The sequence below is a fragment of the Gilliamella sp. M0364 genome, from assembly GCF_016100565.1.
Taxonomy (GTDB): Bacteria; Pseudomonadota; Gammaproteobacteria; order Enterobacterales; family Orbaceae; genus Gilliamella; species Gilliamella apis.
Window position 1 is genome coordinate 1 of the sequence record NZ_JACFSF010000012.1, and the last position, 50,185, is coordinate 50,185.

The following is a 50,185-nucleotide window of genomic DNA, read 5'->3' on the forward strand; positions in this document are numbered from 1 at the left end:
AAGAGGGTTGGCGCCAACCCTCTTTACAATCTCCCGCGGCGACCACGCAAGTGGTCACGATGTGACTACCTTCCGCCTTCGTTCGGTCTTAACGCACCGGCTGTGATTTGCTCCTGACAAAGCACCGCCTTGGCAAACATCCCTGTTTGCCATGCTAACCTCACTCAGTTGTCAGCACATTGCGAATGCCGCTAAATGAGAAGCATCAAACTGATTGATAAAAATAAACTTTTATTATTGGAACTAGCTGATGTTATAACTAGCGTTAGCGATTTATTGGATGGATTTTGGCTTTAAAAACCCCGTTCCTCAATTTTTTTATAGATCTTTTTTTACAGTAAATCACTTCAAAACACCATTAAACCTAACTTTAACGATTTAATTTTTTTATTGGCTATCGTTATTAATGATAATGTCTTCTTGTTTATAGACTTATTTCATGGCATGATTTAGCGCTTTATTGATCTAATAAAAAAATAGTTAGGCTTTTGCTGATACTAAAGTTAAATATTTAATCATAACTCTAGGGAAAATAAATTCATGAGTACAGGTACTATGAAGAAAAGTCATTCACAGTGGAGCTCTCGCATGGGATTTATGCTTGCGGCTGCCGGTTCTGCTGTGGGATTAGGTAATATATGGAAATTTCCATATATGGCTGGTGAAATGGGTGGTTCAGCATTTGTTCTGACCTATTTACTATTTATGTTTGTCATTGGCTTGCCAATTTTAGTTTTAGAATGGTTAATCGGCCGTCGCGGACAAAAAAACCCAATTCATACCATGGAAGATGTTGCGGTATCAGAAGGTCGCTCAAAATTATGGCGCTGGGTTGGTATTATTGGCGTACTTGGCTCGTTTTTAATTCTTTCTTTTTATAGTGTAATTGGTGGCTGGGCGACTGATTATATCTTTTTAGCTATCAATGGTAGTTTTGATGGTGTTGATGGCGCAGCTACAGGACAAATTTTTAGTGGTTTCCTTAGTAATGTCGGTAGCCTTTTAACTTGGCATACCGTATTTATGGCAGCGAATACCATCATTGTGGCGATGGGCGTTGGTGCTGGTTTAGAGCGCGCTTGTAAAGTTATGATGCCAGGCTTAGGTATTTTATTGTTAGTGTTAGTCGCTTACGCTGCAATTGTTAGTGGCCCGTCATTTGGCATAGCGTTTGACTTTTTATTCACCCCTAATTGGTCAGCATTAAATGGAACCGCAATTTTAGCCGCTTTAGGTCATGCGTTCTTCAGCTTATCATTAGGTATGGGGATCATGATGGCTTATGGTTCATATCTTGGTAAAGATGTGAATTTACTATCTACTGCTCGCACTGTGGTTATTTTAGACGTTATTGTGGCCATGTTATCTGGTATGGCGATCTTCCCGTTAGTTTTTGCTAATGGTTTAGAAGCCGGCTCTGGCCCTGGTCTTATTTTTGTTACTTTACCAATTGCCTTTGGTAATATGGCTGCTGGCTCAATTTTAGGTTGTTTATTCTTTATCTTCCTAACTTTTGCGGCTTTAACTTCATCAATTTCATTACTTGAACCAACTGTAGAGCTGTTAGAAGAGAAAACGCCTATGGGCCGTAAAACTGCGACTGTGGTTAGTAGTGTATTAATTTGGGCATTAGGTATTGCTTGTATTTTATCCTTTAATGAATGGTCAGATGTGACGTTATTTGGTAAAAATATTTTCGATTTACTCGACTATCTAACCAGTAAGATTATGTTACCTGTGACTGGATTAGGAACTGTAATCTTTGGTGCTTGGATGATGAACCAAAAAATCATTCGCAAAGAATTGGACTTAGGCAATTTCTGGTTTGGTGTATGGTCAATCTTGACTCGCGTCATCATTCCTTTAGCCGTAGTAGTTATTTTAGTTTGTGGATTTTTACCAGAAACTCGATAATTAACTTATTACTAAATCTAAAAGCCTTGATTAATATCAGGGCTTTTTTTATTGCCATAATAACTAAAAAATCAGCAATTAATTAGTTATCTTAATCCCCTCACTTGAAATTGTCTTTTTTATTCCCATATAGCAATACAACAATTAATCAAATTATTATGTCAATGTTAATCAGTTAATATTAACAAGATAACATTTTATTTATCGCATTAATAAGATGAACGTTTTGTGGTTAACATTAATTGAATTTGCAAATATAGCTGAGGTATTAGTCAATGAGTAAGCAAGGAACTGAAACACGTGGATTTCAATCCGAAGTTAAACAAATCCTTCATTTAATGATTCACTCTTTATATTCTAATAAAGAGATTTTTTTAAGAGAATTAATTTCAAATGCTTCAGATGCAGCTGATAAGCTGCGTTTTAAAGCACTTGAAAATCCAGATTTATACGCTGGTGATGCCGAGCTTGGGGTTCGTATTTCAACCAACAAAGAAGCCGGCACCTTAACCATTGCCGACAATGGTATTGGTATGACTCGTGATGAAGTCATTGAGAATTTAGGAACAATTGCTAAATCAGGCACCAAAGCATTTTTAGAATCAATTGGTAGTGATCAAGCTAAAGATAGTCAACTTATTGGTCAATTCGGGGTTGGTTTTTATTCAGCATTTATTGTTGCTGATAATGTTACTGTTACAACTCGTGCGGCAACAGCCAAAGCCGATGAAGCTGTTATGTGGCAATCTGCTGGTGAAGGTGAATATACCATTTCTGATACTAATAAAGAAACACGTGGTACTGAAATCGTCTTACATTTAAAAGATGATGAAAAAGAGTTTTTAGATGATTGGCGTTTACGTTCAATTATTAGCAAATATTCGGATCATATCTCTTTACCAGTTGAAGTACAAACTACTGATGAAGAAAGCAAAGAAGTTAAATGGGAAAAAGTTAATAAGGCGCAAGCACTTTGGACGCGTAGCAAATCAGAAGTAACTGATGAAGAATATAAAGAGTTCTATAAACATATTTCCCACGATTTTGCCGATCCGCTAAGTTGGAGTCACAATCGTGTTGAAGGTAAACAAGAATATACTAGTTTGCTCTATATTCCATCTAAAGCGCCATGGGATATGTGGAATCGTGACAATAAACACGGTTTAAAATTGTATGTGCAACGTGTTTTTATTATGGACGATGCAGAACAATTTATGCCAAATTACTTACGCTTTGTAAAAGGTTTAATTGATTCTAATGATTTACCATTAAATGTTTCGCGCGAAATCCTGCAAGATAACAAGGTAACCCAGAATTTACGCAATGCATGTACTAAACGTGTTTTACAAATGCTTGATAAACTTGCTAAAGATGATAAAGAACAATATCAACAATTCTGGAGTGAATTTGGTCTGGTTTTAAAAGAAGGGACTGGTGAAGATTTTAGCAATCGTGAGTCTATTGCTAAGTTATTACGCTTTACTACCACTAACAGCGATAGCGAGGTACAGAGCGTATCATTAGATGATTACATCAGCCGTATGCAAGAAGGTCAAGAGAAGATCTACTTCATTACTGCCGATAGTTATGGCGCAGCCAAAAATAGTCCTCACCTTGAATTATTCCGTAAAAAAGGTATTGAGGTATTATTACTTTCTGATCGTATTGACGAATGGATGATGAGCAATCTAACTGAATTTGCTGGTAAACAGTTCCAATCTATTAGTAAATCTGATGAATCAATTGAGAAGTTAGCCGATCAAAATAGTGATGAACAAAAACAAGTTGAAAAAGAACTTGAGCCATTTATTGAACGAGTGAAAAAAGTTTTAGCTGACAAAGTTAAAGAGGTTAAATTAACCCATCGTTTAACTGATACACCGGCAATTGTAACAACAGCTGCTGACGAGATGTCTACCCAAATGGCTAAGTTATTTGCTGCTGCAGGACAGAAAGCACCAGAGATCAAATACACATTTGAGATTAATCCTGATCATCAATTAGTTAAACGCATCGCTAATACTCAAGATGAAACAACATTTAGTGACTGGGTTGAGTTATTGTTAGATCAAGCGCTTCTTGCTGAAAAAGGATCATTAAGTGATCCAAGCAAATTTATTCAGACTATGAATAAATTACTGGCTCAATAGTTAATTTTCTATTTCTAATATTCAACCCGATATGGCTTGCCTGTCGGGTTGATTGCTATTTTTTACTGCAAAAGATCAATAAATTTTAAGCCAAATTTTGATACCTATCACACTTTTTCATTTTATTACTTTCTATTTTTGTTAAGCCAGACATAATAATTTAACCTTTAATTTAGACTGTAACAGATGAAAGTTCATAAAATATTAAATAATAATGTTGTGGTAACATTAGATGCAAAGGGAAATGAATTAATTGTTACTGGACGTGGGGTAGGATTTAAAAAAAGGGAAGGAGATAAAATTGACCCCCAACTTATTGAAAAGCAGTTTTCATTGAATAATCAAGAATTACTGCCAAAGTTTGCTGAGTTGCTTTCGGAAATACCTATCGAAATTCATACAACTTCAGATATCATTATCAATTATGCTAAGAAGCAGTTAGGTGGCAAATTACAAGATAGTATCTATATTTCTTTAACTGATCATATCTATTTTGCTATTGAAAGGCATAAGCAGGGATTTGATATTCCGAATAATTTTATTTGGGAAATAAAAAAATTCTATCCAAATGAATATCAAATTGGTTTACATGCTTTATCAGTGATTAAACAGCGTTTAGGCGTCGAACTGCCCGAAGACGAAGCAGGTTTTATTACCTTCCATATAGTCAATGCTCAACTAAATGATACCATGCCGAATATCGTTAATATGACGAAGATCATGCGTGAAATTTTGAATATTGTTAAATACCATTTTAGATTTGAGTACGATGAAAACAGCCTTTCTTATCAACGATTCGTCACGCATTTAAAGTTTTTTGCGCATCGTATTTTGAGTCAAGGCAAACCAGCGCAACAAGATACATCATTGTATGAAATTATTCGGCATAAATATGAACAAGCCTATTTGTGTACTAAACAGATCGACTTACATTTAATCCAACAATATCAGCATCCATTATCCGATGATGAAAGTTTGTATTTGACTATTCATATTGAAAGATTAAGAGCCGAGCTAAAAAAATAATAGTGTGATCGAAATCACAAAATAATTAACTAGTTGCAACAATATTATAAAATTTATGTTAATTTAATTAATACAGAAATTTTGGATTGTTATTGCATCAACTGCTTTTTTGATGCAAGCAAAACCTAAACTCTCAATGGAATGGGGGTTTAGGTTTTTTTTTGCGCTTAAATAAGGATAAGCTATGAAAAACAAACAACTTGCCGAAGTAATTATTGAGCATGTAGGTGGTAAGGATAACATTACCAGTCTAGTACATTGTGCAACTAGACTTAGATTTGCGTTGAAAGATGAATCAAAAGCAAACGCTGAATTTTTGAAAAAACAAGCGGGTATTATTACCATTGTACAAAGTGGTGGACAATTCCAAGTCGTGATCGGTAACAGTGTTGCAGATGTGTTTAATGCCATCATGCAATTAACTAATCTTAATGAAAAACCGACCAACGATGTTCCATCCGCTGCACCTAAAGGTATTGTATCAAAACTGATTGATTTAGTTTCAAGTATCTTTATCCCTGCGCTAGTTGTACTTGTTGCTGGTGGTATTTTTAAAGGAATAGTAGCAATACTACAGGTTATGGAACTTGTTCAAGCCGGCTCACCAACCCTTAACTTCTTAAATGCGATTGCAGACGCCCCATTCTATTATTTACCAATCATTCTAGGCTTTTCAGCGGTTAAAAAATTCGGTGGTAATCCTTATGTAGGTATGGCATTAGGTGGTGCATTGGTTCATCCTAGTGTGGTTGGTATGTTAGGTAATGCATTTGAATTACAGACAGAATTTTTTAGCATTCCTATTAAATTAATCCCTTATCCTTCATCGGTTTTCCCAATAATCTTAGCTGCATGGTTCTATTCATTATTAGAACGTAACTTGAACAAAATCATGCATGACTCGTTCAAAAAGTTTATTGCTCCATTATTTGGTTTGATAATTACCGTACCAATAACCTTTGCTGTCATTGGTCCAGTTGTGTCATTCTTAAGTGATACAGTTGCTAGTGGTATCATCTATGTTTATCAACTTAACTCTGTCATTGCTTCTATGATTTTAGCTGCTCTTTGGCAAGTGATGGTGGTATTTGGTATCCATTGGGGATTAGTACCATTTGCGATGAATAATATCTCGGTTTATCAAGAAGATTTTATGATTCCAATCTTATTCCCTGCGGTGTTCGCTCAAGTTGGTGCGGTATTAGCAGTTATGTTGCGCAGCAAAGATCCACAAGTTAAAACATTAGCAAGTTCATCGGTATTATCAGGAATTTTTGGGGTAACCGAACCGGCCATTTATGGTATTAACTTACCATTAAAACGTCCATTTATTATCGGCTGTATTTCAGCAATGATTGGTGGTGGTATTGTTGGTTATTATCATTCGGTTATCTATTCATTCAGCTTTATTAGTATCTTCTCATTTTTACAATTAATTCCACCTACAGGCATTAATGAAAAGTTTTATGCGGTAGTATTTGGTTCACTTATTTCATTTGCAGTAGCAACATTAGTCACTTATCTATTTGGTATCCCAAAAGATAAAAATCAAAATAATGAAAATGAAACAGAAAATTGTGATTCAAACAGCAATCAAACTGATATAGGTGAACAAGTAAATACAATCACGATTGCCAGCCCATTAACTGGTCAAATTATAGACTTAAAGGAAGTTAATGATGCTACTTTTGCGAGTGGTTTAATGGGTAAAGGTACTGCAATTATTCCAACTATTGGCGAAGCTGTCGCACCAGAAGATGGTGAAGTAGTGTCACTATTTAGAACGAAACATGCTATCGGTTTCCAAACTAAATCAGGTGCAGAAATACTTATCCACATTGGTGTTGATACAGTGAAGTTAGATGGCCAACATTTTGAAGCTCATGTAGAAAGTGGTCAAAAAGTGAAAAAAGGCGATCGCTTGGTAAGCTTTGATATTGAAGCAATTAAACAAGCCGGCTTTGAAGTAACCACACCAATCATAATCACTAACAGTGATGACTATATCGATGTGCAGTGCATATTTAATCAAGATAATATTCAACATGGTGATGCACTACTAGTGTTAAGTGCAAACAAGGAGTAAAAAATGGCTAATACTTTTCCTAATGATTTTTTATGGGGTGGCGCAATTGCTGCTAACCAAGTCGAAGGCGCATATAACGAAGATGGTAAAGGTCTTTCAACATCTGACTGTACTCCTAATGGTCTATTTGGCGATATAGTTGATCGTAATAATGTTGAAATTACTAGTATTAAAGATCGGGCTATCGACTTTTATCATCGCTATCCAGAAGATGTAGCCCTGTTTGCGGAAATGGGATTTAGTTGTTTAAGAACATCAATCGCATGGACACGTATTTTTCCTAATGGCGATGAAGAACAACCAAATGAAAAAGGTTTAGCATTTTACGATAAACTGTTTGACGAAATGTTAAAACATAACATTACGCCTTTAGTCACCTTATCACACTACGAAATGCCCTATTACCTAGTTACTCAATATGGTGGTTGGGGAAACCGTAAAGTGATTGAGTTTTTTACTCGCTATGCCAAAACTGTTTTCGAACGCTATAAAGATAAAGTGAAATATTGGTTAACTTTTAATGAAATTAATATGTCACTACATGAACCATTTACCGGTGTCGGTTTAGCTAGAAATAGCAGTAAAGCGGAAATCTATCAAGCTATTCACCACCAATTAGTAGCCAGTGGACAGGCAGTTAAACTTTGTCATCAAATTATACCCGATGCAAAAATTGGTAATATGTTACTTGGTGCTATCGCTTACCCTCTTAGCCCAAAACCAGAAGATGTTTGGGCAACGCATTTAGAAAATCATGGTTGGTTGTTCTTTGGTGATGTGCAAGCACGTGGCTATTACCCAACTTATATGAATCGTTATTTTAAAGAAAACAATATTGAATTAACGATTACCGATCAAGACCGTGAAGATTTGAAAGAAACTATCGATTTTATTTCATTTAGTTATTACATGAGTTGTTGTGGTACAGCTGATGACTCATTTCGTAAAAAGGGTAACATTCTTGATATGGTACCTAATCCACATCTTAAGGCGTCTGAATGGGGCTGGCAGATAGACCCAATCGGTATCCGTTACTTGTTAAACTTGCTTTATGAACGTTTTCAAAAACCACTATTTATTGTTGAAAATGGCTTAGGCGCTAAAGATAAGCTTGAAGCAGATGGCACCATTAATGATGACTATCGTATTAATTATATGAACGATCATTTAGTGCAAATTCGTGAAGCGATTAATGATGGTGTTGAAGTGATGGGATATACCAGTTGGGGACCAATTGACCTAATCAGTGCATCTAAAGCAGAAGTGACCAAACGATATGGTTTTATCTATGTGGATTTAAACCAAGACGGCTCTGGTACGTTAAAACGCTATAAAAAGAAAAGTTTTTATTGGTATCAATCAGTCATTTCATCGAAAGGTGCTAATTTAAAATAATGATGATTCCGGTAGGTCCTCTACCCTACCGGTAATTTTACTCATCATACTAATGACAATGCTATATGAGGCTAATGATGAAAAATAAAACAATTAAAGCAGTATTCCTTACTAGTGCACTATTATTAACAACGCTTGCTACTGGTTGTAGCAATAAAGCAAATAATGCCACAAGCAATAATAGTGATGATGCTATTAACATTTATTTTGCTCGACACGGTAAAACTTTATTTAATACCTATGATCTTGTACAAGGTTGGGCTGATTCACCATTGACTGACAAAGGTATTGAAGTTGCTCGTTATTTAGGTGAAGGTTTTAAACAGCAACACATTCAATTTGATGCTTATTACACCAGTGATGCTGGACGTCAGCGTGAAACAATGCAAGTTTTGTTACAACAAAAAGGTGTTAAAGATTACCAGATCCAAGAATTAAAAGGTTTACGAGAAGTTTTTTATGGTGGATTTGAAGGAGGAAGCAATGCCAAGATGGTATCTGCATCCATGAAGTCTCTTGGTTTTAAATCTGTTGATAGCTTTTATAAAAGTTATGTGCAAGGACAAATTCCCGTGGCAACTCTAACTAATGCCATCGCTAAGAGTGATCCTAAACAGCAAGCGGAAAATTTTGACCAGGTTAAAGAGCGTACCCAAAATGCTCTACATAGCATTGTAAAAACAGCTCAGGATAAACATCAAAAAAATATTTTGGCTATTTCATCTGGTATGTCAATGCAAGCTATGATTTCTGATTTAACCGATAACCCAAATAAAAACAAACCATTGTCAAATGCTACTGTGGTTAAAATTGTGTATCAAAATGGTAAATATAGTGTAGTTGAAATTGGCAGTATGGACTATGTTAATCAAGGTAAATTATCACTAAATAAATAAATAAACAACTGGAGGAAAACAAATAACCATAATCTGAATAAAATTAGATGATTAGCAATTAAATTAGTAAAATAGGATTGTTACTGCTTAGGCAGGCAAAACCTAAATATCAGCCCAACCGATAGGTTTGTGGGCGGTATTTAGGTTTTTTTTTGGGAAAATAAAGATAGGATATAACAATGAAAATAAAGTACCTTTCGCTAGCACTTCTTAATATTATGTGTTTTTCAGCTGTTGCGGCTGAAGCAAATTCGCTAAATACTGATAATAGTTTTTTCAAAGATAGCAAATTTGAATTTTCAACACGTAATCATTGGAAGTATTTAAAAGAAAATGCATCGCAACCCAAAGAAGTTCACAGTGCATGGGGACAAGCATTAACACTTAACTATAAATCAGGTTATTGGTTAGATATCTTGGGATTCGATGTTACTTATGACAATGTCATCAAACTTGGAGCCAGTGACTACTTTGCCACTCGTAACTTACTTTATAACACAGGTAAAAAACCAAATAAACATAATGCCCATGGATTTAACAAATTTACCCAACGTTATGCCAAAGTCAAACTCGGCAATTCTACAGACCTCAACTTTAATGGTAAAGTCGGTTGGCATAGTTTAAAAGACATGGGGGTAATTAGTTCATCGCAAAATTTAACCCGTAACAGTTATCTCGGTTATAGTGGAACATTTAAATACTCTAATTTGGCGTTATCGCTAGCTTATATTGATAGTGCTCTACCTCGTGAATCGGCCAAAAAAGTGCATTTTTATAGTTTAGATAGAAAATCTGAAATTGATAATATCAAAACAGCTGAAATCGCCTATAAAGATAAAGTAATTAAACTTGACTACTCTTATGGTGTAGCAAAAGATTATATTAAACGTCATGCGATTGAGTTTTCTTATAAACCGATAGAAAAACTAACCGTTGGCTCACAAATCTATGGCAGTACTGCTCTTAAAAATCATGACAAAATGAAAGCCAATGTGCGTGATTTTGATGATTCAGCATGGCATTATGCAGCCGATGTTGAATGGAAAGAAGCAGACTGGAGTGCCAAATTCGGTATCGCTTATACCGACGCCAATCGCAAAGGCGCTATCGGTTATTATGGTCGTCACATAGGTAAAAATAACCGTGGCCGTTATAATGGTATGGCTGCAGCAGGTGCAGACTATATGCGTGATGGCGAAGTGGTTTTATCAAGCGTGTTAGGCTATGACTTTTTTAAAGATAACACCACTGGTTTATATCTAAACTATGGTGAATTTAACTATAAACACGAAACCCTAAAAAATGGTGAAATCAACGTGTTTAATATCTGGAAACCAACCAGTGGAACATTTAAAAATCTATCTATTTTGTCAAAATTTGGTTATGGTTGGTCTTATAAAACCATGAGCAGCAAAGACATTACCCCTAAATTAAGAGACGGCCATGCGCAACGTTCACCGACTTTATCAGCAGAAACCGTTATTGATTATCGATTTAACTTGTTATAAAAGGACGAAATTATGAAAAAACTTATTAAACTTATTGGATTAACCGCAATTCTTACCGCATCACTAGCACAAACTGTTGCTGCCGATGTGAATATCTATTTTACTCGTCACGGTAAAACTATGTTCAATAATGTACATCGTGCTCAAGGATGGTCAGACACGCCTCTTACTAAACCTGGTATTGAAGTTGCAGAGCAACTTGGCCGAGGTTTAAAAGATGTTGATTTTATTTCGGTATATTCAAGTGACTCTGGTCGTGCTAGACAAACAGCAAGAATCGTACTTGAATCTAAAGGTGAAACTAAATTAAACATTAATGAAATGGAAGGTCTGCGTGAAACTTGCTTTGGTGATTTTGAAGGTGATCTTGATCCAAACATGTGGAACCCAGCTGCACAACATCTAGGTTATGAGTCTGACAAAGCCCTAATGGCTGATTTAGCTAAAGGTAAAGTTACCCTTAAAAAAATGATGGATGCGATAAAAGCTGTTGAGAAATCTGGTCAAGCTGAAGATTACAATGCTGTTAAAACTCGTATGCAAGCATCATTAAAAGCTATTGCTAAATCTGCTCAAGAACAAGGTGGTGGTAATGTATTGGTGGTCTCTCACGGTATGGCTATTATGGCAATGGTTGAAGAGATGTTAGACAGACCAATCACTAGTGGACTTGGTAACGCTAGCGTAACTAAAATCCGTTATACCGATGATGGTAAATTTATCGTTGAATCATTAGGCGATATGAGCTATGTAGAAAAAGGCAAAGCTAGCAAATAATCTTTATAAAAAGACTCACTAACGTGAGTCTTTTTTTATTATTGTTGAGTCATATTGTATTCACTCTACTTTGTTTAATCACTTTACTTTCGCTATTAATACATAAAAATAATAAGTTAGTTTACTCATACTCATCATTCATAATAGTCTTATAATATTTTTATTAATCAATTTGTTAACAAAAATAATTTTAATAACTACTGAATTGAACAATCTAAAATAAACAACTATTTTTACTACTTAAATTACATTAACTGGTTATAATAAAATATTGCTTAATCGGTAATATTAGGATTTTTCATGTTTTATATTAGCCACTATTCGTCACCAATGGGATTGATAACTTTAGCTAGCCAGAACAATAAATTAATTGGTGCTTGGATTGAAGGACAAAAATATTTTGGCCAAATTGTTAATTCGACCAAACAAGAAAAATCTAATTTAGCAATATTTAATCAGACTAAAAAATGGTTAGACGACTATTTTCTAGGCAAAAAACCATCTATAAAGCAATTATCACTGGCTCCTCAAGGTAGCGCATTTAGGCATATGGTATGGGACATATTAGCGCAAATTCCTTATGGTGAAGTCATTACCTATGGCTATATCGCAAAACAAGTGGCATTGCAATGTAATAAGCCACATATGTCCAGTCAAGCTGTTGGTGGAGCAGTTGGTCACAATCCGTTATCAATTATTATTCCTTGCCATCGGGTTATTGGGGCCAATGGTAACTTAACTGGTTATGCCGGTGGAATTGACAAAAAAATTTGGCTTTTGCAACATGAACAAGTTGATATGCAGAAATTTTTTCTGCCTAAGAAAGGCTCTAAAGCTTAATAATAATGGTATTCTTGCGAATTAGAGATTTCAAAAAAAACAGATTCTCAACTTATTTAGTCTTTATGTCGCAGCTTAAATCCCACCATAATTAAACAGAGTCATAAATATTGGCATGATTAAGGTTAATAAGAAACCTTGAACGATTGCGGGAGGCACGATGCTGACACCTGCACCTTTTTGTAGCATGGGTAAGGTAAAATCCATAGAAGTTGCGCCACATAAACCTAGTGCTGTAAGTTTATATCGTTTGATTAAGGTAGGAATTAAGATAATGGCACATAATTCTCGTAGAATGTCATTTAAGAAAGTAGCACTACCAATGATTGGACCATGAGCTTCGGTCATTAGTATTCCTGACAATGAATACCAACCAAATCCTGATGACATTGCCAGCCCCACTCGTACTGGTTGTGCCAATATCAAGGCGGCAATAATACCACCTAAAAAGGTACTTAGGATGACAATAATGGCCGTAGCAATACCCACTTTATTCAATAAAATCTGTTTTAACGAAATATTATTACTACGTAACTGAATACCAATAAGTAATAGTAAAAATACTAGAACCACTTTGGTAATATCTTCACTATATTGCCAAATAAAAAGTGGAAAAAGTCCTGCAACAAATCCTGCTATCAATGCAATACAGACCCGCAAAGATTCCAAGATCATTTTAAATCGTGATTGATAAGTTGCATCATTATGTGAAGTACGCCATGGTAAAAAAAGATCAACAATAGCTAAAAAAATAAAGTTACCGCCAAAAGTGCAGATAAAAATAATACCAGTATAAAATAAGATAATTTTTAAATTAGCAGCGAGATTATCTAAATGAGCTAGTTCGGTTCCCATTATAAATAGGATAAAATAGACCATCCAGCTTAGGACTTGGTTTATTTTAGCGATCCATTTTTGCTCTTTGAATCTAATCAAATACCCTAAACATAACGGTACTAAAGCAATAAGAATACCAAAATACATATTTCATTCCTTAATTATCATTTTTATATTAAAAGTATTAGATAGATTTGGATCTTGATTAATATAGCTTGCAATATAATGCAAGCGATAGATTAAAAGATTATTTTAATAATGCTAATTGTGTTTCAATATTGTTCTTGAGCTCATCTAGTAATGCATAACGATTGCGATACTCAGAACGCTTTTTACTGGCAACCTCTTCAAGTGATTTGCGGTTAATTTGTGTTGGTAAAATAAATAACGATCTTTCGTCTTGTTTGCCGTCAATGGTTAACCAAAAATCATTATAGTCAGATAAGATTCTCTCTTGTCGGCTGTTATAACGCCAGTTGTTGTAGACATGCGTTTTATTACCTACCGCTATAATCTGTTCAAGTTGAAAATAACTCGCAATAATTAACGCTGCCTCAACAGCCACGCGTTTAGGAAAAAGCCCATAGCACTGTTTTGTTGCCTGTTGTACTCGGGTTCGAGCTTCATGATGCCCTGTTCCTTGTAAGCCGGAAATAAAAAGAGTAGGCTTTTGTTGATATTTAGCGATGGTGAAAGTTAACGTTGCTAAATCAATGCCGTCATTATCATAAAAATAGAGACTGAGTTCCCCTTCCCGAGCATATTTATTACGTGCTTGAATCGCAATTTTTATATTGGCTTCATTTTTTGCTGTAATACTAGCCAATTCAAAGGGGGTATCTAAGTTATAAAAGGCTTTAGTCATGCTATCAGGACGATTAGCCAAAAAATCATAATGATAAGCTAATGCCTCGTACCGCTCTTGTTGACTCAAACAAGAAGCTAAATAAGGTCGTTGTAGTTTACAAGGTAAATTAGTTTGGCATGATAAATAGTAACCAAGTAACTTGTATTGTCTTAATTTGTCTAATAATTTAAGCGTAATAGGACTTAAAAATAGAGTTCGAAAAAAAAATTTATAACGATAAGTCGGTTTAAGCCATAATTCGTTAAGTGGTAATTTACCTGAACAAAGCCAGTTAAAAAGTTGCCATTTACTTTTAGGCTGGGACATATTCGTAATATTATTCATAAGCAGAAAAAAGTATTCGTATTGGTTAATATATAAAAGAGTTATATGTGGTTAAATTATAAATTATCAATTAGATATTTATGATTATTTTCAAATTTAAGGCACCATTTAACGTAAGTGCCTAAGAGTACAACACAACCCAAAGCAACGCAACCCTTATGGTGTTATGTCACCGCTTGAGCAATAAAAATAAGCAATAAAAAACGGTGATCTGAGTCACCGTTTTATTAAAAGGCATCGTTTATAAAAACGAATTATTGACCTTTAACTTCTTTTAAACCGTTAAATGGTGCTTTTGAACCTAAAGCTTCTTCAATACGGATTAATTGGTTGTATTTAGCAACACGATCAGAACGGCTCATTGAACCAGTTTTGATTTGACCAGCAGCTAAACCAACAGCTAAATCAGCGATAGTTGAATCTTCAGTTTCACCTGAACGGTGAGAGATAACCGCAGTATAACCCGCATCTTTCGCCATTTTAACAGCTGCGATAGATTCAGTTAATGTACCGATTTGGTTAACTTTAACTAGGATTGAGTTAGCGATACCTTTCTCAATACCTTGTTTGAAGATTTTAGTGTTAGTTACAAATAGATCGTCACCAACTAATTGGATTTTGTTACCTAATGCTTTAGTTTGGTATGCCCAACCTTCCCAATCGCTTTCGTCTAAACCATCTTCGATAGATACGATTGGATATTGTTCAGTTAAACCTTCTAGATAGTGAGTAAATTCTTGAGCTGTGAACTCTTTATTACCTTCACCTTTTAATACGTATTTACCAGTTTCTTTGTTATAGAATTCAGAAGCTGCACAGTCCATCGCTAAAGTAATGTCTTTACCTAATACATAACCAGCTTTTTCAACTGCTTCTTTGATGCAAGCTAATGCTTCAGCATTTGAACCTAAGTTAGGAGCAAAACCACCTTCATCACCAACAGCTGTGTTCATGCCTTTAGCGTGAAGTACTTTTGCTAAATTGTGGAATACTTCAGAACCCATACGGATTGCTTCACGTACTGTTTTAGCACCAACTGGTTGAATCATAAATTCTTGTAAGTCGATGTTATTATCAGCATGTTCACCACCATTGATGATGTTCATCATTGGTAATGGCATAGAGTATTGACCTGGAGTACCATTAAGATCAGCGATATGTTGATAAAGTGGTACACCTTTAGCTGCTGCTGCTGCTTTAGCTGTAGCTAAAGATACAGCAAGAATTGAGTTAGCACCTAAGTTTGATTTGAAATCAGTACCGTCTAAGTCAAGCATTACTTGGTCGATAGCTGCTTGATCTAACGCATCTTTACCAACAACTGCTTTAGCAATTGGGCCATTTACGTTTTCAACAGCTTTAAGTACGCCTTTACCTAAAAAGCGAGATTTGTCACCATCACGAAGTTCTAATGCTTCACGTGAACCTGTTGATGCTCCTGATGGAACGATAGCAAGACCAACGAAACCACCTTCTAAATGAACTTCAGCTTCAACAGTTGGGTTACCACGAGAGTCGATGACTTCACGACCATGTACTTTAACGATTTTTGCCATGTTATTTTCCTCTATATGACAGATATGTAACTATAATGTAAATATAAACTATTTTTACTGCTGATCTTGATGATCTTTGGCAGCTTTAATAAAACTACTAAATAATGGATGTCCATCACGTGGTGTTGAAGTGAATTCCGGATGGAATTGACACGCAACAAACCATGGATGATCAGGAATTTCAATAATTTCTACTAGTTTTTTATCAGTTGATAATCCTGTTACTTTTAATCCAGCTTTAACCACTTCTGGTAATAAATTGTTGTTTACTTCATAACGATGGCGATGACGTTCGGTAATCGATTCTTTTTTGTACATACCTGCAACTAATGAATCAGGCTCTAAATGACAAATTTGAGAACCTAAACGCATAGTACCACCAAGATCACTATCTTCACTGCGTTGAACCACTTTTCCTGATTCATCGCTCCATTCAGTAATTAATGCAATTACTGGATTTGCGCAATCTTTAACAAACTCTGTTGAATTAGCATCTTTTATGCCAGCAACATTACGAGCATATTCAATTAATGCCACCTGTAAACCAAGACAAATACCTAGGTAAGGGATCTTGTTTTCACGAGCATAACGTGCAGCCATAATTTTGCCTTCAACGCCACGATAGCCAAAGCCACCAGGAATTAATATTGCATCTAAACCTTGTAATAACTCAGTACCACGCGATTCAAGATCTTCTGAATCAATATAACGAATATGTACAGTTAGACGATTCTTTAAACCACCGTGTTTTAATGCTTCATTAACTGATTTATAAGCATCAGGTAACGCAATATATTTACCAACCATACCAATGGTCACTTCACCAACAGGGTTGGCTTCTTCATAAATCACTTGTTCCCATTCAGATAGATCCGCTTCTTTACATTCAAGATGGAAGCGATTGCACACAAAAGTATCTAAATTTTGTGATTTTAATAATGCAGGGATTTTGTAAATCGAATCAACATCTTTAAGTGAAATTACCGCACGTTCAGGCACATTACAAAATAGCGCAATTTTAGCTCTTTCGTTAGCTGGAATAGCCCGATCTGAACGACAAATTAATACGTCAGGTTGAATACCAATTGATAATAACTCTTTCACTGAGTGTTGAGTTGGTTTTGTTTTAACTTCACCAGATGATGCAAGATAAGGAACTAATGTTAAGTGCATAAATAATGTGTGTTCACGACCAACATCAACCGCTAGTTGACGAATTGCCTCTAAAAATGGTAATGATTCAATGTCACCAACAGTACCACCAACTTCAACGATAGCAACATCATAACCTTTTGCACCATCAATAACACGATCTTTTATCGCATTAGTAATATGAGGAATAACTTGGACTGTTGCGCCTAAATAATCACCACGACGTTCTTTACGTAAAACATCAGAATAAATTCGTCCAGTGGTAAAATTGTTTTTTCGACTCATTTTGGTGCGAATAAAGCGCTCATAATGCCCCAAATCAAGATCAGTTTCGGCACCGTCTTCAGTCACAAAAACTTCACCATGTTGAATTGGGCTCATTGTTCCCGGATCGACGTTGATATAGGGATCAAGTTTTAGCATGGTGACTTTTAAATTGCGGGCTTCTAAAATTGCAGCTAGAGATGCTGCGGCAATGCCTTTACCTAAAGAAGAAACGACACCGCCTGTAACAAAAATATAATTCGTGACCATTAATACCAGACCATTATTAATTTAGTTGAACAATATCACATCAGTTTAAATGATAAAACCCATGCAATATATGATGAATCAGACGGGAAAATAGTATAACAGAATATGGCTTAGCTCACAATTGAATAATTATGTTTAATCGATAAGTTACTCACTTTGCTTAATGAAATAAGATCTATTATTTAGATAATCCGTCTAATATTAATCCCAATATAGTTAATATTTTTTTGATATCTTTTTCAGTAGAACGTTTTATTGGCGATTAACGATATAATTTAAATTACTTGGCGAATTTCCCCTTAAATTCGATAAACTCTTTAAGGTTATCGATATTTTTAATTTCTAATTTACCTGCAACTTTATGTACGATATCTAAGTTAATTAACTCATTAACAGCACGACGATAAACACGGTCAGTAGTGCCAAAACGTTCTGCTTCTAAATAGTTTTTTTGAAAGTTATTAACCGGGTGAATATTAAGGTGATGTTGATACATATCAAAAGCAATGTTGTAACAAATTGAATATAATGTTCTTTTTAAGAAGATATCTAAGGTTTCTTGATAATCAAAGGCGATAGCACTAGCGAAAAACAGTGCTAATTTAGGATGTTCAAGTAATGATTGATATAATTTATCAATACTAACGACAGCGATAGTTAATGCTTCTTCGGCGATAATATCAAATTGACATAGATAGTTGGTGAAGAACTCCATTTCGCCAAATATATGCTCATCGCAATCTACCGTACCTATATGAAATCGACGTCCATTATTGGCCTGATAACGTATTGAAATCGTACCATTATAAACAACAATTAAATTATCGACTTTACATCCTTGACGAAAAAGCGTAGTTTTTTCATCTACGATTTTTTTTTCAACAATACATTGTTCAATAATTGAAGCAAACAACTTATTATTATCTTGCCAATAATGACTAAAACGACCTTTATTTAATGATTTTAATTGCATATCACTCACACATTAATATTGGATAACGTATAGATACTTAATGATCTACAGCGTTATCTTTTTCTAATTTGGTACAATTATAGTCAATAATAATAAAAGATATGCCATTTCAATCTAATCTATTATTTTTAATTATTGACCCTTTTCTTTAAAAGAATTGAAATCACCAACATAACAATAATAACAGCATAAAGTATAGGTATCGCATTCATGATAATTTGAATACCCAAATAGTTATATAATTTCGAGCTTATAGCTGGACTAAACATAGCCCCAGCACTACCACTAATTAAAATGAATGAAACATTTTTACTTGATGCTTTTTTTACAAAGGTCACGCCATAAGCCACAAAAGCGTTATATAAAGCAGAGCATACAAATCCATATCCATAAGTATAGTAACCAATATAATCAATATTTTCAGTATTGACGATCATCAGTGTCATTATGAAGGCTAATAAAATGATTGAAATAAAAAAGTGCTCAATTTTAACTCGCGTTACAATCGCCGTCGAAACTAATGCTCCGATTAAGGCTGCTGTCCAATATTGAGTAATAATGTTGCCTGCATCTTCAAACGAAATTAAAAATTTTTGGCTAACAAATAGAGGAGCCCAAGTTAAAAACGTATATAACGCTAACATCGCCAAAAATAAACCGAAACCAGAAGATAAAATACCAAAGTTCCATTCAGATCGCTGATGCTTCTCTTGTTTTGCTTTAGGCTGATTAATTAAATCGAAATTAGTAAATAAAATAATGATTAACATCAATACTGCAACTATTCCAACCGTTAAATAGCTACTAGCCCAAGATAGATTATGAGTTAAAGCATAGGTAGTGATTAGCGGGAAAATGATGCCAGCAATATTAAATGTAGCATCTTGTACCACTAACATTGTACTTTGTATCTTATCTTGCCAAGTCGATACCACAATAGTACCCGCGATACACAACCCTATTCCACCACACAATCCTATCAAAGTCATACAAACTTCAAGTATTATTAGCGAGTTGGTGATATATAAAATAAAGGAACTAATAACAATAATTGTATAACTAAGTAAGGTAATTCGTTTAATCCCAATAATATCGATTAAAAAGAAAGCCAAAATAGTTCCTATTAAAGCCCCACCATTTAATAAAGAAAAAATGAATGCGACACGGTTTACATCTGCATTAAAATTTTGCGCTATTGGTTCTATTAGCATACCAAACTGAGAGGCAAAACCAGCCATAATAAAGTTAGCTAAAAAACTAATAAGTGTGAGCGATAATTTATTTTTCATATTTCCATCCGAAAAAGGCAATAAATAACCAATTAAGATTTAATAGCCACGTTTAAAGCAAGTTTGATCATATTATTAAATGTCATTTGCCTTTCTTCCGCCGTTGTCTCTTCACCAGTTAAACAATGGTCTGAAACCGTTAAAATGGCTAACGATTCGACATTAAACTGTTGCGCAATTCCATATAAACCAGCAACTTCCATATCAATTCCTAGTACCCCTGATTTTTCTAATGTGCTAATCAACGTTTCATCAGGGTCATAATAAAGATCGCCACTAAACACATTACCTACTTTAACTGGTAAATCCATAGTATTAGCCATTTCATAGGCACGATGTAATAACGAGAATGTCGCAGATGTGGCAATATTATAACCATTCGCTCTTTTTTGATTAGTCATTGAATCCGTCCCTGCAGCCACGGCTAATATGACATCACGCATTTTAACGCTTTGCTGTGTGGCACCTAAAGAACCCACTCGGATAATACGTTTAACATTAAAGTCATTAATTAATTCATGCGCATAAAGGGTTATTGATGGAATCCCCATGCCATGCCCCATTACTGACACCGCAACGCCCTCATACAATCCAGTATATCCTAGCATATTACGTACATTACAAACCTCTTTAACATCGGTTAAGTAATTTTCTGCAATAAATTTTGCGCGTAAAGGATCGCCGGGCATGATAACGGTTTGAGCAAAGTCATTGGGATTAGCATTAATATGTGCAGTCATAATATTTCCTAAATAATAAATAAATTGCTCCAATTATAATAAAGATATTTTTGTTTCAACTAGGACATAAGTCCGAACCTGATGCGTTATACCTCATTTTTAGGAAATTATTTGATGATTACTTTTTCATTTATAAAAAAAGCGCCTAGCGCGCTTTTCATTTTATTTAGATGATAACTTATTTGACCGTTTTTTCACTGCGTGATAAACCAATAATACCAGAGCGAACAATTTCTACTATATTACAAGTTTCGCGAATAGAGGATAGAAATGATTCTAATTTTTCACTAGTACCTGATAATTGGACAATATAATGTGTTGCCGTCACATCAACAATCGAACCTCTAAAAATATCAGCACAACGTTTAACTTCATCACGTGCATCAGAGCTTTTAGCTGCAACTTTAACTAACATTATTTCACGTTCAACATGTGGCCCCTCTGTAAGGTCATTAACACGATAAACATTGACCAACTTATGTAATTGTTTTTGGATCTGTTCAAGCACATGTTCATCACCAGATGTTTGAATCGTCATTCGACTCATTGTTGGATCTTCAGTTTGTGCGGTAGTAATGGATTCAATATTAAACCCACGCTGTGAAAATAAACCGATAATTCTTGATAATGCACCAGGTTCATTTTCAGTTAAAATTGATAATATATAACGCATTAGGTTCTCTCCGTTTTACTAAGCCACATCTCATTCATTGCCCCACCGCGAATTTGCATTGGATAAACATGTTCTGTCGCATCAGTCATGACATCAATAAAAACTAAACGATCTTTTATAGCTAGCGCTTTTTTAAGCTTAGGTTCCAGATCTTCTCGTTTATTAATTACCATCCCAACATGACCATAAGCTTCGGCAATCTTGGCAAAATCAGGTAATGACTCCATATAAGATGATGAATGACGACCAGCATAAATCATATCTTGCCATTGCTTAACCATGCCTAAAAAACGGTTGTTAAGGTTTAATACAATTACAGGTAAACCATATTGCAAGGCTGTTGAAAGCTCTTGAATATTCATTTGAATACTACCATCACCTGTTACACAAACTACATGCTTCTTAGGGAATGCAAGTTTAACACCCAATGCAGCAGGTAAACCAAAGCCCATGGTACCCAGACCACCAGAAGTAATAAAATGACGAGGTTTGTCAAAGGGATAATAGAGCGCAGTAAACATTTGATGTTGACCAACATCAGTAGCAATATAAGCATCACCTTTGGTCAGCTTATATAAAACTTCAATCGCTTCTTGTGGCTTGATACTTTCACCTTCATGGCTATAAGCAAGACATTTGCGAGCTCGCCAATGCTCAATCTGCTTCCACCAATCAACTAAAGCATCTAGGTCACGTTCAGTACTAAGATCTTCAAGTTGTGTTAACATGGTTTCAACAACTTGTTTTGCATCACCTACTACAGGTATAGTTGCAGAAACAGTTTTGGATATAGACGTTGGATCAATATCAATATGAATAATTTTGGCTTTTGGACAATATTTTTCAACATTGTTAGTAGTTCTATCATCAAAACGAGCACCTATTGCAAAAATAACATCTGCATTATGCATTGCCATATTAGCTTCATAGACACCATGCATACCAATCATGCCTAAATATTTTTTATCTGTTCCGGGAAAAGCACTAATCCCCATTAACGTTGAAGTCACAGGCAGATTGAGTTTATCTGCTAGTGATTTAACCACATTGCTAGCGTCAGCACTAATTACCCCACCACCAATGTATAACACAGGTTTTTTAGCTGCTAATAAGGTAGTTAATGCTTTTTTAATTTGCCCTTTATGTCCTTGAGTCGTTGGATTATAAGATCGCATTGTTACTGACTTTGGATAATTATAATTATATTTGTTAGCTGGATTAACTATATCTTTCGGCAAATCAATAACAACTGGACCTGGGCGACCAGTAGAAGCAATATAAAACGCTTTTTTAATCGTTTCTGGAATATCTTTACTATCTTTGATTAAAAAACTATGTTTAACAATTGGGCGTGAAATCCCAACCATATCACACTCTTGGAAGGCATCATTACCAATTAAATTACTCGCAACTTGGCCAGATAAAATTACTAATGGCACTGAATCCATATAGGCTGTTGCAATACCAGTAATAGTATTAGTTGCCCCGGGGCCTGAAGTAACAAGTACCACACCAACATCACCTGTTGCTCTGGCATAACCATCAGCCATATGTACTGCAGCTTGCTCATGACGAACTAAAATATGCTCAATACCACCTAAGGTATGAATTGCATCATAGATATCCAGAACACTACCACCTGGATAACCAAATATCTGCTTAACTCCTTGATCAATCAGTGACTGAATGACCATTTCTGCGCCTGACAGTTTTGCCATGGTTGTTGCCTCCATTTATAACTTATTTGTCATTTTTGATTTATTTTGCATGAACTAATACAGAAAATCAATAAAGTCAATAATATGTGCGATATACTTATCTTTTTTGGATACTAGGCCTCATTTTTGAAAGAAATAACTTGTAAATATTCAATTAATCGATTTTAATTGGATTAATATCAATTTTTTAATTGATTATAAATAATATCCTAGTGATTTATTAACAATTATTTACTATTTTTTGTTTGTTTTTTATGCATAACTTATGCTACTTATTTTGTACTTGAGTCCTTTATATTAAAAAGGTGTTTTTAATGAACAATTCTTATTGTAAACCAACTTCCCTATCTGATTGGCAATTAGTCAAAGTATCAGGTATTGACAATCGTACATTTTTACAAGGACAAGTGACTGCTGATATTAATCATCTTAATGAATATACAGCACTATTTGCAGCCCACTGTGATGCAAAAGGCTGGATGTGGAGTAATTTAATATTATTTCAACGAGGTGCAGATATTTTTTATATTGTGCGAAAAACAGTTGCCGAAAAACAAATTGCCGCTCTTAAAAAATTTGCCGTTTTTTCAAAAGTGACAGTTGAACCAGTTACTGATCTTAACCTAATTGGCTTAGAAAATAATGCCATTGAACAATCGATTATTGCAGAATTAGGTGATAATAGTTGTATCACGAGGGGAGATGTAACTTATATCAAAATTCCATTACCTGAAATTCGAGTAATAAAAGTATCAAGTGAACCATTACCAGCCGACTTACAATCTGCTGATCATTGGTTAAAACTCGATTTAGAAGCAGGTTATGCCATTATTGATGAGCCAAATATTGAAAGTCTTTTACCACAGGCTTGTAACTTACAACATTATAATGCCATTAGTTTTGATAAAGGCTGTTATTGTGGACAAGAGATGGTAGCTAGAGCTCAATTTCGCGGCGCAAATAATCGTGGACTTTATCTGTTGGTTGGAAAAAGCAAGACTTTGCCAATAATTGGTGACAAGCTTGAATATGAACTTGATGGAAATTGGCGAGAAGGTGGTCAAGTATTAGCTGCATTAAAACTTGAACAAGATAATCAAATCTATGTGCAAGTCGTGTTAGCCAATGGCATTGATATTGAAACAAATTTCCGTGTTAAAGGACAAGTAGATAGTCTGTTGAATTTCTAAATTGAACGTATAAATGGTTTAGAACAAATAATATTAATTTAGCTGGAATAAACCTATTCCAGCTGATTAAAATTTACTGTCCTAATTCTTGATATACAATTTCGATAAAATAGCGCGCACCAGTTGTCAGAATTTCATCATTAAAATTATATGAAGGATTGTGAACATTTGTGCCTTCACCTGCACCAATTTTAATATAAGCGCCAGGTATTTTTTGCAACATAAAGGCAAAATCTTCTGATCCCATCGTTGGTGGTGAATCCACAATAATCTTATCGTCGCCAACAATTTTTTGTGCAGCTTTAATGGCAATATCAGCTTGTTTAGCGTGATTAATAGTTGCTGGATAACGTCGCTGATAATCGACCTCTGCTCTGGTATTGAAGGTTAAAGCAATACCTGTCGAAATATGTTTAATGCGCTCTTCTGCTAAATTTTGATCTTCAGTATTCAAGGCTCTAACAGTACCGCGAATCACAGCATGTTGAGGCAGTACATTCCAAGTATCGCCACTGTGAATTTGTGTCACACTAATAACCAATGAATCAATTGGATTTAGATTACGACTAACAATCGTCTGTAAACTATTGACAATTGTGGTGGCAGTTAAAATCGTTTCTTTCCCTAAATGTGGTGCAGCTGCATGGGCACCCACCCCGGTTATTTTGATTTCAAAAACATCATAAGATGCCATCACTGCACCATGATTAATTAAAAAATGGTTTAATGCTAGATTAGGTTGATTATGCATACCATAAACAGCTTCGATGGGAAATTTATCAAATAAACCATTTTCGACCATGACTCTGCCGCCACCTTCGTTTTCTTCAGCAGGTTGGAAAATAACCACAACTGTGCCAGAAAAATCTCGATGAACGCTTAAATATTTTGCTACACCTAATAAAGTTGCCGTATGTCCATCATGTCCACAGGCATGCATTTTGCCATGAATGGTTGAACAGTAATCAATATCATTTTCTTCAATAATATCTAATGCATCAATATCCGCTCGTAATGCAATAGTTCGACCATTATTTTTACCATGAATAATGCCTACCACCCCTGTTGGTGCAAATTCTGTGTATAGTTCAGTGATACCAAACGATTTTAATTTTTCGATAATAAACTCGGTAGTTTGTTTTTCTTCAAAAGCAGTTTCTGGATGAGCATGAATATAATGACGCCATTCGGTCATTTCATCTTTTAATGCGTTAATGCTGTTGGCAATAATATTCGTCATTGATCATTCCTTAATTAATTACTTAACTACAAATCTGAAAGAGTTAATTGCACTATAACGTTTATTGAAAATGAATATAAATAACGATTTTTACTAACCTTATCATTTTTAGTTATAAGCAAAATTTGACAATAGAATCAAAAAATAACTAATTAAAATCATTTAAGATAGAAACAAGAAAATTGTTCAGTTTAAGTAGAGAATAAAATACCCTGAGATTAATAAAAAGGGACCAAAAGCGATTAATTGATAGCTTTTTTTAAATAGATATTTTGAGAAAATGTAATAGATGATAGCCAACGTCGATGCAATGATTAACATTAACGGTAATAACTGGTAAGGTAACCACGCACCTAAAGCAGCAATTAACTTTATATCACCACCACCTAATCCCTGTTTACTTGTTATACAAAAAAAGATGATTGCTGGTAATTTAAGCATTAAATAGCCGAACAAAATACCTACTAAAGCATCGTTGATAGTAAGTGAAGATAGATTAAAGTAAGCCATTATCAACCCACCCCACATTAATGGTTGAGTTAAAAAATCTGGCAATAAGTAGTAGTTAATATCAATTAGTGCTAATAACAAGAAAATAACTGCAAGTAACATAAGTAAAGCACATCTAAAATTTAGCCCCTTATCCAAATAAATCAGCAAAAATAATATTGCTATAGTTAGTTCAAAAATAGCATAGCTATTGGTTATTTTATGGTAACAATAATAACAACGTCTTTTTAACATCAACCATGACAATATAGGAATTAACTGCCAAGCACTAAGTTTGTGATGACAATTTTGGCATGAAGAACGAGGAATAGTAATAGCGAACAGATATTCATATAAAGACTGCGTAGGTGAGTAACGATAATAAGCGACTCGCAAAAAACTACCAATAGCAAGTCCGACGCAAAAAAAGAGTATAGCCATTAGCTGATCACGTCCGCCATTTGGAATATCGGCAAATATATCGCAATAATCAAACTGCCGATTATTGTAGCTAAAATTAGCATTAATGAAGGTTCAAATGCTTTGACTAGATTATCAGTTAAGGTTTGGTTTTGTTGTTGATAGTAAAGAGTAATATTATCCAACATAATATCTAATGAACCAGACTCTTCACCGGCATGAACTAGTTGCACACAAAGCTTCGGTAAAGCTGGATAGCTAGCTAACATTTGACTAAAGCTATTCCCCTGTTCAATCCCCGTCATAATTTGCTTGATGATATTACGGTAATAAAAATTACTTATAGTTTTAGACGAGGCGGTTAATCCTGTCAAAAGTGGGATACCTGCTTGTTGAGTTATTGCTAATGTATGAAAAATTTGCATCAGACATTGAGATTGGATTATTTGACCAATTAAAGGGAGCTGTAATTTATGCTTATCCATAATAAGTTGATAACGTACTTTAACAACATAATGAAAAAACAAATAACATAACGTAATAGCTAATAATATAAATAACCCATCTTGTCTAACATTATTAGCTACATCAATCACTAATTGCGTAAAATAGGGTAACTCTGCATCAAAGCTCTGATAAATGTCGGCAAATTTTGGCAGGACAATAAATATCATAACCATAATCACTATCACCGATACAAATAATAAAAAAAGTGGATAACGCAGCGCCTTTTTAATCTGATTTTGTATTGATAATGATCTTTCTAGGTGATAAGTTAATTGTTCAAAACTCTGTTCTAATCTTCCCGTCAATTCACCAATGGCAATAATTTCACAATAAAGTTCTGAAAATACTGAATGGTGCTGTTTTAATGCAATCGATAGTGATTCACCTTTGGTTATTTTCTGACTAATATCGGTTAACAGATATTGCCATTGCGCTTTAGGTTGATCATCAATCAGTAATCGTAAACTCTCTACAATTGATAATCCGGCTTTTAACATTGTAGCTAACTGTTTAGTTATAATAAGCAGTTCACTAAGTTTAAAACTTTGTGAGGTAATTAAGTTACCGGAACTAATTTTAATCGCAAGTTGGCCTTCTAATAACAATTTTCTTCGCACATCTTGCTTAGATATGGCGATAATTTTATTTTGATGAAAGTTAATATCATACCAATAATAGAGTCGCTTCATGCATTATCTCCAAACTATCACTCAATTATTACCTAAAACACGATTCAATTCCGCTAGCGTAGTAATGCCTTGTTGAACGAGTTTATTGCCTACTTGCCTAAGTGATACCATATTTTGCGAGACAATCGGTTGATTGGTTAAAATCTGTTGTTGTACTTGTGGTGTGATAATTAACAGTTCATATAAGCCTATCCGCCCTAAATAACCACCCACACATTTTTCACAACCCATGGCGATAAAATGTGGTGACGGTTCGTTATTTATCAACGTAAGCTCACTGGCTACCATTTTACAATGTTGGCACAATTTACGAACTAATCGCTGCGCAATAACTAGTTTTAAACTGGATGATAACAAGTAATTTTTAATCCCCATTTGATTTAAACGAATGATAGCCTCAATACTAGAATTAGTATGTAGAGTTGATAACACTAAATGCCCCGTTTGCGCTGCTTGAATGGCAATCTCAGCCGTTTCAGGATCACGAATTTCACCAATCATCATCACATCCGGGTCTTGACGCAAAAAGGCTCGTAATATCACAGAAAAACTTAAACCAGCCTTAAGATTAACTGCTGTTTGATTAATACCATCTAATGGAATTTCGATCGGATCTTCAACACTACAAATATTACATTTGGGTTTATTTAATCGTTTTAAAGCACTATATAACGTCATAGTTTTACCACTGCCAGTCGGTCCTGTTACCAAAATCAAGCCTTGTGGATAATCTAATATTTGTTTAAAGGTTAATAGATCTTCCCCTGTTAATCCTAAATCATCGATGCTCAATTCTGAGTTATGATTATCCATAACCCGTAATACAATCTTTTCACCATTAATGACAGGTAAAGTAGCTATGCGCATTGCATAATTATTAATCACCAGTTGACCATCTTGCGGTAGCCGTTGTTGAGCAATATTTAAATTAGCCATAACCTTTAGTCTAGCTGCTATCTGTTTAGCTAACATTAACGGCGGTGTTAGCATATTTTGCAAAACGCCATCAATTCTCATGCGAATTCGATAATGATTTTGATAAGGCTCAAAATGAATATCTGATGCCCGCTTATCCAATGCTGAAAGCAATAATTTGTCTAGGCTTTCGACGAGATTCTCTTCTTGCATAGCGGTTATCCTATTTATACGATATTAATCACAATTAAAATTTAAAAATATCTTCACAAGCTGTAACTAAAGTTGGCTCTGGTGGATTTGTTAGACATGTACGTGACCAATCTAAATTACCTAAATTAGCATTCAAAGTAGGTGTTAAGGTTACAGTTAGACTTGATAAAGCGCTTTTACCGACTAAATTTATTATCCCATTCGTGACATTAATTGAAGTCACATAATTGGTCGTTCTAGTCGTTGGCACACCGTTATTACCACTACTACATTTGCTTAAAGCGCCTTGCTCTATAGCACAAATTTCAATGGCTGTTTTATATGCAGTCATTGATTGCAGCATATCGGTTAAGGCTGCTTTTTTTATATAACCTTGATAAGCAGGTAAACCGATAGCAGTTAAAATTGCTATCACGACAATAGCGATCATTAATTCAAATAGAGTAAATCCAGATTGGTATTGCATAACAGCCTCACAAATCAAATAATTGTTTGATAGTGTGACTTTATAGCTAATTTAAAAAATGAAATAATATATAGAGAAAATTTTAGAACTTGAAATACAAAATGATCACCACAATCATCACAGTGGTAATTAAAATTGTGAAACAGATCGAAATTTATAGCAAATCTAAATGTATCGGAGCTATTATGCCTTTAAAAATTGTTGATGGTTGGATTAAAAATATTAAGCAAATAAAATCGCCTTATTATAATGACCGTCCAGAAGATCAACCCATCTCATTACTGGTTATTCATAATATTAGCCTACCACCTAAGCAATATGGCGGTCCTTATGTCGAACAACTCTTTACAGGTAAACTAGACCCAAACGCACACCCCTATTTTGCTGAAATTTATCAATTACAAGTATCAAGCCATTTGTTCATAAGACGTGATGGTGAAATTATTCAATTTGTCCCTTTTGATAAACGGGCTTGGCATGCAGGCAAATCTATCTTTGCAGGCAAGGAAAATTGTAATGATTTCTCAATTGGTATTGAAATGGAAGGTTGTGATACTGAGGACTTTACCGAAATACAATATCAGCAACTGGCCATAGTAACCAAATTATTACAACAAACCTATCCAATTAAACATATTACTGGCCATAGTGATATTGCCCCAACAAGGAAAACAGATCCTGGACCTTATTTTGATTGGCAGTATTACCGATCACTAATTAATCATCATAAACAAATAGATTTAATGACTAATCAATTAAGATTGATTAAAGATGAATTACAAAGATTGACACTTTGGCAACCTTCGCCTCCAGCAGCTGAGGCGTTTTTGAGTGAACAGCCATTTGCGCTTGATACCATGCAACCCTATGAATGGTTACAGTGGATATTTATCCCACGAATGCAAGCATTAATCGATGCTAATGCTGAATTACCAAAATTTGCCCTTCATCCTTATTTTGAAGAAGCATTTAAACAGCAAGAAATGGATGTTGATGGCTTATTAAAGTTGATAAAGGAACTTGATGAATTATCAACTAACCAAAGAATGGATGATTGAAAGTATTTTAGCTAAAAAAACAGCCACAAAGTGTGGCTGTAGTATTGAATAAATTAATTATTATTCGTTAGTCGACGATATTCATTCACTGCTTGTTGATGGTTGCTATAAGTACTACTGAATGTATGCCCACCGGTTCCATTAGCAACAAAAAACAGATATTTGGTTTTTGCCGGATGAGCCGCTGCCTCAAGCGAAGCCAAACTAGGCATCGCAATCGGTGTCGGTGGTAATCCTTCAATTACATAGGTATTATAAGGATTATTGGTATCAGTCAAATCAATACGCCTAATTGCGCCAGTATAATTCTCACCTAAACCGTAAATAATGGTTGGATCAGTTTGTAACTTCATATTTGCTTTTAGACGGTTAACAAAAACAGAGGCAACGTTCGCACGTTCAGAACTGATACCTGTTTCTTTTTCAATAATTGAAGCAATAATCAACAATTCATAAGGGGATTTATAAGGTAGATCACTATCGCGATTATCCCATACTTTTTGTAGATTAGTCTTCATAGTTAAATATGCCCGTTTCAAAATATTGATATCAAGACTATCTGCAGTATATTGATAAGTATCAGGTGATAACCAACCTTCTAATGGGCCATCAATACCTAACAACTTAGCAATTTCATCATGAGACTTACCTGTTAATGTTTGCTGAATATAAGGCGTATTACTAAGCACATTTAACCAATCTTTAGCACGCTTTCCTTCAACAAATTGTACATAAAAACTGCTTTCTTTACCCGATACAAGTAACTTTAAAAATTCTTCAACGGTCATATGAGGATGTAATTGATAAGTACCTGCTTTTATGGAGCTTAATGATGGATCGAGTTTATATAAATACGGAAGCAAGTAAGCTTGTTGCATCAAATTACTAGTCTTTACTTGCTCAACTAATTGATGTAATGAGGTTCCTTTTTTTAATACAAACATTTGATTATCTGTAGTGATATTCATATGTTGTTGTGAAAATTTCTGTAAAAAATAGTAACCAATACCTAATGAACCACCGACAATTAAAACTAACGTCAGTAACGTGTACACAAATAATTTTTTAATCATAACTTAATCTTTATAACGAATTTTTGCGCGTGATGTTAAGCGCGTTAATAACTCATAAGCACTAATCCCTGTATGCTCGGCAATTTGTTCAACGGGTAACTCTTTGCCCCAAAAAATAACTTCATCACCCGGTTTATCTTGGCTATGTTGTCCTAAGTCTACCACAATCATATCCATTGAAACGCGACCGACAATAGGTACAATTCGACCATTAATACTTACAGGGGTATTAGCGGGAATACCTCGTGGATAACCATCACCATATCCCATTGCAACAACGCCTAAAGTGGTATCACTTTCACTAGTCCAAGTTTGTCCATAACCGACCGATTGTCCTTTTAGGTGTTTACGAACCGTAATTAACTCTGATTTAAGTGTCATAACTGGTTCGATATCTGCGACCTGATCAGTAAATGGTGAAACTCCATATAAAGCAATACCTAGTCGAATCATATTACGATGAGAATTAGGCCAAGCAAGTATACCGCCAGATGCAGCTATTGATTGCTGACTACCCACCAAATTAGCATCAAGTAAATGAATAAACTCATCAAACAATGCCATTTGTTTATTGGTTTGTGTTGAGCTTAATTCATCAGCGCTACTAAAATGGCTAATAATATTGATTGGATGACGAATAACATTGCAGTCGGCCAATCGATTAAATTCTGTCACTGCTTCATCAAGATGAAAACCTAAACGGTGCATGCCTGTATCAATTTTAAACCAAGCTGTGATTTCGTTTGCAAAGGGAATGGTATTTAATACATCAATTTGCCAACTAGAATGAATAACTGGTTGTAGATTAAAATCCAGTAAATCATTAATTTCATCGTGAGGAAAAAAGCCTTCTAAAAGTACAATAGAACTTCGAATACCGGATTGTCGTAACGCTATGGCTTCAGAAATACGCGCAACGCCAAAACAGTCAACCCTATCTTCAACTAACTTAGCTACACCTTCCATACCGTGGCCATAAGCATTTGCTTTGACTACAGCCATTAAAGTGCTATTTGGAGATTTTTTCCTAAAAAATTCAATATTATGTAGAATCGATTTACAATTCACTTCTACAACAGCAATAGACATTTTATATAACCTAACATATAAATTAAGTTTCTATTGTAAAATTAGTTATCAATAATCACAAATAAAAAATCAGTAATTTACAAGATTTTGTCTGAATAAATAAAATAATTATAAAAAACTCATTTAGTAATAATGCTAGTTAGTATTTTGTTAAATAACAATAATTTTCAGCCAAAAATTTTACTCCACAAAATTTTGATAAAAGTTATAAACTAATTTTTTGGTAACTGTTGTTTTATACTTTCTATAAAATTTTCCATGATAATTGGCAAACAATTCCCTCTTTGCCATTTGTATAAAAATTTCAATTGTTGTTGGGTTAGTTGAATATTAAATTAATCTCTACAGCCCCCTTGTTTGCCGTCTTTTATGATTAGCTGTTATAATCAATTTTTTATATCTCTTTTTAGGTATATAGCTATGTATATTATTTATGGCATTAAAAATTGTAATACCATGAAAAAAGCGTTTACTTGGCTTGATGAGCATCAAGTTAATTATCAATTTCATAATTATAAAACTGATGGCTTATCAGCAGAATTATTAAACGATTTATTAAAATTAGTTGATTGGCAAAGTTTACTAAATACTCGAGGTACAACTTGGCGTAAATTGGATGAAGCACTACGTAATCAAATTGATAATCAAGATGCTGCAATTAAAGTTATGTTAGCCAACCCATCAATTTTAAAACGACCATTGCTTATCGATGGTAAACGAGCATTATTAGGCTTTTCTGAAGCAAGCTATTCAGAATTTGTTAAACTTCAACAATAAAATCGAGATCACCATGACTGAACCCGTTATTGCCCTAACCAAAGCATTGATTGCTGAAAAATCAATAAGCCCTGATGACAAAAATTGCCAACAAATAATTATCGAACGCTTAAAACCACTCGGTTTTGTTATTGAAGAAGTCAATATCGGCAATACTAAAAACCTATGGGCCTATCATGGTGATTTAGCAGGAAAAACCCTGATGTTTGCTGGTCATACTGATGTTGTACCAGCTGGTGATGAAAGTAAATGGAACTACCCTCCTTTTGAACCTACTATTGATGAAAATGGCATACTCTATGGTCGTGGAGCTGCAGATATGAAAAGTGGTGTAGCTGCTATGGTTTGTGCTGCTGAATCATTTGTCAAAAAATATCCTGATCATGCCGGACGAGTCGCTTTCTTAATTACTTCAGACGAAGAAGCTGATGCCAGTGATGGTACTGTTAAAGTAGTTGATTTATTGATAAAACGCCAAGAACATATTGACTATTGTATTGTCGGTGAACCATCAAGTGATAGTGTATTCGGCGATCAAATTAAAAATGGTCGACGAGGTTCTTTAACGGCAAATTTAGTCGTGCATGGTATTCAAGGCCATGTTGCTTATCCTCATCTTGCAGATAATTCAGTGCATAGATTTGCACCAGCACTAAATGAGCTAGTCGCAACAGTATGGGATAATGGTAATCAATATTTCCCTCAAACCACGATGCAAGTGGCTAACATTAATGGTGGAACTGGTGCTGAAAATGTAGTGCCTGGTGAGTTATCTGTTCAATTCAACTTCCGTTATAGTAGTGAGTTGACCGATGAGATGATTAAGTCAAAAGTCGATGCTATTTTACAAAGACACAACTTAAACTATACCTTGAACTGGCGATTGTCTGGACAACCGTTTTTAACCCCCCAAGGTGAACTGACCGATGCAACAGCTAGTGCCATTAAAGCATTTACAAAGATTGATACCAAACTATCAACCAGTGGCGGTACTTCTGATGGCCGTTTTATTGCTAAATTGGGATGTCAAGTTATTGAATTTGGTGTAATCAACAAAACCATTCATAAAGTAAATGAAAATGTTAATTGCCAAGATATCATTACATTACAAGCTATTTATATCGATATTTTAGAAAAATTGTTACTTGCTTAAATATTTGCTCAGTTAATTGATATTTGCGTGTTGCGTGAATCTGAATGACAATACACGCATATCAACTAATTAGTACTAAACCTATAATGCTAAGGAGATAGTAATGGAATGGCTTAAAGATTACTGGTGGCTAATTATTATCGTGTTGATTGGAATTTTTATTAATACCATTAAAGCACTAAATAAACTGAGCTATAAACATTATTTAGAAAAAAAGAAAGGGATAAAACCTATCCCATATAGTGATGATGAAGATGACGACTGGCCATCTCAACCTAAGCAAAATTAGTTTATCTATTGTCGAAAATCATTACTTTGACTAGCAAAAACAGCTTGGTGACGATAACGATCTACCCACATTGCTGTCGCACCACAAACCGCAATTGGCATAATAATTAAATTAAATAACGGCACCATGGTAAAAAAGCTAATTAAAATGCCAAATAATAAATTATCCCCTCGATGTTGTTTTAATAATTGGCGCATACGTAAAAAAGATACCTTATGATTATCAAATGCATAATCAGCATATTGAATATTGATCTGCCATGCGGTAAATAAAAACCAAACTACTGGGGTAACCGATTGGCCTATGACAGGAATAAAGTAGCTAAGTAAAATGGGAATCGCCCACAATAAATAATTAGCTAACTTTTGTAATTCCCGTTTTAAAATTCGTGGCAGATCTTTAATCAAACTGATCCATGAAGTATCAGGTGCCGGAATTCCGGTTAATTGTGCTTCAACCTGCTCAGCAAGCAAGCCATTAAAAGGAGCTGCAATAATGTTAGTGATAGTACTAAAAAAATAACAAAATAAGATCGCCAAGGTCAAAATCACAATAAAACTGATAATATAACCTAACCAATGTAGCCAACTAGGCAAAAATGATAAACCCCAGTCTACCATGCCAGTAATTGAGACAAAAAACCAATAAAAAAGTGCCGACATAATAATGATATTAGCAAGTAATGGTAAGAAGACAAACCGTTTTAGGCCTGGGCTAAATGCTAATATCCATCCTTCAAAAAAATATTCAATACCACTTTTTGGTTTTCGACTTTGGTTAGGATTTGAATATTGATGATTCGATTGTTGTTCTAACATAGGTGTTGTCACAATTTATTCCTTTTACTTTAATTTGGCGACATTTTAAACATAGATTAAATTCGACAGCAATACACTTTACGCTTTTTTGGTATTAAATTAATTGGTTTACATACAGTCAGGTTGGTTATTCGTAAACCATGATTTGACTTCATGTTTAATTGACTTAATTAATTGATTACGGCCAGTTAATTGATATTGTTTTATTAATTCTGACTCACTAATCTTGTGTAGCACTAATGCTTTAAGTAATGGCATTGGTGTTTTACTATGGTTAACATTTGTATTAGCCAAACGACACAATGAAGCATAACAAGCTTCAAACGGTCGATGATAATCACAAAATCCTTGTAAAACTTGATAATCATCTAAAGATAAATTTTGCTGATCATCAATTGTTAACAATTGATTAAACGGCAAATCGATAATCGCCGCAAGCCAATAGGCATTACGTTGTAAACGTTGTACTAAACGTTGTGTTAGCAGATGGCCTTGCTGAGTAATTGGCTTTATTGCCATCATAGAATAACTACCTGAATTAGCTTGTTTATGGCTAGCAATGTGTACCAATACAAAACCACAAGCAAGCCAAAACTGATAATTTGCTTCACTATAAGCAAAACTAACTGAAATAAAATCATTATCATTTATCGTTGCATGTTGATAAATATGCTGTACTAAATGTCTTGCTATCTTTTGACGTCGATAAGGTTCAATAACCGCAATACGGTTAATTCTAACCGACTTAAGTTTAGCTGCCAGTTTTTCACCTGCATGAGCAACCAGTGATTGTGCAACTAAATTACCTTTAGGTCGGCGAATACCTCGCCATACATCATCAATTAACTTATTTGGCAAATTACCTTCATTAATCGTTACTGCTGCTGCAATAAGTTGTTCGCTATGGTTGACTTGCCAAGCCGATAAATTTTCTGCATCAAATAACCTTCTTAAATCAACTAATGTTGTTTGATAATGCGCCATTTTCAATAAATAAAAAATTGATTTTAGTGCGTCAATATCATGCCTTTCAGTGATAGAATAGCTAATTGTATGTTCATCAATTTCCGATTTTATATCGCTAGTTGATACGCCATTGAGTAATAACTTATCAGTTAACCGTTCTAAATCATCGTTATCTTGCCAACGGATTGGTTTATCTAAATAAAATCTCTTAGTGAATTGTGTTTTCAATAGCTTTAATAAAAAACCTTGCCCAGTACCTTCATAACCTTCTACTGTGGTGGTCAGTAAAATTTTGCTTTGTTTAGACAATGCCAATTGCAATATTTTTTCTAGCATTGGTAATGGTATCATGGCAGCTTCATCAATAATTATCCAATCAGGAAATTGATGATCATCCATGACCGTTAATTGATCAGGTGCATAGAATGATATATCAGCCTCAGCAAACTGGAAAAAAGTAACTAATGCATTTTTATTGGGTGCTGTTACCCAACATCTCCGATGATGAGTAAACAGCCCTGCCAATGCTGATTTTCCACGGCCTCGTTTAGCTATTAATATATTTAGTGAACTATCACTTTGCAATAATTGTGTTAGTACTATTTGCTGTTGAGTTACATCACTATCTTGATTATCCAAGGATTGAATAATTGGCATATCAACATGTGCAAATTCCAACAATGTTTGCTGTAAATGGCGAATAAAATTAGGTACCATAATTGGGGTTATTGATTCATTCCAACGTAAACTATCTCGATCAACCCAATTAGAATAACTTTCAGGTAGAAGTAAAATAAGGACACTATTTTTAATTAAGGTACCTGCTAACATAGCAAAAGCATCCAGATTAAAACCGTCAGTAGCATCAAAAATGGCATGCTTGAACTCTTGCCCAAGTAAAGATTTAGTTTGATTTGGATTAATATAATGGTGAATAGAGTCCGATAAATCAGTCTGCATAGTGACCGTAATCCAATCACCAGGATATTGATTAATTATAGCGTTAATTTGATTAAGTAATTGGGTACGACAACCTTGTAACACCCATAATTTTCTGGTGCTATTAGGATTTAGCATTAATTAACTTTTTCCAATTAGTAGTGACAATATACCAGCTGCAATTAATGGTCCAACTGGCACGCCTTTGAAAAAAGCAACCCCAATCAAGGTACCAATAATTAAACCATTAACAATAGTGGGATGCGCACCAATTAATGATATTCCTCGAGTACCTAACCATGACACCAAGATACCAACTAAAATCGCTAAAATAGATTGCCAAGTGGTAAATGATTTTAAAATTTCAGTGATTTTTAATGATCCATCAGCCAAAGGAACCATCATTGCTGCGGTTAAGATAACAATACCAATGGTTAAGCCATATTGATTTAAGAACGGAAAATAGGTTGCTAGTGGTGTTAATTTAAATAACAACAGTAGCAACACCGCAAAGGTCACTGTGTTATTATGCGTAATATAACACAGTGCAGCTAAACCTAATAAAAGAAAGAAAGAGATATCAAATTGGGCAAACATTAAAGTGGAACACCAATACGTTTGGCAACCTCTTCATAAGCCTCAATAACACCACCAAGGCCTTGACGGAAGCGATCTTTATCCATTTTTTTCAAGGTTTCTTTTTCCCATAGACGACAACCATCTGGCGAGAACTCATCACCTAAAGTAATTTCACCCTTAAATAAACCAAACTCTAACTTATAATCAACCAGAATTAAGCCCGCTTTATCAAATAGTTCAGTTAAAACGGTATTGATTTTAAAGCTAAGCTCCTTCATGGTAGCTAACTGTTCGTCAGTTGCCCAACCGAAGGATTTACAGTGTGACTCATTAACCATTGGGTCATGTAGTGCATCATTTTTTAAGAAAAGTTCAAATGTTGGTGGATTAAGGATTTTGCCTTCTTCAACACCTAAACGTTTAACTAATGAACCAGCAGCACGGTTACGCACCACACATTCAACTGGTACCATATCAAGTTTTTTAACTAATACTTCATTGTCTGATAATAGGGCTTCAACTTGAGTTGGAATACCTGCTTCTCGCAACTTTGTCATAATAAAATAGTTAAATTTATTATTCACCATCCCCTTACGATCTAACTGCTCAATGCGCAGTCCATCAAAGGCAGACGTGTCATTACGAAACTCAAGTATCAATAAATCAGGATTGTCAGTGGTGTAAACAGTTTTTGCTTTACCACGATAAAGCTCAGCCAACTTCTTCATGTTTATAACCTTATATCAAATTGCCAATAAATAATTAAGGAGCTATTCGCCCCTTAATTTCAAATCAAGTATTGTTACCTTATTGTATAATCTTCCATTATAGTATCAATAAAGTTAATCAAAAGTTACTCCACTACTGGGTTAAAATAGATTTTATGCTGTTTTAACTCGTTTAAATGATAAATAATCGGATCGTTAAATTAGCGATCGTTTCTGATGCCATCACGGATCTCATCTTTAAGATCTTCTTTTAACGTTTTATTTGGATCTGATTCTTTATCATCTTTTTTGTCTTCATCTGTTTTTTCTTTAACCGGTACGGTTCGTAGCGATTCAGGAGCGACATCATCCATTATTTGATTAAATAATCCAACGACATAACGCTGAACTTCGATCGGTTGCGACATAAGATTTTCATTACCGCGTGTTAATGTATCCAACACCATGGTAATTGTTTCTGTTTCACCCAATATTTGACGTTTAAAAATATATGATGCATCAACCGGTTGTTGTTCATCACCTCGAGCAATAATAGAATTACCTGTTTTAATCGTATTATTGTCACTTGTGATAATCGAAATATTTTGTTTCGCTAATGAGTTTGGGATATTATTCCAAATACCATAACTAATTGGTGCATTGAACGTTACCGTACCATTATTATAAATCACAAACGCATCATCAATTGTAGGAATCGGCACCGTCGGTGGACGAATATCAAGTTGTTTACCTAATGCACCTTCAATATCGTTGTTATCGACATAAAAATCACCGGCTTCTACTGGTACAGAAACACCTTCAGGAATAACTAACGCTTTTAAGGGCGGTGAGTTAAGGTAGTCATCATTACCTTCAACTTCTCGTTTATAACTTTGATCACTACTACAGCCAACAAGAAATATAGAAGCAAATGCAGATAAAATAGCTATTTTTTTAAAGGCTTTGCATTTTAATACAGTTTTATTCAACATAAATTCCTGCTTATAAATTAAGGGTTATAGTTAATTTTACAGTAAATTAGCATCTTTTAATGCTTGCTCAACTACCGGAATAGCTGCATCACTTAATGGGACTAATGGTAAACGTATAGTGCCATTTGCCATTAAACCTAATCGGGTACAAGCCCATTTTGCAGGAGTTGGATTAGGTTCAATAAATAAATTTGTATGTAACGCCATTAAAGTATCATTTAAAGCTCTAGCTTGTTGAATTTGATTATTAATTGCCAACTCATAAACCGTTGCTACTTGTTTGGCTGCCACATTCGCGGTAACAGAAATAACCCCATTACCACCTAAAATAATGAAATCTAAGAAAGTTGCATCATCACCACTTAATAACTTAAACTCATCGCCAACCAATTTACGCGTTTTGTATACACGAGAAAGATCGCCTGTTGCATCCTTTAATGCCACAATATTCTTAATTTTTGCTAATCGACCTACAGTTTCTGGCTTAATATCACTACAAGTTCGACCTGGTACATTATAAAGGATTTGCGGTAATGCGGTATTCTCTGCGATAGCTTTAAAATGTTGGTATAGGCCTTCTTGGGTTGGTTTATTGTAATAAGGTGCCACAGTTAAACAGCCTACTACACCAATATTTTCAACTTGACGAGTTAATTCGATCGCTTCTTTGGTAGCATTTGAACCAGTACCAGCAATAATATTAATGCGACCATCAGCATAATCGATAGTCCGTTTAATAACATCAATATGTTCATGATGATTGAGTGTTGCGGATTCGCCAGTAGTTCCTACTGAAACAATAGCAGAAGTACCACTTTCAATATGATATTCGACCAATTTTTTTAAGCTTACATGGTCGACATTGCCTTTCGTATCCATTGGAGTAACAAGTGCGACCAGACTTCCTGTAAACATAAAGCAACCTCTCATATTTTTGGTTGTTAAAACAACTTAAAGATTAAAAAAACTGCGAATAAGTATGCGATATTTCTTATTTAAATTCAACATTTGTTATGCAGGATTATCAATATCAACGAAAATAATTTCTAACTCATAGTGTTCTGATAACCATTCGCCTAATTTTTTGATACCACAACGCTCAGTTGCATGATGACCAGCGGCATAAAAGTTAATACCATATTCACGAGCAATATGAATAGTACGTTCAGATACTTCACCAGTGAAAAATGCATCAACGCCTTGCTGAGCGGCTGATTCAATAAAATCTTGACCTCCACCACTACACCATGCAACTCGATTAATTACCGCTGGCGCATTATCACCACAAAATAGCACTGAAGTTTGGCCATTATGCAATTTTTGCTCGAGTTTCTGTTTGAACTCAAGCGCAGTAAGTGGATTATGTAAAGTACCTTTGAATAACAGATCGCTAATATCCTCACGCTTATCAACTGCAATATCCAACATTTGCCCTAGCAATACATTATTACCTAAAACAGGATGGCCATCTAATGGCAGATGATAACTATATAAATTAATATCATGTTTGAGTAAGGTTTTCATTCGATGATATTTAATTCCGGTAATAGTTTGTGGTTCATTCTTCCAAAAATAGCCATGATGAACCAACACCGCATCAGCATTAAGTTCTACGGCTTTATCTAACAATAATTGGCAAGCAGTGACCCCTGTCACAATTTTTTTAACTTCCGATCGTCCTTGAACCTGTAATCCATTTGGTGCATAGTCATGATATCTTGTCACTTGTAATTCATTATTAATGACTCTTTGAAGTTCAAATTGATGCAAAATAACCTCACTTTTTAAATTTAATCCTCTCTATGCATAAAAAACACAGATGGAATCAAACATTTTGAATTAATTAAACTTTTTTCACGCAAAAAACTAACTAACGACAAGCTAATTATAGTCGCTTTCTCAAAATATCTCACGTATATTATCGAAAATAGATTTCAATTTAACTATTGAAATTTATATTATACAAACATTGATATAAAGGATTTATTAAACAATGAAAACCCTCGGTGAATTTATTATTGAAAAACAAGCAGAGTTCCCTCATGCTACAGGAGAATTAACCGCCCTTATTTCGGCGATAAAATTAGGTGCTAAGGTTATTAATCGAGATATAAATAAAGCAGGATTAATTGATATTTTAGGCGAAAATGGTGCAGCAAATATTCAAGGTGAAAAACAGATGAAACTTGATGTTTTTGCTAATGAAACGTTAAAAAATGCACTTGAAGCTCGAGGAGTCGTAGCAGGTATAGCATCCGAAGAAGAAGATAATTTGGTTATTTTTGGTAAAGATCGCGCAACCGAAGGAAAATATGTCGTGTTAATGGATCCACTTGATGGTTCATCAAATATTGATGTAAATGTATCGGTCGGTACAATTTTTTCAATTTATCACAGAATTACCCAAATAGGCACCCCTATTTCAGAACAAGATTTTTTGCAACCTGGTTATAAACAAGTAGCTGCTGGTTATATTATTTACGGGTCATCGACTATGTTAGTTTATACTACAGGTTGTGGTGTACATGCTTTTACTTATGACCCTTCATTGGGCGTTTTTTGCTTATCCCATGAAAATGTCCGTTTCCCAAAACAAGCAACTACCTATTCGATTAATGAAGGTTACTATTCTAAATTTCCTACCGGAGTCAAAAAATATATCAAGTATTGCCAAGAAGAGGATGATAAGACACATCGCCCTTACACTTCACGTTATATCGGTTCATTGGTGTCTGATTTTCATCGAAACCTATTAAAAGGTGGTATCTATATCTACCCTAATACAGCTCAATACCCTAAAGGTAAAATCCGCTTGTTATATGAAGCAAATCCAATGGCATTTTTAGCAGAACAAGCTGGAGGAAAAGCAACTAACGGATATCAACGAATTTTAGATATGGAACCAGAGCAATTACATCAACGTACACCATTTTTTGTAGGCATTAAATCAATGGTGGATGACGCCGATCGTTTTATGGCCGAATATAAAGATTGATACATAGATGAATGATAAATTAATTTATCATTCATCATATTATTTAAATAACTTAGCCAACATTGTGTAATTTATTGTTATGTTTTTTTATAGGCTTAATTATCATAATTAAGTTAATCGTAATTGTTATTCAATTCCTTTAGCGAGACATTTAATATTTCGATGTATAAAAAAACTTAGGTAATCTAAGCAAAATTTTCTCAAATAATATCTTAAGCTTCCTACGCTTCCATTTTTAATCAAAGCAAACTGGTTAAAAATTACGGTTAATCTAGTCGAAATAAGCAAAAACTGGCATAATAGCCAACAATTTTTGCAAAAATAAGACAATGTATTGTGCCAAACGCTAAATTATGTGAACGTTTTCGTGGTTTTTATCCAGTTGTAATTGATATTGAAACATCAGGCTTTGATCCTAATCAAAATGCAATTTTAGAAATTGCAGCTATTACATTGAAAATGGATGAAAAGGGCTTTTTAGCACCCGATGAAACGCTACAATTCAATGTGAACCCATTTGAAAATGCAATTTTGGAGCCGACAGCTTTAGCATTTAATGGTATTGATCCTAATAATCCATTACGTGATGCAGTTGATGAAAAAGTTGCATTAGAAGCAATATTTAAACTCGTGAGAAATGGTATTAAGGCCAATGACTGTAGCCGAGCAGTTATTGTTGCTCATAATGCTCATTTCGACCATAGCTTTTTAATGGCAGCATCAGAACGAGCAGGCATAAAGCGTAATCCTTTCCACCCTTTTGCTACTTTTGACACTGCTTCGCTTAGTGGATTAGTGTTTGGTCAAACCGTTCTCGCTAAAGCGTGTGAAGCAGCGGAAATGCCATTCGATCATAAACAAGCTCATAGTGCCTTATACGATACCGAAAAAACAGCAATTTTATTTTGTGAAATTGTTAATCGCTTTAAACGACTTGGTGGTTGGCCATTACCGTATAACGATCAGCAAGCTAAAGCAGAAACTGAGCAGCCATTAGATTAAAAACAAAGTCAAAACTATAAATAAAAAAGAGAGTTGCGAACTCTCTTTTTTTACATCCTGCACATCCTGCTTTTTTATAGACAAAATAAACAATTATGGTTTATGTTTTTCAGCAGTCTGTTTGATCAAGGTCTGCAATTCACCAGTCTGAAACATTTCTAACATAATGTCACAACCACCCACTAATTCACCTTCAACCCAAAGTTGCGGGAAAGTTGGCCAATTTGCATATTTTGGTAATTCAGCTCGAATATCGGGATTTTGTAAAATATCGACATAGGCAAAAGGTACGCCACATTGTGATAATACTTGAACCGCTTGTGCTGAAAATCCACAACTTGGTAATTTTGGCGACCCTTTCATATAAAGAAGAATCGGATTTTCGGCAATTTGTCGTTTAATCTTATCAAGCGTTGTCAATTCAGTTGTCATTAGGTTGATTCCTTAGTATGTCATAACAATAAGATTGTTATTTTAACGTAGAATAAGATCAAGTTATACAGGTTTATTTGTTAACTTTGATAGAAAAATATAAATTATGAGTCCCCTTTTTTCATAAATTTTCACGTTTAAAAAAGTGCTCTCCTCAAAATTTTTTGCATAACTAATATCAATTATTAACTTTGTTATAAAAAAAAAATATAACTATATATAAATATATTATTTAACAGCTAAATTAAGTTTTTATATTATAATCACTTGCTTCATAATTTTAATAAACAAAAAAAACAATGCATAAATTAGCCAATCGACTCGATCACTTTTCTGATTCAGTTATCCGTCGGATGACTCGGATCGCTAATCAATATCAAGCAATCAATTTGTCACAAGGGTTTCCTGATTTTGACCCACCTAAGCCTTTAATTGATGCGTTAAAACAAGCTGCGGATGATGGTCCTCATCAATATGAAATCACATGGGGTTCAGCCGAGTTTCGCCATCTGTTAGCAAAAAAACAACAAAAATTAATGAATATTGATATCAATCCAGATGAAAATGTGTTGGTAACATGTGGTAGTACCGAAGCAATGATGTGCGCAGTGATGACAGTCTGTAATCCGAAAGATAAAGTGATTATCTTTTCTCCTTTTTATGAGAATTACGGCGCGGATGCTATTTTGTCTGATGCAACTCCTATTTATGTACCACTAATTCCTCCTACCTTTGAATTTGATAAGCAACAACTACGACAAGCTTTTGAGCAAGGAGCCAAAGCGTTAATTTTATGTAATCCTAGCAATCCTTGTGGCAAGGTATTTACCAAAGCAGAACTTGACTATATTAGCCAACTAGCTATCGAATTTGATGCTTACATTATTACCGATGAAGTTTATGAGCATATGGTTTATGCACCGCATCAACATCTTTATTTAGCCAGTTTCCCTAATATGAAAGAGCGAACAATTTGCTGTAGCTCACTATCGAAAACCTATTCGATAACTGGTTGGCGACTTGGCTATATTATTGCTGATAAGAAAATTATTGATGGTTGTAAGATGATTCATGATTTTCTTACCGTTGGTGCTGCAGCACCATTACAAAAAGCTGCTTGTGCTGGATTAGCTTTAGGTGAAGATTATTACCAACAATTAACCCAAACCTATACTGATAAACGTCGTTTATTTTTAAAGGGATTAGATGACTTAGGACTTACTTATTATGAACCTCAAGGTGCTTATTATGTATTAGTTGATATTTCAGAGATTAATCCTTTTAACACTGATTTTGAATTTTGCGAATGGCTAATTAAAGAGGTTGGAGTAGCTGCCGTGCCAGGCTCCGCTTTTTTTAAGCACCCTGAATATCGCTATATTCGCTTCCATTTTGCAAAACAAGAACCAACGCTAATTGCAGCTTTAGAAAGATTATCCAAACTCAAGGAAAAATTATCATGTTTAAAAAACTAATTGTGGCTAGTTTAGCTATTTTATCGTCCCTAATTGTCTTAACTGGTTGTGACAATGCTAAAAAAGAAAATCAAATTACGGTAGGTGTTGCCGCTGGGCCATATGGTGATATGTTTAAACAAGCTATCGCACCAGGTCTTGAAAAGAAAGGTTATCAAGTAGAAATTCGTGAATTTAGCGATTATGTTCAACCAAACTTAGCACTAGCTAATAAAGAGATCGATGTTAATTTGTTTCAACATTTAACTTACCTTAATAACTTTAAACAAGCGCGCAATTTAGATATCACTGCTGTTGGCTTTGTACCAACTGCTGGCGCTGGAATTTATTCAAATAAAATTACTGATTTTTCACAGTTAAAACAAGGTGATCAAGTTACTATAGCTAACGACGTAACGAATGAAGCTCGAGCATTACGTATTTTAGAAGCTGCTGGATTAATTAAACTCGATCCAAATGTGGATAAAAATAATCTCACCCCTAACAACGTAATCGAAAATCGTTATGGTTTAAATATTGTACCTATTGAAGCACCACAAACACCACGTTCTTTAGATAGTGCTGTATTATCAGTAGTTAATGGCAATTATGCCATCGGTGCTGGATTAGATCTTTCAAAAGCACTTTATCAAGAAGTATTAGATAAAGATCTTAAAAATGTTATTGCGATTCGCAATGAATCTAAAGATAAATTAGGCAAAGACATTATCGAAGTACTTAAATCACCAGAATTTGCTCAAGTGATTAATGATAAAAATGGTATTTTCTATACCTTCCAAAAACCAGATTATCAGTTATTTTAATTATGCAAACTAACCCATTAATTCAGGTAAAAGATGTTTCGGTAAGATTCGAAGCAAACCAGCAAGTGATTGAAGCCGTAAAAAAGGTCTCATTTGATGTTAATCAAGGTGAGATCTTCGGTATTATCGGCTCAAGCGGTGCAGGTAAAAGTACATTAGTAAGAACCCTTAATCGACTTGCTGATCCCTCTTCCGGACAAATCATTATCAATGGCGTTGACATAAAAACCTTGCACGGTCGTCAACTACAAGCATTTCGTTTTCAAGTTGGGATGATTTTTCAAAACTTTAATTTGGCGACATCGAAAACCGTCTATGAAAATATTGCTTTTGTGCTCAAAGCAGCAGGAAAAAAAGGCGATACTGTAAAAAATAGAGTCAACGAATTACTTGCTTTAGTTGGGTTAAGTGATAAAGCTAATGCCTACCCTGCCGAACTCAGTGGTGGGCAAAAGCAGCGAGTTGGCATTGCTAGAGCGCTTGCCAATGATGCAAAAATTCTATTGTGTGACGAAGCGACCAGTGCATTAGATCCAACTACCACTAGCGCAATACTTGATTTATTAAAAGAGCTTAATCAAAAATTTGCATTGACCATAGTACTCATTACTCATGAAATCGATGTGGTTAAAAAGATCTGTCATCGAGTTGCAGTAATGTCACAGGGCGAAATAGTGGAAATGAATACTACTTTTAATCTGTTTGCCTGCCCTAAACAGCCCTTCACGCAAGAATTTCTCAATATTGATGAAAACACTCATTTACCTGATATCATCAAACAAAATGCCAAAGGTAAATTGGTACGTTTGCGTTATATTAACGAAAACACTACCCAACCAATACTATATCAATCAGCAATTGAAACTCAAGTGGCATTCAATATCTTGCATGGTTTTATAGAGTATTTTGATAACCAAGCGTTAGGTAATTTGGTGATCGAAATTATTGGGGAACCTGATAATATTCAAAAACTGATAACAAAGTTAGCACAGCAAGAAGTTATTATTGAGGAAATAAATTAATGATAAAGCTCACCATTGCCGAAATGGCGCAAATGTTATGGCAAGCAGCTTACGAAACATTTATCATGGTAAGTTGGTCATTATTAGCTGGTCTAATATTCGGTACACTCATAGGTTTATTGCTGTTTTTAATGTCAAATCAATTTTTTTTCAAAAACAGAATTATCAATAGTATCGCTAATTTTATCATCAATGCCACTCGTTCAATTCCTTTTTTGATTTTAATGGTTACCGTACTACCTTTGGGAGCGTTACTCGTCGGCACGACTGTAGGCCCCAAAGCGGTAATTTTCCCTCTTTCACTTGCAGCTATCGCATTTTATGCTAGGTTAGCTGAAAATGCATTTAGTCAAATAGATAAAGGGGTGATAGAAGCAGCAGTAGCAAGTGGTGCATCGCATATCCGTATTATATTCGGTATTTTATTTCCAGAAGCGATGGCACAATTGATTCGACACGCAACGGTTACCACCATTTCGCTTATTAGTTTTAGTTCAATGGCAGGGGTTGTTGGCGGTGGTGGTATTGGTGATTTAGCCATTCGTTATGGTTATCAACGCTATGTAACCGAAATCCTCATTTTATGTATTATTATTCTTATTTTTATTGTGATGGTGATTCAATATCTTGGTGACAAGTTAGCTAACCACTTCGATAAAAGTTATAAATAGTTGGTAATTCAGCATGAACAAACTCACAGACATTATTACAGATCCTAAACGTATCATTGCAAAAAATGCTATTCCACAATCGCATTTAACTGATGGTTTAAAATTAAAATATGGCTATGCCGATATATTAGTCTACCCCAAAACTACAGCAGAAGTAGCTGGCATTGTTAAATACGCTAATAGCAACAATCTTAATATTACCACCCGTGGTGCTGGGACTAACTTAGTCGGTTCCACTATTCCTAATGGCGGTATTATTCTTGATTTATCCTTAATGAATCATATTGTGGAACTAGACAAGCAAACCTTCACCGTTACCGTACAATCGGGTATTTTACTGCAAGACCTACAACAGTTTGTTGAACAACATGACCTTTTTTATCCGCCAGATCCGGGCGCTAAAAATGCTACCGTTGGCGGAAATATTAGTACTAATGCTGGTGGTATGCGGGCGGTAAAATATGGTGTGACTCGAGATTATGTGCAAGCAATTGAAGTTGTGATGGCTGATGGTAGTGTATTAAATATTGGCAGTAAAAATGTTAAAGATAACACAGGACTAGCCTTAAAACATCTCTTTATCGGCAGTGAAGGTACCTTAGGTATTATCACACAATGTACTTTAAAACTGATAGCCAAACCAAAAGTATCACAAACTTTTATTGTTGGTTTTAACACTATTGAACAAGCTATTAATAGTATTACCACCGTGTTACATACCCTTACACCTACTGCATTGGAGTTTGTTGAACGTAAAGTTGCACAGTGGGGTGAACAGTACTCAGGCTTTAAATTCCCACTACCAAATAGCCAAGCTTATCTAATTATTATGCTTGATGGTTCCGATCTACAATCCATTGAACAACAACGCAAACAACTGCTAGCAAATTTAGGCGGGTGTGACTATTTTGTTGCCCAAGATAGCAATCAAACCAGTCAAATCTGGACGATTCGTGGTTCGCTAGTACGTGCAGTTGAAGCAATCACCGAACAAGATCCAATCGATATAGTGGTACCAATAAATCGCATTAGCGATTTTATCAATTTCACCAAACAGCTAGAAGCACAAACTCAAATGCGCATGTTAGCCTTTGGTCATGCTGGTGATGGTAACATTCATCTATGCATTTTGCGTGATAATCGTGATGACAAACAATGGCAATCTGATCTGCAAAATGTTCACCAAGCGCTTTATCAAAAATGTCTTGAATTAGGAGGATTGCCTTCAGCAGAACATGGCATCGGAACGGCGAAAGTAAGTTATTACAATGCTGCAATTCCTGAAGCAAATCGCCAATTAATGCGTGCAATTAAACAACAGTTTGATCCTAAAAACTTACTAAATAATCAGGTCTATATGACTGCAATTTAATTGTACAACTATTAATGTTCTAATAGTTTATAGTAGATATAATGATATTAATCAGAGTTAAAACGCTTATATAAGCGTTTTAATTATTTCATAGATAAATTTGAGAATAGCGAGTTTTAAATACTAAAAATCCATTTTAATTACTAACTAAAAAGCCTACACGGTAGTGAACACCGAGATAATGACAGATGAGTTTGGTGACAATTTCTAAGCTACCTACACGGTAGTGAACAGCCATTCTCGTTTTATTTCTCTGCCGTCAATTTTCTAAGCTACCTACACGGTAGTGAACTAGAATCCCATATACTATAAATGCAGTTGGCAAAAAGAAAAAGCGCAATTTTACTATTAAAAACTCTTTTTTTGAGCCATTTTTCAACATATTGATTTTTAATAATTTTATTTTAAGTTAAAAAAAGGGTTAGTTATGGGATGGATTTTGGCTTTAAAAACCCCTCTCCTCAAAATTTTTGGTTGTTTGAGTTTCGGACGTTTTGTTGTTTTGCGGTTGTTTCTATACGGTGATTACGTCCGAGTTAAGAGGGTTGGCGCCAACCCTCTTTACAATCTCCCGCGGCGACCACGCAA

At 34.7% G+C, this 50,185-nt stretch carries 45 protein-coding genes and 1 pseudogene; 22 read left to right on the plus strand and 24 right to left on the minus strand.

Going from position 1 to position 50,185, the window contains the following annotated elements; all coding sequences use genetic code 11:
* Positions 1–540 precede the first annotated feature (540 nt).
* The 9 genes from H3U96_RS10450 (at position 541) to H3U96_RS10490 (ending at position 12,592) form a co-directional block, all read left to right on the plus strand.
* Positions 541–1,914, plus strand: coding sequence for a sodium-dependent transporter (locus H3U96_RS10450; RefSeq protein ID WP_198196541.1), 1,374 nt, complete (start codon positions 541–543; stop codon positions 1,912–1,914).
* A gap of 275 nt (positions 1,915–2,189) precedes the next feature.
* Positions 2,190–4,064: a molecular chaperone HtpG gene (gene htpG / locus H3U96_RS10455; RefSeq protein ID WP_065578237.1), complete on the plus strand. Its 1,875-nt coding sequence runs from the start codon at positions 2,190–2,192 to the stop codon at positions 4,062–4,064.
* Positions 4,065–4,250: 186 nt separating this feature from the next.
* Positions 4,251–5,090: a BglG family transcription antiterminator LicT gene (gene licT / locus H3U96_RS10460; protein ID WP_198196550.1), complete on the plus strand. Its 840-nt coding sequence runs from the start codon at positions 4,251–4,253 to the stop codon at positions 5,088–5,090.
* 184 nt (positions 5,091–5,274) lie between these two features.
* Positions 5,275–7,176, plus strand: coding sequence for a beta-glucoside-specific PTS transporter subunit IIABC (locus H3U96_RS10465; protein ID WP_198196552.1), 1,902 nt, complete (start codon positions 5,275–5,277; stop codon positions 7,174–7,176).
* A 3-nt stretch (positions 7,177–7,179) separates the two neighbouring features.
* Complete coding sequence (locus tag H3U96_RS10470) at positions 7,180–8,571, plus strand: glycoside hydrolase family 1 protein (RefSeq protein ID WP_198196554.1); 1,392 nt, start codon at positions 7,180–7,182, stop codon at positions 8,569–8,571.
* 77 nt (positions 8,572–8,648) lie between these two features.
* Positions 8,649–9,467: a histidine phosphatase family protein gene (locus H3U96_RS10475; protein ID WP_081298831.1), complete on the plus strand. Its 819-nt coding sequence runs from the start codon at positions 8,649–8,651 to the stop codon at positions 9,465–9,467.
* 179 nt (positions 9,468–9,646) lie between these two features.
* Complete coding sequence (locus H3U96_RS10480; RefSeq protein WP_198196558.1) at positions 9,647–10,975, plus strand: OprD family outer membrane porin; 1,329 nt, start codon at positions 9,647–9,649, stop codon at positions 10,973–10,975.
* 12 nt (positions 10,976–10,987) lie between these two features.
* Complete coding sequence (locus tag H3U96_RS10485) at positions 10,988–11,752, plus strand: histidine phosphatase family protein (protein WP_086319923.1); 765 nt, start codon at positions 10,988–10,990, stop codon at positions 11,750–11,752.
* Between the two features lie 300 nt (positions 11,753–12,052).
* Positions 12,053–12,592 (plus strand): methylated-DNA--[protein]-cysteine S-methyltransferase, encoded by a 540-nt coding sequence (locus H3U96_RS10490; RefSeq protein WP_198196560.1) that lies wholly within the window; start codon positions 12,053–12,055, stop codon positions 12,590–12,592.
* Positions 12,593–12,667: 75 nt separating this feature from the next.
* Here the strand turns inward: H3U96_RS10490 and H3U96_RS10495 are convergent, their stop codons facing one another.
* The 9 genes from H3U96_RS10495 to ilvI all read right to left on the minus strand — a co-directional run bounded on the left by H3U96_RS10495 (position 12,668) and on the right by ilvI (position 23,256).
* A complete protein-coding gene (locus H3U96_RS10495) occupies positions 12,668–13,576 on the minus strand; it encodes a lysine exporter LysO family protein (protein ID WP_198196562.1) in 909 nt (302 codons plus the stop codon).
* A 100-nt stretch (positions 13,577–13,676) separates the two neighbouring features.
* Positions 13,677–14,603: a VirK/YbjX family protein gene (locus H3U96_RS10500; protein WP_198196564.1), complete on the minus strand. Its 927-nt coding sequence runs from the start codon at positions 14,601–14,603 to the stop codon at positions 13,677–13,679.
* Positions 14,604–14,875: 272 nt separating this feature from the next.
* Positions 14,876–16,177, minus strand: coding sequence for a phosphopyruvate hydratase (eno, locus tag H3U96_RS10505; protein ID WP_065578227.1), 1,302 nt, complete (start codon positions 16,175–16,177; stop codon positions 14,876–14,878).
* A 54-nt stretch (positions 16,178–16,231) separates the two neighbouring features.
* Positions 16,232–17,863 carry a glutamine hydrolyzing CTP synthase gene (pyrG, locus tag H3U96_RS10510; protein ID WP_110453559.1) on the minus strand — a complete coding sequence of 544 codons (1,632 nt, stop codon included), beginning with the start codon at positions 17,861–17,863 and terminating at the stop codon, positions 16,232–16,234.
* A 280-nt stretch (positions 17,864–18,143) separates the two neighbouring features.
* Positions 18,144–18,836, minus strand: a complete 693-nt coding sequence (locus tag H3U96_RS10515) for a Crp/Fnr family transcriptional regulator (protein ID WP_065578225.1) — start codon at positions 18,834–18,836, stop codon at positions 18,144–18,146.
* Positions 18,837–18,964: 128 nt separating this feature from the next.
* On the minus strand, positions 18,965–20,125 hold the full coding sequence (gene tsgA / locus H3U96_RS10520) for an MFS transporter TsgA (RefSeq protein ID WP_198196565.1): 1,161 nt from the start codon (positions 20,123–20,125) through the stop codon (positions 18,965–18,967).
* Between the two features lie 32 nt (positions 20,126–20,157).
* Entirely contained in the window at positions 20,158–20,865 is a 708-nt protein-coding gene (deoD, locus tag H3U96_RS10525; RefSeq protein WP_065578223.1) for a purine-nucleoside phosphorylase, read from the minus strand.
* Positions 20,866–21,043: 178 nt separating this feature from the next.
* A complete protein-coding gene (ilvN, locus tag H3U96_RS10530; RefSeq protein WP_065578222.1) occupies positions 21,044–21,538 on the minus strand; it encodes an acetolactate synthase small subunit in 495 nt (164 codons plus the stop codon).
* Positions 21,538–23,256: an acetolactate synthase 3 large subunit gene (gene ilvI / locus H3U96_RS10535; RefSeq protein WP_065614246.1), complete on the minus strand. Its 1,719-nt coding sequence runs from the start codon at positions 23,254–23,256 to the stop codon at positions 21,538–21,540. The genes ilvN and ilvI overlap by 1 nt, the downstream gene beginning before the upstream one ends.
* A gap of 314 nt (positions 23,257–23,570) precedes the next feature.
* Between ilvI and ygfZ the strand changes: the two genes are divergently transcribed.
* The gene (ygfZ, locus tag H3U96_RS10540; RefSeq protein ID WP_198196566.1) at positions 23,571–24,446 is read left to right on the plus strand and encodes a tRNA-modifying protein YgfZ; all 876 of its coding nucleotides are present in this window, start codon (positions 23,571–23,573) and stop codon (positions 24,444–24,446) included.
* Between the two features lie 73 nt (positions 24,447–24,519).
* Here ygfZ and H3U96_RS10545 read toward each other — a convergent pair whose 3' ends face one another.
* The 5 genes from H3U96_RS10545 to ppdD form a co-directional block, all read right to left on the minus strand.
* Positions 24,520–25,686, minus strand: a complete 1,167-nt coding sequence (locus tag H3U96_RS10545) for a M20 aminoacylase family protein (protein WP_065651647.1) — start codon at positions 25,684–25,686, stop codon at positions 24,520–24,522.
* Positions 25,687–25,872: 186 nt separating this feature from the next.
* Positions 25,873–26,616, minus strand: coding sequence for an A24 family peptidase (locus H3U96_RS10550; protein WP_198196567.1), 744 nt, complete (start codon positions 26,614–26,616; stop codon positions 25,873–25,875).
* The gene (locus tag H3U96_RS10555) at positions 26,616–27,791 is read right to left on the minus strand and encodes a type II secretion system F family protein (RefSeq protein WP_086354046.1); all 1,176 of its coding nucleotides are present in this window, start codon (positions 27,789–27,791) and stop codon (positions 26,616–26,618) included. The genes H3U96_RS10550 and H3U96_RS10555 overlap by 1 nt, the downstream gene beginning before the upstream one ends.
* Before the next feature lie 21 nt (positions 27,792–27,812).
* Complete coding sequence (locus H3U96_RS10560; RefSeq protein WP_198196568.1) at positions 27,813–28,919, minus strand: ATPase, T2SS/T4P/T4SS family; 1,107 nt, start codon at positions 28,917–28,919, stop codon at positions 27,813–27,815.
* A gap of 34 nt (positions 28,920–28,953) precedes the next feature.
* Entirely contained in the window at positions 28,954–29,385 is a 432-nt protein-coding gene (gene ppdD, locus H3U96_RS10565; RefSeq protein WP_065578216.1) for a prepilin peptidase-dependent pilin, read from the minus strand.
* Positions 29,386–29,570: 185 nt separating this feature from the next.
* Here ppdD and ampD point away from each other — a divergent pair.
* Together ampD and H3U96_RS11475 are read left to right on the plus strand one after the other, a co-directional pair.
* Positions 29,571–30,104, plus strand: a pseudogene (gene ampD, locus H3U96_RS11470) (1,6-anhydro-N-acetylmuramyl-L-alanine amidase AmpD); the annotation flags it as partial.
* Between the two features lie 24 nt (positions 30,105–30,128).
* Complete coding sequence (locus H3U96_RS11475) at positions 30,129–30,443, plus strand: YqcC family protein (RefSeq protein ID WP_370545651.1); 315 nt, start codon at positions 30,129–30,131, stop codon at positions 30,441–30,443.
* Positions 30,444–30,496: 53 nt separating this feature from the next.
* Here H3U96_RS11475 and mltG read toward each other — a convergent pair whose 3' ends face one another.
* Together mltG and alr are read right to left on the minus strand one after the other, a co-directional pair.
* Entirely contained in the window at positions 30,497–31,516 is a 1,020-nt protein-coding gene (gene mltG, locus H3U96_RS10575; protein ID WP_198196570.1) for an endolytic transglycosylase MltG, read from the minus strand.
* Positions 31,517–31,519: 3 nt separating this feature from the next.
* Entirely contained in the window at positions 31,520–32,605 is a 1,086-nt protein-coding gene (alr, locus tag H3U96_RS10580) for an alanine racemase (RefSeq protein WP_198196571.1), read from the minus strand.
* Between the two features lie 420 nt (positions 32,606–33,025).
* On the opposite strand from alr, the gene H3U96_RS10585 reads away from it, so the two are divergent.
* From H3U96_RS10585 to H3U96_RS10595, 3 genes are all read left to right on the plus strand, one after another.
* Positions 33,026–33,382, plus strand: a complete 357-nt coding sequence (locus H3U96_RS10585; RefSeq protein WP_086360987.1) for an ArsC family reductase — start codon at positions 33,026–33,028, stop codon at positions 33,380–33,382.
* 13 nt (positions 33,383–33,395) lie between these two features.
* Positions 33,396–34,535 (plus strand): succinyl-diaminopimelate desuccinylase, encoded by a 1,140-nt coding sequence (gene dapE / locus H3U96_RS10590; protein ID WP_198196572.1) that lies wholly within the window; start codon positions 33,396–33,398, stop codon positions 34,533–34,535.
* A 103-nt stretch (positions 34,536–34,638) separates the two neighbouring features.
* Positions 34,639–34,824 (plus strand): YpfN family protein, encoded by a 186-nt coding sequence (locus H3U96_RS10595; protein WP_065614259.1) that lies wholly within the window; start codon positions 34,639–34,641, stop codon positions 34,822–34,824.
* Between the two features lie 5 nt (positions 34,825–34,829).
* Here the strand turns inward: H3U96_RS10595 and cysZ are convergent, their stop codons facing one another.
* The 7 genes from cysZ to H3U96_RS10630 all read right to left on the minus strand — a co-directional run bounded on the left by cysZ (position 34,830) and on the right by H3U96_RS10630 (position 41,595).
* A complete protein-coding gene (gene cysZ, locus H3U96_RS10600; RefSeq protein ID WP_086360991.1) occupies positions 34,830–35,642 on the minus strand; it encodes a sulfate transporter CysZ in 813 nt (270 codons plus the stop codon).
* Positions 35,643–35,750: 108 nt separating this feature from the next.
* The gene (locus H3U96_RS10605; protein WP_198196573.1) at positions 35,751–37,685 is read right to left on the minus strand and encodes a tRNA(Met) cytidine acetyltransferase TmcA domain-containing protein; all 1,935 of its coding nucleotides are present in this window, start codon (positions 37,683–37,685) and stop codon (positions 35,751–35,753) included.
* A 3-nt stretch (positions 37,686–37,688) separates the two neighbouring features.
* The gene (locus H3U96_RS10610) at positions 37,689–38,144 is read right to left on the minus strand and encodes a DUF441 domain-containing protein (protein WP_065578209.1); all 456 of its coding nucleotides are present in this window, start codon (positions 38,142–38,144) and stop codon (positions 37,689–37,691) included.
* Positions 38,144–38,854, minus strand: a complete 711-nt coding sequence (gene purC / locus H3U96_RS10615) for a phosphoribosylaminoimidazolesuccinocarboxamide synthase (RefSeq protein ID WP_065651639.1) — start codon at positions 38,852–38,854, stop codon at positions 38,144–38,146. Before purC ends, H3U96_RS10610 begins: the two co-directional genes overlap by 1 nt.
* Positions 38,855–39,054: 200 nt before the next feature.
* Positions 39,055–39,825: an outer membrane protein assembly factor BamC gene (bamC, locus tag H3U96_RS10620; protein WP_065578207.1), complete on the minus strand. Its 771-nt coding sequence runs from the start codon at positions 39,823–39,825 to the stop codon at positions 39,055–39,057.
* A 36-nt stretch (positions 39,826–39,861) separates the two neighbouring features.
* Complete coding sequence (gene dapA / locus H3U96_RS10625) at positions 39,862–40,740, minus strand: 4-hydroxy-tetrahydrodipicolinate synthase (protein ID WP_065578206.1); 879 nt, start codon at positions 40,738–40,740, stop codon at positions 39,862–39,864.
* A 96-nt stretch (positions 40,741–40,836) separates the two neighbouring features.
* A complete protein-coding gene (locus tag H3U96_RS10630; RefSeq protein WP_110453569.1) occupies positions 40,837–41,595 on the minus strand; it encodes a Nif3-like dinuclear metal center hexameric protein in 759 nt (252 codons plus the stop codon).
* Positions 41,596–41,818: 223 nt separating this feature from the next.
* Between H3U96_RS10630 and fbp the strand changes: the two genes are divergently transcribed.
* The gene (fbp, locus tag H3U96_RS10635) at positions 41,819–42,820 is read left to right on the plus strand and encodes a class 1 fructose-bisphosphatase (protein ID WP_034903444.1); all 1,002 of its coding nucleotides are present in this window, start codon (positions 41,819–41,821) and stop codon (positions 42,818–42,820) included.
* 336 nt (positions 42,821–43,156) lie between these two features.
* Entirely contained in the window at positions 43,157–43,822 is a 666-nt protein-coding gene (rnt, locus tag H3U96_RS10640; protein WP_370545650.1) for a ribonuclease T, read from the plus strand.
* Between the two features lie 93 nt (positions 43,823–43,915).
* Here rnt and H3U96_RS10645 read toward each other — a convergent pair whose 3' ends face one another.
* Positions 43,916–44,242, minus strand: a complete 327-nt coding sequence (locus tag H3U96_RS10645) for a Grx4 family monothiol glutaredoxin (RefSeq protein ID WP_034903461.1) — start codon at positions 44,240–44,242, stop codon at positions 43,916–43,918.
* 311 nt (positions 44,243–44,553) lie between these two features.
* Here H3U96_RS10645 and H3U96_RS10650 point away from each other — a divergent pair, with 311 nt between their 5' ends.
* From H3U96_RS10650 to H3U96_RS10670, 5 genes are read left to right on the plus strand one after another with little or no spacing between them, the layout of a single operon-like run.
* On the plus strand, positions 44,554–45,729 hold the full coding sequence (locus H3U96_RS10650; protein WP_065651635.1) for a pyridoxal phosphate-dependent aminotransferase: 1,176 nt from the start codon (positions 44,554–44,556) through the stop codon (positions 45,727–45,729).
* Positions 45,714–46,532 carry a MetQ/NlpA family ABC transporter substrate-binding protein gene (locus H3U96_RS10655; protein ID WP_034904026.1) on the plus strand — a complete coding sequence of 273 codons (819 nt, stop codon included), beginning with the start codon at positions 45,714–45,716 and terminating at the stop codon, positions 46,530–46,532. Before H3U96_RS10650 ends, H3U96_RS10655 begins: the two co-directional genes overlap by 16 nt.
* A gap of 2 nt (positions 46,533–46,534) precedes the next feature.
* The gene (locus tag H3U96_RS10660; RefSeq protein WP_086361263.1) at positions 46,535–47,554 is read left to right on the plus strand and encodes a methionine ABC transporter ATP-binding protein; all 1,020 of its coding nucleotides are present in this window, start codon (positions 46,535–46,537) and stop codon (positions 47,552–47,554) included.
* A complete protein-coding gene (locus H3U96_RS10665; RefSeq protein ID WP_366939966.1) occupies positions 47,554–48,225 on the plus strand; it encodes a methionine ABC transporter permease in 672 nt (223 codons plus the stop codon). The genes H3U96_RS10660 and H3U96_RS10665 overlap by 1 nt, the downstream gene beginning before the upstream one ends.
* A 13-nt stretch (positions 48,226–48,238) precedes the next feature.
* Complete coding sequence (locus tag H3U96_RS10670) at positions 48,239–49,597, plus strand: FAD-binding oxidoreductase (RefSeq protein WP_198196574.1); 1,359 nt, start codon at positions 48,239–48,241, stop codon at positions 49,595–49,597.
* Positions 49,598–50,185 lie beyond the last annotated feature (588 nt).

Bases quoted from the DNA above. Each gene is read 5' to 3' on its own strand.
- H3U96_RS10485 (WP_086319923.1), top strand. From the start codon at position 10,988: ATGAAAAAACTTATTAAACTTATTGGATTAACCGCAATTCTTACCGCA.
- H3U96_RS10555 (WP_086354046.1), bottom strand. From the start codon at position 27,791: ATGAAGCGACTCTATTATTGGTATGATATTAACTTTCATCAAAATAAA.
- H3U96_RS10670 (WP_198196574.1), top strand. From the start codon at position 48,239: ATGAACAAACTCACAGACATTATTACAGATCCTAAACGTATCATTGCA.
- deoD (WP_065578223.1), bottom strand. From the start codon at position 20,865: ATGACTGCACATATTAATGCTAATCCCAATGACTTTGCTCAAACCGTT.
- H3U96_RS10470 (WP_198196554.1), top strand. From the start codon at position 7,180: ATGGCTAATACTTTTCCTAATGATTTTTTATGGGGTGGCGCAATTGCT.
- H3U96_RS10655 (WP_034904026.1), top strand. From the start codon at position 45,714: ATGTTTAAAAAACTAATTGTGGCTAGTTTAGCTATTTTATCGTCCCTA.
- ygfZ (WP_198196566.1), top strand. From the start codon at position 23,571: ATGAACAATTCTTATTGTAAACCAACTTCCCTATCTGATTGGCAATTA.
- H3U96_RS10585 (WP_086360987.1), top strand. From the start codon at position 33,026: ATGTATATTATTTATGGCATTAAAAATTGTAATACCATGAAAAAAGCG.
- H3U96_RS10560 (WP_198196568.1), bottom strand. From the start codon at position 28,919: ATGCAAGAAGAGAATCTCGTCGAAAGCCTAGACAAATTATTGCTTTCA.
- fbp (WP_034903444.1), top strand. From the start codon at position 41,819: ATGAAAACCCTCGGTGAATTTATTATTGAAAAACAAGCAGAGTTCCCT.
- H3U96_RS10660 (WP_086361263.1), top strand. From the start codon at position 46,535: ATGCAAACTAACCCATTAATTCAGGTAAAAGATGTTTCGGTAAGATTC.
- mltG (WP_198196570.1), bottom strand. From the start codon at position 31,516: ATGATTAAAAAATTATTTGTGTACACGTTACTGACGTTAGTTTTAATT.
- H3U96_RS10605 (WP_198196573.1), bottom strand. From the start codon at position 37,685: ATGCTAAATCCTAATAGCACCAGAAAATTATGGGTGTTACAAGGTTGT.
- tsgA (WP_198196565.1), bottom strand. From the start codon at position 20,125: ATGAAAAATAAATTATCGCTCACACTTATTAGTTTTTTAGCTAACTTT.
- bamC (WP_065578207.1), bottom strand. From the start codon at position 39,825: ATGTTGAATAAAACTGTATTAAAATGCAAAGCCTTTAAAAAAATAGCT.
- H3U96_RS10515 (WP_065578225.1), bottom strand. From the start codon at position 18,836: ATGCAATTAAAATCATTAAATAAAGGTCGTTTTAGTCATTATTGGCAA.
- H3U96_RS10465 (WP_198196552.1), top strand. From the start codon at position 5,275: ATGAAAAACAAACAACTTGCCGAAGTAATTATTGAGCATGTAGGTGGT.
- pyrG (WP_110453559.1), bottom strand. From the start codon at position 17,863: ATGGTCACGAATTATATTTTTGTTACAGGCGGTGTCGTTTCTTCTTTA.
- dapE (WP_198196572.1), top strand. From the start codon at position 33,396: ATGACTGAACCCGTTATTGCCCTAACCAAAGCATTGATTGCTGAAAAA.
- H3U96_RS10610 (WP_065578209.1), bottom strand. From the start codon at position 38,144: ATGTTTGCCCAATTTGATATCTCTTTCTTTCTTTTATTAGGTTTAGCT.
- H3U96_RS10490 (WP_198196560.1), top strand. From the start codon at position 12,053: ATGTTTTATATTAGCCACTATTCGTCACCAATGGGATTGATAACTTTA.
- H3U96_RS10595 (WP_065614259.1), top strand. From the start codon at position 34,639: ATGGAATGGCTTAAAGATTACTGGTGGCTAATTATTATCGTGTTGATT.
- H3U96_RS10495 (WP_198196562.1), bottom strand. From the start codon at position 13,576: ATGTATTTTGGTATTCTTATTGCTTTAGTACCGTTATGTTTAGGGTAT.
- htpG (WP_065578237.1), top strand. From the start codon at position 2,190: ATGAGTAAGCAAGGAACTGAAACACGTGGATTTCAATCCGAAGTTAAA.
- H3U96_RS10545 (WP_065651647.1), bottom strand. From the start codon at position 25,686: ATGACGAATATTATTGCCAACAGCATTAACGCATTAAAAGATGAAATG.
- dapA (WP_065578206.1), bottom strand. From the start codon at position 40,740: ATGTTTACAGGAAGTCTGGTCGCACTTGTTACTCCAATGGATACGAAA.
- ilvN (WP_065578222.1), bottom strand. From the start codon at position 21,538: ATGCGTTATATATTATCAATTTTAACTGAAAATGAACCTGGTGCATTA.
- H3U96_RS10450 (WP_198196541.1), top strand. From the start codon at position 541: ATGAGTACAGGTACTATGAAGAAAAGTCATTCACAGTGGAGCTCTCGC.
- H3U96_RS10665 (WP_366939966.1), top strand. From the start codon at position 47,554: ATGATAAAGCTCACCATTGCCGAAATGGCGCAAATGTTATGGCAAGCA.
- H3U96_RS10500 (WP_198196564.1), bottom strand. From the start codon at position 14,603: ATGTCCCAGCCTAAAAGTAAATGGCAACTTTTTAACTGGCTTTGTTCA.
- H3U96_RS10550 (WP_198196567.1), bottom strand. From the start codon at position 26,616: ATGGCTATACTCTTTTTTTGCGTCGGACTTGCTATTGGTAGTTTTTTG.
- purC (WP_065651639.1), bottom strand. From the start codon at position 38,854: ATGAAGAAGTTGGCTGAGCTTTATCGTGGTAAAGCAAAAACTGTTTAC.
- H3U96_RS10480 (WP_198196558.1), top strand. From the start codon at position 9,647: ATGAAAATAAAGTACCTTTCGCTAGCACTTCTTAATATTATGTGTTTT.
- H3U96_RS11475 (WP_370545651.1), top strand. From the start codon at position 30,129: ATGACTAATCAATTAAGATTGATTAAAGATGAATTACAAAGATTGACA.
- eno (WP_065578227.1), bottom strand. From the start codon at position 16,177: ATGGCAAAAATCGTTAAAGTACATGGTCGTGAAGTCATCGACTCTCGT.
- cysZ (WP_086360991.1), bottom strand. From the start codon at position 35,642: ATGTTAGAACAACAATCGAATCATCAATATTCAAATCCTAACCAAAGT.
- ppdD (WP_065578216.1), bottom strand. From the start codon at position 29,385: ATGCAATACCAATCTGGATTTACTCTATTTGAATTAATGATCGCTATT.
- H3U96_RS10650 (WP_065651635.1), top strand. From the start codon at position 44,554: ATGCATAAATTAGCCAATCGACTCGATCACTTTTCTGATTCAGTTATC.
- ilvI (WP_065614246.1), bottom strand. From the start codon at position 23,256: ATGGCAAAACTGTCAGGCGCAGAAATGGTCATTCAGTCACTGATTGAT.
- H3U96_RS10475 (WP_081298831.1), top strand. From the start codon at position 8,649: ATGAAAAATAAAACAATTAAAGCAGTATTCCTTACTAGTGCACTATTA.
- licT (WP_198196550.1), top strand. From the start codon at position 4,251: ATGAAAGTTCATAAAATATTAAATAATAATGTTGTGGTAACATTAGAT.
- alr (WP_198196571.1), bottom strand. From the start codon at position 32,605: ATGTCTATTGCTGTTGTAGAAGTGAATTGTAAATCGATTCTACATAAT.